This window comes from Variovorax sp. GW822-FHT04E09 (assembly GCF_058800845.1).
Window position 1 is genome coordinate 1 of sequence record NZ_JBXAMR010000015.1, and the last position, 44,447, is coordinate 44,447.

38 protein-coding genes and 3 tRNA genes are annotated in these 44,447 nt (G+C 69.3%); 9 read left to right on the forward strand and 32 right to left on the reverse strand.

Annotation, left to right across the window (positions count from 1 at the left end; translation table 11 throughout):
- The 11 genes from AC1RL8_RS30535 to trpE form a co-directional block, all read right to left on the reverse strand.
- A partial coding sequence (locus tag AC1RL8_RS30535; protein ID WP_435488097.1) for a GTP-binding protein occupies positions 1 to 155 on the reverse strand: 155 nt, incomplete at its 3' end.
- 73 nt (positions 156 to 228) lie between these two features.
- Positions 229 to 303, reverse strand: a tRNA-Thr gene (locus AC1RL8_RS30540).
- Between the two features lie 42 nt (positions 304 to 345).
- Positions 346 to 419: transfer RNA gene (locus AC1RL8_RS30545), tRNA-Gly, on the reverse strand.
- A 65-nt stretch (positions 420 to 484) separates the two neighbouring features.
- Positions 485 to 570, reverse strand: a tRNA-Tyr gene (locus AC1RL8_RS30550).
- Between the two features lie 94 nt (positions 571 to 664).
- The gene (locus AC1RL8_RS30555; RefSeq protein WP_095950912.1) at positions 665 to 1,387 is read right to left on the reverse strand and encodes a uracil-DNA glycosylase; all 723 of its coding nucleotides are present in this window, start codon (positions 1,385 to 1,387) and stop codon (positions 665 to 667) included.
- A complete protein-coding gene (gene trpC / locus AC1RL8_RS30560) occupies positions 1,384 to 2,184 on the reverse strand; it encodes an indole-3-glycerol phosphate synthase TrpC (protein ID WP_492687332.1) in 801 nt (266 codons plus the stop codon). Before trpC ends, AC1RL8_RS30555 begins: the two co-directional genes overlap by 4 nt.
- 37 nt (positions 2,185 to 2,221) lie before the next feature.
- Positions 2,222 to 3,244, reverse strand: coding sequence for an anthranilate phosphoribosyltransferase (trpD, locus tag AC1RL8_RS30565; RefSeq protein ID WP_159273691.1), 1,023 nt, complete (start codon positions 3,242 to 3,244; stop codon positions 2,222 to 2,224).
- 197 nt (positions 3,245 to 3,441) lie between these two features.
- Positions 3,442 to 4,500 carry a low-specificity L-threonine aldolase gene (gene ltaE, locus AC1RL8_RS30570; protein ID WP_492687333.1) on the reverse strand — a complete coding sequence of 353 codons (1,059 nt, stop codon included), beginning with the start codon at positions 4,498 to 4,500 and terminating at the stop codon, positions 3,442 to 3,444.
- Positions 4,501 to 4,506: 6 nt separating this feature from the next.
- Positions 4,507 to 5,091, reverse strand: a complete 585-nt coding sequence (locus tag AC1RL8_RS30575) for an aminodeoxychorismate/anthranilate synthase component II (protein ID WP_070063896.1) — start codon at positions 5,089 to 5,091, stop codon at positions 4,507 to 4,509.
- Positions 5,088 to 5,480, reverse strand: a complete 393-nt coding sequence (locus AC1RL8_RS30580; protein WP_139701546.1) for a GxxExxY protein — start codon at positions 5,478 to 5,480, stop codon at positions 5,088 to 5,090. Before AC1RL8_RS30580 ends, AC1RL8_RS30575 begins: the two co-directional genes overlap by 4 nt.
- A complete protein-coding gene (gene trpE, locus AC1RL8_RS30585) occupies positions 5,477 to 6,979 on the reverse strand; it encodes an anthranilate synthase component I (RefSeq protein WP_056584602.1) in 1,503 nt (500 codons plus the stop codon). Before trpE ends, AC1RL8_RS30580 begins: the two co-directional genes overlap by 4 nt.
- A gap of 334 nt (positions 6,980 to 7,313) precedes the next feature.
- On the opposite strand from trpE, the gene AC1RL8_RS30590 reads away from it, so the two are divergent.
- Positions 7,314 to 7,919, forward strand: coding sequence for a chalcone isomerase family protein (locus AC1RL8_RS30590; RefSeq protein ID WP_062479293.1), 606 nt, complete (start codon positions 7,314 to 7,316; stop codon positions 7,917 to 7,919).
- A gap of 15 nt (positions 7,920 to 7,934) precedes the next feature.
- Here the strand turns inward: AC1RL8_RS30590 and AC1RL8_RS30595 are convergent, their stop codons facing one another.
- On the reverse strand, positions 7,935 to 8,612 hold the full coding sequence (locus tag AC1RL8_RS30595; RefSeq protein WP_492687334.1) for a phosphoglycolate phosphatase: 678 nt from the start codon (positions 8,610 to 8,612) through the stop codon (positions 7,935 to 7,937).
- Between the two features lie 79 nt (positions 8,613 to 8,691).
- On the opposite strand from AC1RL8_RS30595, the gene AC1RL8_RS30600 reads away from it, so the two are divergent.
- Positions 8,692 to 9,924: an NUDIX hydrolase gene (locus tag AC1RL8_RS30600; protein ID WP_492687335.1), complete on the forward strand. Its 1,233-nt coding sequence runs from the start codon at positions 8,692 to 8,694 to the stop codon at positions 9,922 to 9,924.
- A 9-nt stretch (positions 9,925 to 9,933) separates the two neighbouring features.
- On the opposite strand, the gene AC1RL8_RS30605 is transcribed toward AC1RL8_RS30600, so the two are convergent.
- Positions 9,934 to 10,635, reverse strand: coding sequence for a LuxR C-terminal-related transcriptional regulator (locus tag AC1RL8_RS30605; protein ID WP_492687336.1), 702 nt, complete (start codon positions 10,633 to 10,635; stop codon positions 9,934 to 9,936).
- Positions 10,636 to 10,888: 253 nt separating this feature from the next.
- Between AC1RL8_RS30605 and AC1RL8_RS30610 the strand changes: the two genes are divergently transcribed.
- Complete coding sequence (locus tag AC1RL8_RS30610) at positions 10,889 to 12,214, forward strand: DotU family type IV/VI secretion system protein (RefSeq protein ID WP_492687337.1); 1,326 nt, start codon at positions 10,889 to 10,891, stop codon at positions 12,212 to 12,214.
- A gap of 17 nt (positions 12,215 to 12,231) precedes the next feature.
- Positions 12,232 to 13,347 (forward strand): type VI secretion system protein, encoded by a 1,116-nt coding sequence (locus AC1RL8_RS30615; protein ID WP_492687338.1) that lies wholly within the window; start codon positions 12,232 to 12,234, stop codon positions 13,345 to 13,347.
- A 19-nt stretch (positions 13,348 to 13,366) separates the two neighbouring features.
- On the opposite strand, the gene tssJ is transcribed toward AC1RL8_RS30615, so the two are convergent.
- Entirely contained in the window at positions 13,367 to 13,885 is a 519-nt protein-coding gene (gene tssJ, locus AC1RL8_RS30620; RefSeq protein ID WP_307696189.1) for a type VI secretion system lipoprotein TssJ, read from the reverse strand.
- A 71-nt stretch (positions 13,886 to 13,956) separates the two neighbouring features.
- Here tssJ and tssA point away from each other — a divergent pair, with 71 nt between their 5' ends.
- The 5 genes from tssA (at position 13,957) to AC1RL8_RS30645 (ending at position 18,317) form a co-directional block, all read left to right on the forward strand.
- Positions 13,957 to 14,988, forward strand: a complete 1,032-nt coding sequence (gene tssA / locus AC1RL8_RS30625) for a type VI secretion system protein TssA (protein WP_492687339.1) — start codon at positions 13,957 to 13,959, stop codon at positions 14,986 to 14,988.
- 49 nt (positions 14,989 to 15,037) lie between these two features.
- A complete protein-coding gene (gene tssB / locus AC1RL8_RS30630) occupies positions 15,038 to 15,550 on the forward strand; it encodes a type VI secretion system contractile sheath small subunit (protein ID WP_062482197.1) in 513 nt (170 codons plus the stop codon).
- Positions 15,551 to 15,602: 52 nt separating this feature from the next.
- Positions 15,603 to 17,096 (forward strand): type VI secretion system contractile sheath large subunit, encoded by a 1,494-nt coding sequence (gene tssC, locus AC1RL8_RS30635; protein WP_062482199.1) that lies wholly within the window; start codon positions 15,603 to 15,605, stop codon positions 17,094 to 17,096.
- A gap of 152 nt (positions 17,097 to 17,248) precedes the next feature.
- Positions 17,249 to 17,728: an Hcp family type VI secretion system effector gene (locus AC1RL8_RS30640; protein WP_070063886.1), complete on the forward strand. Its 480-nt coding sequence runs from the start codon at positions 17,249 to 17,251 to the stop codon at positions 17,726 to 17,728.
- An 88-nt stretch (positions 17,729 to 17,816) separates the two neighbouring features.
- Entirely contained in the window at positions 17,817 to 18,317 is a 501-nt protein-coding gene (locus AC1RL8_RS30645) for a peptidoglycan-binding domain-containing protein (RefSeq protein ID WP_095743411.1), read from the forward strand.
- A 71-nt stretch (positions 18,318 to 18,388) separates the two neighbouring features.
- Here the strand turns inward: AC1RL8_RS30645 and AC1RL8_RS30650 are convergent, their stop codons facing one another.
- The 18 genes from AC1RL8_RS30650 to AC1RL8_RS30735 all read right to left on the reverse strand — a co-directional run bounded on the left by AC1RL8_RS30650 (position 18,389) and on the right by AC1RL8_RS30735 (position 43,930).
- The gene (locus tag AC1RL8_RS30650; protein ID WP_070063885.1) at positions 18,389 to 19,183 is read right to left on the reverse strand and encodes a PP2C family protein-serine/threonine phosphatase; all 795 of its coding nucleotides are present in this window, start codon (positions 19,181 to 19,183) and stop codon (positions 18,389 to 18,391) included.
- A 40-nt stretch (positions 19,184 to 19,223) separates the two neighbouring features.
- Positions 19,224 to 20,897 carry a type VI secretion system-associated FHA domain protein TagH gene (gene tagH / locus AC1RL8_RS30655; RefSeq protein ID WP_492687340.1) on the reverse strand — a complete coding sequence of 558 codons (1,674 nt, stop codon included), beginning with the start codon at positions 20,895 to 20,897 and terminating at the stop codon, positions 19,224 to 19,226.
- A 150-nt stretch (positions 20,898 to 21,047) separates the two neighbouring features.
- Positions 21,048 to 21,443, reverse strand: a complete 396-nt coding sequence (locus AC1RL8_RS30660; protein ID WP_056584565.1) for a DUF4150 domain-containing protein — start codon at positions 21,441 to 21,443, stop codon at positions 21,048 to 21,050.
- 9 nt (positions 21,444 to 21,452) lie between these two features.
- Positions 21,453 to 22,142: a DUF3540 domain-containing protein gene (locus AC1RL8_RS30665; protein ID WP_492687341.1), complete on the reverse strand. Its 690-nt coding sequence runs from the start codon at positions 22,140 to 22,142 to the stop codon at positions 21,453 to 21,455.
- 44 nt (positions 22,143 to 22,186) lie between these two features.
- Positions 22,187 to 23,242, reverse strand: a complete 1,056-nt coding sequence (locus AC1RL8_RS30670; RefSeq protein WP_492687342.1) for a pentapeptide repeat-containing protein — start codon at positions 23,240 to 23,242, stop codon at positions 22,187 to 22,189.
- 13 nt (positions 23,243 to 23,255) lie between these two features.
- Positions 23,256 to 25,853: a DUF2169 family type VI secretion system accessory protein gene (locus AC1RL8_RS30675; protein ID WP_492687343.1), complete on the reverse strand. Its 2,598-nt coding sequence runs from the start codon at positions 25,851 to 25,853 to the stop codon at positions 23,256 to 23,258.
- Between the two features lie 29 nt (positions 25,854 to 25,882).
- Complete coding sequence (locus tag AC1RL8_RS30680; protein WP_492687344.1) at positions 25,883 to 28,705, reverse strand: type VI secretion system Vgr family protein; 2,823 nt, start codon at positions 28,703 to 28,705, stop codon at positions 25,883 to 25,885.
- A 41-nt stretch (positions 28,706 to 28,746) separates the two neighbouring features.
- The gene (gene tssH, locus AC1RL8_RS30685; protein WP_492687345.1) at positions 28,747 to 31,440 is read right to left on the reverse strand and encodes a type VI secretion system ATPase TssH; all 2,694 of its coding nucleotides are present in this window, start codon (positions 31,438 to 31,440) and stop codon (positions 28,747 to 28,749) included.
- A 39-nt stretch (positions 31,441 to 31,479) separates the two neighbouring features.
- The gene (gene tssG / locus AC1RL8_RS30690) at positions 31,480 to 32,535 is read right to left on the reverse strand and encodes a type VI secretion system baseplate subunit TssG (protein ID WP_492687346.1); all 1,056 of its coding nucleotides are present in this window, start codon (positions 32,533 to 32,535) and stop codon (positions 31,480 to 31,482) included.
- The gene (gene tssF, locus AC1RL8_RS30695; protein ID WP_159278693.1) at positions 32,532 to 34,424 is read right to left on the reverse strand and encodes a type VI secretion system baseplate subunit TssF; all 1,893 of its coding nucleotides are present in this window, start codon (positions 34,422 to 34,424) and stop codon (positions 32,532 to 32,534) included. Before tssF ends, tssG begins: the two co-directional genes overlap by 4 nt.
- Positions 34,425 to 34,430: 6 nt before the next feature.
- The gene (gene tssE, locus AC1RL8_RS30700) at positions 34,431 to 34,946 is read right to left on the reverse strand and encodes a type VI secretion system baseplate subunit TssE (RefSeq protein WP_062481207.1); all 516 of its coding nucleotides are present in this window, start codon (positions 34,944 to 34,946) and stop codon (positions 34,431 to 34,433) included.
- Positions 34,939 to 35,778, reverse strand: coding sequence for a type VI secretion system accessory protein TagJ (locus AC1RL8_RS30705; RefSeq protein ID WP_492687347.1), 840 nt, complete (start codon positions 35,776 to 35,778; stop codon positions 34,939 to 34,941). The genes tssE and AC1RL8_RS30705 overlap by 8 nt, the downstream gene beginning before the upstream one ends.
- A gap of 28 nt (positions 35,779 to 35,806) precedes the next feature.
- On the reverse strand, positions 35,807 to 36,364 hold the full coding sequence (locus AC1RL8_RS30710) for a type VI secretion system tube protein Hcp (protein WP_056584544.1): 558 nt from the start codon (positions 36,362 to 36,364) through the stop codon (positions 35,807 to 35,809).
- A gap of 54 nt (positions 36,365 to 36,418) precedes the next feature.
- A complete protein-coding gene (locus tag AC1RL8_RS30715; RefSeq protein ID WP_492687348.1) occupies positions 36,419 to 38,437 on the reverse strand; it encodes a caspase family protein in 2,019 nt (672 codons plus the stop codon).
- Positions 38,434 to 39,564: a hypothetical protein gene (locus tag AC1RL8_RS30720; RefSeq protein WP_492687349.1), complete on the reverse strand. Its 1,131-nt coding sequence runs from the start codon at positions 39,562 to 39,564 to the stop codon at positions 38,434 to 38,436. The genes AC1RL8_RS30715 and AC1RL8_RS30720 overlap by 4 nt, the downstream gene beginning before the upstream one ends.
- A 27-nt stretch (positions 39,565 to 39,591) precedes the next feature.
- A complete protein-coding gene (locus AC1RL8_RS30725) occupies positions 39,592 to 40,260 on the reverse strand; it encodes a hypothetical protein (RefSeq protein ID WP_492687350.1) in 669 nt (222 codons plus the stop codon).
- A 111-nt stretch (positions 40,261 to 40,371) separates the two neighbouring features.
- Entirely contained in the window at positions 40,372 to 41,955 is a 1,584-nt protein-coding gene (gene mltA / locus AC1RL8_RS30730; RefSeq protein ID WP_492687351.1) for a murein transglycosylase A, read from the reverse strand.
- Positions 41,956 to 42,010: 55 nt separating this feature from the next.
- A complete protein-coding gene (locus tag AC1RL8_RS30735) occupies positions 42,011 to 43,930 on the reverse strand; it encodes a protein kinase domain-containing protein (RefSeq protein ID WP_492687352.1) in 1,920 nt (639 codons plus the stop codon).
- Positions 43,931 to 44,447 lie beyond the last annotated feature (517 nt).

Here is a 44,447-nt window from a genome sequence, read left to right on the forward strand (position 1 = left end):
GCGTCGATCTGGTCGTAAGCCTTGGCTTCGCCGCCGAACTTGGCCGACAGCACGGTGGCGATCGCCGCCGTCAGCGTGGTCTTGCCGTGGTCAACGTGACCGATCGTGCCCACGTTCACGTGCGGCTTGGTGCGGGTGAATTTACCTTTTGCCATTTTTCGACTCCGAAAAAAACGATTTCAACGCATGCAGATGGGTCGCAAGCCTGTCGTTGCAACCCCAGAAAACTGGTGCCCTTTGCGGGAATCGGACCCGCGACCTCTCCCTTACCAAGGGAGTGCTCTACCACTGAGCCAAAAGGGCTTTTGTTCTAACCAAATCGCTTCCGGCGCCGAACCGGGTCTCTGGAGCGGGAGACGGGAATCGAACCCGCGTCATCAGCTTGGAAGGCTGGGGTTCTACCATTGAACTACTCCCGCATCGGGGGCACTTCAAGGCACCCAAAGCGCTAGATCCAATCGCTCTTAGAAACCAAATTCATCGCTGGTGGAGAGGGCTGGATTCGAACCAGCGTACTCGTAAGAGGGCAGATTTACAGTCTGCTGCCATTAACCACTCGGCCACCTCTCCGGCGAACCTCGAAATATAGCACGATTTTGTGACTACACAGGATTCCCAGCAAAAGATGAAGCGTGGAAACCTGCTCGAGGTGTGAAGCCTCTGATTATGAGCGAAGTTCGGAGCCTCCCGACTGCTGCGCCTCACGCCATGCACGGGCTTGGCCAAAATGACCGCAGCCGATGAACGGAACCGGCGGCCGGAGCGCAGAAAGCGGCGAGGGATGATTCGACATCAGCACCTTATGGCGCCCAACGTCGATCAACGCACGCTTACTTTGCGCGTGCGAACCCCATAGCATAAAAACAACAGGTCGTTCGCCCTGCGCCACATGGCGAATCACGGCGTCGGTCAGCACCTCCCAGCCGCGGCCTGCGTGGCTGGCCGGCTGGGCTTCCTCGACCGTGAGACAGGTGTTGAGCAGCAGCACGCCGTGCGTCGCCCACTTCACGAGACTGCCACCCGGGTTCGGAAACGCCGGCGGCGGCGTGCCCAGGTCGCGCTGGAGCTCCTTGAAGATGTTGCGCAGCGACGGCGGCAGCGCCACGCCCGACGCCACCGAGAAGGCCAGCCCCTCGGCCTGCCCGCGCCCGTGGTACGGGTCCTGGCCCAGGATCACCACGCGCACGTCTTCCGGCGGCGTGAGTTCCAGTGCCCGCAGCGGCTGCGGCGGAAAGATCACCGCCCCGGCGTCGAGGCGCTCGCGCAGGAAGCCCTGCAGCTTCTGGCCGACCGCGCTGGCGAAGAAATCGTCGACCAGCGGCTGCCAGCCCGGCGCCACCGGCCAGTCGGCAGGGTCGCTGCTCGACAGCTGGTCAGGCCGCGTCATTTGAACAATGCGGCGAGCGCCTCGCCGGGTTCCTTGGCGCGCATGAAGGCTTCGCCGACCAGGAAGGCGTTGACGCCCGCGCCGCGCAGCGTGGCGACGTCCTCGCGCGTGGCGATGCCCGATTCGGTCACCGGCAGGCGATCCGCCGGCAGCCTGGGCAACAGATCGATCGTCGCCTGGATCGACACCTCGAAGTTGCGCAGGTTGCGGTTGTTGACGCCGATGAGCGGCGTCTTGAGCTTCAGCGCGCGATCGAGTTCGCCCGCGTCGTGCACCTCGACCAGCACCGCCATGCCCAGCCCGCGCGCGATGGCTTCGTAGTCCTTCATCTGCGCGTCGTCGAGGCAGGCGGCGATCAGCAGGATGGCGTCGGCGCCCATCGCGCGCGACTCGTACACCTGGTAGGCGTCGACGATGAAGTCCTTGCGCAGCACCGGCAGGTCGCACGAGGCGCGCGCCTGCTTGAGGTAGTCGACGCCACCCTGGAAGAACTGCTTGTCGGTCAGCACCGAGAGGCAAGCCGCGCTGACCACGCCGTCGCCCTCGGCATAGCTTTGCGCGATGTCGGCCGGAATGAAGTCTTCGCGCAGCACGCCCTTGCTCGGGCTGGCCTTCTTGACCTCGGCGATCACCGCCGCTTGGCCGGCCGCGATCTTGGCGCGCAACGCGGCCTCGAAGTCGCGCGTGAGCACGCGGCTTTCGGCGTCGAAGCGCACGGCCTCGAGCGGGGCACGCTTCAGTGCGGCGGCAACTTCCTGGCGCTTGACGGCGACGATTTTGTCGAGAATGTCTGACATGGCTTGCTCTGCTTTCGATGGCACGACGGCCTGATTCTCAGAAGGAGGTGGAGGCCGCGACCAGCTCGGCGAGCTTGGCCTTCGCCGCACCGGACGCGATGGCCTGGCGCGAACGCTCCACGCCCGCCGGCACCGAGTCGACCACGTTGGCCGCGTACAGCGCCGCGCCCGCGTTGAGGAGCACGATGTCCAGCGCCGGGCCGGCCTGGTTGTCCAGCACGCCGATCAGCATGGCCTTCGACTGCTCGGGCGTCTCGACGCGCAGCGAACGGTTGCTCGCCATCTGGAAGCCGAAGTCTTCCGGATGCAGCTCGTACTCCCGGATCTCGCCGTCCTTGAGCTCGCCGATCATGGTGGCCGCGCCCAGCGAGATCTCGTCCATGCCGTCGCGCCCGTAGACCACCACCGCATGCTCGGCACCGAGGCGCTGCAGCGCGCGCACCTGGATGCCCACGAGGTCGGGGTGGAACACGCCCATGAGGATGTTCGGTGCGCCGGCCGGGTTGGTCAGAGGGCCGAGGATGTTGAAGATCGTCTTGATGCCGAGTTCCTTGCGCACCGGCGCGACGTTCTTCATCGCCGGATGGTGGTTCGGCGCGAACATGAAGCCGATGCCGACCTGCGCGATGCACTGCGCGATCTGCTCGGGCTTGAGGTTGATGTTGACGCCCAGCGACTCCAGCACGTCGGCACTGCCCGACTTGCTCGACACGCTGCGCCCGCCATGCTTGCTGACCTTGGCGCCGGCCGCAGCCGCGACGAACATCGAGCAGGTCGAGATGTTGAAGGTGTGCGAGCCGTCACCGCCGGTGCCCACGATGTCCACGAGGTTCGTGGTGTCGGCCACGGGCACCTTGGTCGACACCTCGCGCATCACCTGCGCGGCGGCGGTGATTTCGCCGATGGTTTCCTTCTTCACGCGCAGGCCGGTGATCAGCGCGGCCATCATCACGGGCGAACACTCGCCGCTCATGATGAGCCGCACGATGTGCAGCATCTCGTCGTGGAAGACTTCGCGGTGTTCGATGGTGCGCTGCAGCGCTTCCTGGGGGGTGATCATGAAGAGTCTCCTCGGTGTGTGCGTATAGCCAGGCTTCAGAAGGTGTGAATGAATCCGGCGTGGCCGAGCAGCCCGCTCAGGCGCGTCCGCTCAAGGCGCAAAGCGCAGCCATAGCTCGGGCTATGGCGAGCATTTGCAACGCCGAGGGGGCGTGTCTGGGCGGGATGAGCGGACATGGCGGGTTCGTTCACACCTTCTCAAGCCTTGAAGAAGCCGCGGATCGCCGCGACGGCGCGGTCGACGCCCGCGGCATCGACATCTAGGTGCATCACGAAGCGCAGGCGATACAGCCCGGTCGCGAGGATGCCCTGCTGGTTGAGGCTGGCGAGCAGCTCCGCAGAACGCGCCTGCGCCGCCCCCGCGAGATCGACGAACACGATGTTCGTGTCCGGCGCCTCGACCTTCAGGCCTTCGATGCCTTCCAGCCCCTGCGCGAGGCGCTGCGCCAGCGCATGGTCGTCGGCCAGGCGGTCGATGTGGTGGTCGAGCGCATGCGAGGCCGCGGCCGCCAGCAGGCCGGCCTGCCGCATGCCGCCTCCCGCCATCTTGCGGATGCGGTGGGCGCGCGCGATGAACTCGCGCGAACCGACCAGCGTCGAGCCGATGGGTGCGCCCAGGCCCTTGCTGAAGCACACCGACACGCTGTCGAAGCACTGCGCGATACGGCGGGCTTCGGCGCGGATGTCGGTTCGCTTGTTCAGCGCAGCCTGTGCGGTGGCGGCATTGAAGAGCCGCGCGCCATCGAGGTGCCGCTGCAGCCCCTTGCTTTTCGCCAGGTCTGTCGCGGCCTGCACGTAGTCGAAGGGCAGCAGCTTGCCGCCCAGCGTGTTCTCCAGCGCCAGCAGCTTCGTGCGCGCGAAGTGCGCGTCGTCGGGCTTGATGGCGGCCTCGATCTGCGCCAGCGGCAGCGTGCCGTCGGGCGCATGGTCGAGCGGCTGCGGCTGCACGCTGCCGAACACCGCAGCGCCGCCGCCTTCCCAGCGGTACGCATGCGCCTGCTGGCCAACGATGTACTCATCGCCGCGGCCGCAGTGCGACAGGATCGCGCACAGGTTGCTCTGCGTGCCGGTGGGCACGAACAGCGCCGCCTCGAAGCCCAGCAGCGCGGCGATCTTCTCCTGCAGCGCATTGACGCTCGGGTCGGTGCCGAAGACGTCGTCGCCCAGCGGCGCAGCCGCCATGGCCTCGCGCATCGCGGGCGTGGGCTGCGTGACGGTGTCGCTGCGCAGGTCGACGATGGGAGAGCGTTCGGTCATGGTGGGTCAGTCCAGAAAGTTCTTGAGCATGGCGTGGCCGTGCTCGGTGAGGATCGATTCAGGATGGAACTGCACGCCTTCGATGCGCACGTCGTGCGCAAAGCCGGTGTGCCGCACACCCATGATCTCGCCGTCGTCGGTCCAGGCGGTGACAGCCAGTTCTTTCGGGCAGCTCTCGCGCTCGATCGAGAGCGAGTGGTAGCGGTTGACGATGAACTTCTGCGGCAGCCCTGCGAACACGCCCTCTTGCGTGGTCGTGATCTCGCTGGTCTTGCCGTGCATGAGCTGCTGCGCGCGCACGATCTTGCCGCCGAAGGCTGCGCCGATGGCCTGGTGGCCCAGGCACACGCCCAGGATCGGCAGCTTGCCCGCGAAGGCCTCGATGGCCGCCACCGACACGCCCGCCTCGGCCGGCGAACACGGACCCGGCGACACCACCAGCCGCGTCACGCCCGAAGCGATCAGCGCGCCGATCTGCTCGACGGTGATCTCGTCGTTGCGGTGCACCTGCACGTCCGCCCCCAACTCGCCGAAGTACTGGACGATGTTGTAGGTGAACGAATCGTAGTTGTCGATCATCAGCAGTTTCATGGCTTGCTCACAATCCGGTGCACGCCCTTCACGACGGGGAACACGTTGAAGTTGATGAGAAGGCCCAGCTTGAGGCCCGACAGGCGCAATGCGGCCAGCACCTGCGCGCGGTGCAGGTCCGTCAGCACGTCGACCGCCTTGAGTTCGACGATGACCGACTGCTCGATCACGAAGCCCGCGCGGTACACCTCGCCGAGCGACCGGCCCTTGTAGCTGGCCGACAGCGCCACGTCGCGCGCAAAGCCGATCTCGCGCTCGGCGAGTTCGATGGCCAGTGCCGCGGCGTAGGCGCCTTCGTCGAGCCCCGTGCCGAGCACGCGCTGCACCTCGACGGCGGCGCCGATTATCTCGTGCGAGAAATCGTTCTGGATGTCGGGTGCGTTGCTCATTCCAGGCCTTCCTCGACCAGTTCGGCGGCACGCAACAGTGCGCGCGCCTTGGCTTCTGTTTCCTTCCACTCCAGCTCGGGCACCGAGTCGGCGACCACGCCGGCCGCGGCCTGCACGTGCAGCATCTGGTCTTTCACGATGCCGGTGCGGATCGCAATGGCCACGTCCATGTCGCCCGCGTAGCTGATGTAGCCGCAGGCGCCGCCGTACAGGCCGCGCTTGGTGGGCTCCAGCTGGTCGATGAGTTCCATCGCATGCACCTTCGGCGCGCCGGTCAGCGTGCCAGCAGGGAACGTGGCCTTGAGCACGTCGATGGCGGTCATGCCATCCTTCAGCGTGCCTTCGACGTTGCTCACGATGTGCATCACGTGGCTGTAGCGCTCCACCGCGAAGGCCTCGGTCACCTTCACGGTGCCGGTCTTGGCGATGCGGCCGATGTCGTTGCGCGCCAGGTCGATCAGCATCACGTGCTCGGCGCGCTCCTTCGGGTCGTTGATGAGCTCCACCTCGGCCGCCTTGTCGAGCTCGATCGACGCGCCGCGCGGGCGCGTGCCGGCCAGCGGGCGGATCGTGATCTTCTGTTCGCCGTCGCCCGTGTTCTCCTGGCGCACCAGGATCTCGGGCGAGGCGCCCACCACGTGGAAGTCGCCCAGGTTGTAGTAGTACATGTAGGGCGACGGGTTCAGCGAACGCAGCGCGCGGTACAGCGACAGCGGCGACTCGGTGTAGCGCTTGCTGATGCGCTGGCCCACCTGCACCTGCATGAAGTCGCCGGCGGCGATCATCTCCTTGGCGCGCTCCACGGCCGCGAGGTAGTCGGCCTTGGCGAAGCTGCGCTCGGGCGGATGCGCCTGCGTGGGCTTCACGACGGGCGCGCTCACCGAGTACTTGAGCTTGTCCTTGAGCTCGCGCAGGCGGCGCTTGCCCACGGCATAGGCCTCGGGCTGCTTCGGGTCGGCGTAGACGATGAGGTAGAGCTTGCCCGACAGGTTGTCGATGACCGCGAGTTCTTCGCACTGCAGCAGCAGGATGTCGGGGCAGCCCAGCGCATCGGGCGGGCAGCTTTTTTCGAGCTTGCGCTCGATGTGGCGCACGGTGTCGTAGCCGAAGTAGCCGGCCAGGCCGCCACAGAAGCGCGGCAGGCCGGGCCGCAGCGCGACCTTGAAGCGCTTCTGGTAGTCGGCCACGAAGTCCAGCGGATTGCCCTTGGCGGTCTCGACGACCTGGCCGTCGGTCACGACTTCGGTGACGGCCTCGTCGCCGAAGCCCGAGGCACGCAGCAAGGTGCGCGCCGGCAGGCCGATGAAGCTGTAGCGCCCGAAGCGCTCGCCGCCCACCACCGATTCGAGCAGGAAGCTGTGCTTGCCGCCGCCCTGCGAATGGGCGAGTTTCAGATAGAGGGAAAGAGGCGTTTCGAGGTCGGCAAAGGCCTCGGCCATCAGCGGGATGCGGTTGTAGCCCTGGGCGCTGAGGCTCTTGAATTCAAGTTCGGTGATCACGGATCGTTCTCCAATTGCCTGCCGACGCTCCTTTGGCCGGTGGCAAGGTCATTCACGAGAGTGGCCCGGTGCCGGCATGCGTGCCGGCTCGGAACCGCGGGCGCACGGCGTGCGCCGCGCAATCAAACAGTCAGCGATGTATGGCGACGCCAGGGCCAGGCTCCCCGGCTGCCTTCACCTGTTTGAATGATGTGATGAACGAACATGGAGCGCCGAGTTTAGCCCACGAAAACCAGGCCTTGTGCAACCGCAGGCTTCAGGGTTCCCCCGGAGCCTCTCGGATAAAACGAAAAGATACATTCGCACGACCGTTCGCAAATTCAAGGAGACTCACTTGCTCGCACCCCTGCTCCCGGCCGTGTTCTCCCGCCTCGCGGCGCTCGCTGTCCTCTCGGCCGCGCTCTGCGGCAGTGCCTTCGCGGCGCAGGTCGAGGTGGCGGGCGTCAAGCTCGACGACCAGATGGACCTGCGCGGCGCCCCGCTGGTGCTCAACGGCGCGGGCATCCGCTACAAGACCATCATCAAGGTCTACACCGCCGGTCTGTACCTGGGCAAGAAGGCCTCGACCACCGAAGAGGCGCTGGCCGTGCCGGGGCCCAAGCGCGTGGCGATCACGATGCTGCGCGACATCGACGCCAACGAGCTCGGCAAGCTCTTCGTGAAGGGCGTGGAAGACAACTCGCCCAAGAGCGAGATGGTCAACCTGATCCCCGGCCTGCTGCGCATGGGCCAGATGTTCGCGGACCAGAAGCAGCTCAAGGCCGGCGACACCTTCACCATCGACTGGCTGCCCGGCACGGGCACGCTGATCACGGTGCGCGGCGTGCCGCAGCCCGACCCGGTGAAGGAAGTGGCGTTCTTCAATGCGCTGATGCGCATCTGGCTCGGCCCGAACCCGGCCGACTGGAAGCTGAAGGACGCGCTGCTCGGTAAGCAGTAGGCCGGCGCAGGCCCGTCAGGCCGCCGCGAGGTCGGCCAGCGATTCCACGAACCCGTCCGCATCCACGCCGCGCACCGGCTCGCCGTGGTTGTAGCCGTAGGTCACGAGCACCACGGGGCAACCGGCGGCGCGCGCGGCACGCGCGTCGTTGCTCGAATCGCCCACCATCAGCGTGCGCGCGGGCACCGTGCCCAGCGCCTCGCAGGTCTTCAGCAACGGCAGCGGATCGGGCTTCTTGCGCTCGAAGGCATCGCCGCCGAACACCTGCTCGAAGAAGCCGTCGAGCCCCTTCGCGGCCAGCAGCGGCTTGGCAAAGGAGGTCGGCTTGTTCGTGAGGCAGGCCAGCCGCAGCCCGCGCGCGCGCAGCGCCTTCAGGCCCTCGACCACGCCGGGGTACGCGGCCGAATACCGGCCGTTGATCTCCAGGTAGTGGTGCTGGTAGCGCTCCCACGCGCGATCGAACAGCGCCGCCGGGGCCGGCGCGCCCACGTGCGCCAGCGCCGACAGGATCAGGTGCTCCGAGCCCTTGCCCACCATGCGCTCGATGGCGGCGGGCGCCACCGGCGGCAGCTCGAGGTCGCGCAGCATGCGGTTCAGGGCCTCGGCAAAGTCGCCGAGCGTGTCGACCATGGTGCCGTCGAGGTCGACGATGGCGGCGTCGAAGCGGGAGAGATCGGTGCGAAGAGTGTCCAAGACAGGCGGCTCCCGGGGAGCGAAGTGGGTGGTGGATGCGCGAGGCACGCATTGTCCTCCGGCCGCAAAATAGGCGCCCATGACCCCCACGACGCCCCCGCCCTCCGCCCCTCGCCCCATCCGCACCGCCGCCACGCTCGTCGTCCTGCGCGACGGCCCCGAAGGCCTCGAGGTGCTGATGCTGCGGCGGGCCGAGAAGGCCAACGACCAGAACAGCGGCGCCAGCGTCTTCCCGGGTGGCATGGTCGATGCGCACGACCGCCTGCTGCACCCGCTGTGCGCGGGCCTGGACGACGCCGCCGCGAGCGCGCGGCTGGGCCTGCCCGAAGGCGGGCTCGACTTCCACGCAGCCGCGATCCGCGAATGCTTCGAAGAAGCCGGACTGCTGCTCGCGAACGATGCGCAGGGCCGGCCGGTCGAGCTGCTCGCGCTCACCTCGGGCGAACTCGACGGGATGCGCGCCGCCGCCGAACGCAGCACCGACGCCCTGCTCGCCCTGTGCGCCGAGCGCGGCTGGTGTCTTGCCGTCGACCGCATCGCGTACTTCAGCCACTGGCTGACCCCGCCCGGCATGCCGCGCCGCTTCGACACGCGCTTCTTCGCGGCCGCGATGCCCGCCGGCCAGGACGTGCGCCCCGACGGCCGCGAAACCGTCGAGCACCTGTGGCTGAAGCCCGCCGACGCGGTCAGCCCCGAACGCGGCCTCAAGCTGCTGAACGTGACGCGGCGCGTGCTCGAGCACCTGGCCACCTTCGCCCGCGTCGACGACTTCATGGCCCATGCGCGCGCGCTGCGCCGCATTCCACTGACCATGCCGCGCCTGGCCGACGGTCCCAAGGGCCGACGGCCGGTGAACATGGAAGAGCCCGCCTACGACGAGATCGGACACCTCGATCCCGACGGCCAGGGCGGCGGTCGCTATGCGCTCGAGGCGGGCCTGGTCACGCCGCTGTCCGCGCGCGTGGTGCGCGTCGTGCACGACAGCGGCCTCAACAGTTTTCTCATCGGCGGCACCGAGGGCTGGGCGTTGATCAACCGCGTGCCCGGCGATGCGGCGCACGAGGCCGCGCTGCGGGCGGCGGCGCCTGGGCCGGTGCGGTGGGTGCTGTCGGCGGACGCGGCGCCGCAATCTCTGGACCTCGGCGGCGCCACGCTCCAGGTGCTGGGCGCACAGCGCTTCCTGCTGGCCGAGGAGCGCATGCTGTTCACGGACGACGCGACGACCACCGCCGTCGAGACGGATCACCGCGTCGAATGGATCGTGCCCGCGCGCGGCTTCATGCGCCGCCCGGCGTCGGCGCTCGCCGACTGAGGCGCGTCTTCAGGCCTGCTGCGCTTCCGTCAGCGCCTGCGCCGCCACCACCGCCTCGGTGCGGTTGCGCACGTTGAGCGCGCGGAAGATGGCGGCCAAGTGGATCTTCACCGTGCCTTCGCTGATGCCCAGGCTGCGCCCGATCAGCTTGTTCGGCTTGCCTTGCGACAGCAGCTGCAGCACCTCGACCTGCCGCTCGGTGAGCACGCTGCGCAGATGTTCGAGGGTCTGGGTGCCGCCACCGCCGCCACCGCCGCGCGCAAAGGGCTCGCCCGCCGCGGCAGACGACGGCGACACGCCGGCCACGATGCCCGGCGGCAGCGCCGTGAGCATCATCGGCGGCACGTACACGCCGCCCGCCAGCACCAGGCGCACGGCCGACAGCATGACGTCGGGCGAGTAGGCCTTGGGAATGAAACCGAGCACGCCGCGTTCGAGCGCGCTGCGCATGATGGACGGGTCTTCGTAGCCCGACAGCACGATCACGGGCACGGCCGGGTGTCGTCGCCGGATCTCGTCGATGTGGGCCTGCCCGTCCGCACCGGGCATGTTGAGGTCGATCAGGGCCAGGTCGAGATCGTCGGTCGCGCCGGCAAGCAGTTCGTCGACGCTCAGCGCCAGGACGAACTCGATGCCAGCTCCCAGCTCCGACAACTTGGCTTTGACCGCCTCGATGACGAGCCGGTGGTCGTCGGCGATCAGAATTTTCATGGCATACCCCAGTGTCCCAACGTCAATGTGCATTGGATTCTTCTGCGACTGCGAAGATAACGGCGATTGCCCCGTCCAGCAAGGCCGCCGCGCCCCACCAACGGCATAGACCCCAAGCGGTATGGCGGCCCCGTGGGCCCGTTGAAAAAATGAACGCCCACTCCAACGACCGGGGACATGGGCATGTGCGATCGCTGCAGACGCCGGTGCAAGGCATGCTTCGCAATGCACGCTTGAGAAGCGGGCATCCCTCATGGCCCGCCTGCTCGACTGCTTCTCGCCCTTCATTGCCTTCGGTCTCGGCCTGGACGCATCGATCGCGGCCGGCCACCCCACCCTCACCCACGGCGACGCCCAGCGCGAGGCCCTGCGCCTGCTGGACATCGCACGCGCCGACGCCGACGTGGCCGGCGCCACCGCCACGCAGATCGAGTCGGCCGCCTTTGCCATGGTCGCGTGGCTCGACGAGATCCTGGCGCGCCACCCCGACGCGGTGGACGGCGCGGCGCCGCTGCAGGTGCAGCTGTTCAACTCCAACAACGCGCACAGCGAGTTCTTCCACCACCTCTCGGCCCTCGGCGCGCAGGACCATGCGGTGCGCGAGGTCTACTGGCATGCGCTGGCCCACGGCTTCAAGGGCCAGTACTACTTCGAGTCGGGCGACGAAGGCGAGCTCGGCAAGCTGAAGGACCTGCACGGCCGGCAGCTGCAGCCGCCGCCGCTCGAACTCGGCAGCCTCGCGCAGGACCACATCACGCCCCAGCCCTACGGCGTGCCCGACCCGCGCGGCCCGGCCGACATGCGCCGGCGCGACCGCACCGTGCTGCGCACCGGCACCGCGCTGGCCGTGCTGGTGCCCGCGCTCTTCCTGCTGTGGCACTGGCTGGCGGGGCCGCCGGCCGCCGGCACGGCGCTCACGCAGCGCATCGACCGGCAACTCGCCAGCTACGCCTGCGCCGACCTCGAGGCCTCGATCGACCCCGACGGCCGCCCGCGCGTGACCGGCTTCGTCTCGCAGCGCGACGACCTGCTCAAGGTGGCGGAGGACGTCGCGGCCATTCCCGGCGTGCGCGCGCCGCAGTTCGACATCGGGCTGCGCGTATGGCCGCACTGCGAGGTGTTCGCCATCCTCAAGCCCTCGCAGGCGCGCAACCGCCAGAAGAGCCACGGGCTGAGCGTGAGTGCGCCGTCCGCGCGCGACGGCCGGCTGCGCGAGGGCGACGCGGTGCGCGTGCAGGTGGTCGCGCCGCGCCACGAGAGCTACATCTGGGTCGACTACTACACCGCCGATGGTTCCGTGATGCACCTGAACACCGGGCCGGCCCCGACGCGGTTGCGCGCGGGCGAGTCGCTGGAACTCGGGTCCGACATTCCCTCGAGCTGGCTCGTGAGCCCGCCCTTCGGCAACGTGCTGATCACCGTGCTGTCGGCGCCGATGCCGTTCAGCGAAACCTCCGACCGCCCGCCGTACGAGATGGCCTCGGCCTACCTGCTGCGCCTGCGCGAGGCGCTGGCCGCGAGCAAGAACAGCGAGCGGCTGATCGCCGACTTCATCTCCCTCGAAACCGTGGCGCGCTGACCTCGCCCTTCCCCACCATGTTCGACACGCTGTCACCCGTGCACCTGTTCTGGCCGCTGCTCGCGGTCTGCCTCGCCGGCCTGGCGCTGCTGTACGCCGCCGTGCGCGACGCCGGCCGCGGCGCGCGGCGACGGGGCCTGCTGCGGCGCGTCGATGCCCTCGGCGCGCCCGCCGACCACGCCGCCGTCGACGCGCTGAAGGAGGCCATGGCGCAGGCGCGCACCTCGCTGCGGCAGGCGCCGCGCACGCGCGCGACGGCGCCGTGGTTCCTCTTCATCGGCGGCCCGGCCACCGGGCTGCCGGGGCTGCTCTCGGCCGCCCGCGCCGAATGCGTGGCGCCGCCCGCGAACGAGGCACCCGGCACGCCCTGGTGGCGCTGGTGGACCACCGGCGCGCTGACGGCCATCGAGCTGCATCCCGATGCCATCGGCGACCAGGCCGGCACGGCGCCCGCGCGCGGGCTCTGGCTGCAGTCGCTGCTGGCGCTTGCCGAGCGGCGCGAACGCCTGCCGCTGCACGGCGTGGTGGTGTGCGTGGCGGCCGGCGACCTGCTGCACGGCGACCCGGCCCTGCGCAAGCGCGCCACCGCGAACATGCGCCGCCTGCTCGACGAAGCCAGCGACACGCTGCGCCTGCAGCTGCCGGTCTACCTCGTCGTGACGGGTCTCGAAGGCCTCAAGGGCTACGCCACGCTGCGCGCCGCGCTGCCGCCCGAGGTGCTCGCGCAAGCACTCGGCCACCGCGTGGAGCACCCGTTCGCGGCGCACGCAGCGCGCGCCGCCGACCGGCTCGATGCGCTGTTCGATCCGCTCGTGGCGCAGCTGCACGGCCTGCGCATGGCCCTGCTGCGCGAGCAGCCGGGCCCCGCGGGACGGCTCGCGCTGCATGGCTTCGTGGAGAGCGTGCGCACCTTGCAGCCGGCCTTGCGGCAAGTGGCGCAGGGGCTTTTCGAGGGGCACGGCAAAGGGGTGCGCGCGCCGCGCTGGCGCGGGCTGTACCTCACGGCGACGGCGTCGGAGAACGGCACGGGCGCCGCGTTCGTGAGCGACCTGTTCGGCCGCTTCCTGCCGGCGGACCAGCCGCTGGTGCGGCCGGGACGCTTCGCGCCCACGGTGCCGGCGGAACTGCGCTGAGGCCGCCGTGCAGCTGGCGTTACTTGGCGGCAGCGTCGACGCGGATCTGGCGCGCGCCGAAGGTCACGTTGAGCACCTGCGCCTGGCCCGGCACGACCGCACGCACCTCGCGCCAGCGCGCGCGGTCGAGGTCGCGGAACGCGGCCATCACGCCGATGGCCTTGGCATCGGCCGGCAGGGTGAGGTCGAGCTTTTTGCTCTCGCCGGGGCGCAGCAGCATTTCTTCGCGCTGCACCAGTTCGGCGCCGAGCGTGGCCTGGTCTTTCTCGAACAGCGAGAAGAAGTCGGCGCCTTCGAAGGGCCCCGGCGTCTTGAGCGCATAGACGCGCACCGTGAGCGGCGAGGCGCGCCCGCGCGCATCGGGGTTGGCATCGGCGCCGGCCGTGAGCGTGATCGACACCGGCGTGACCACCGGTTTGCTCGCGCAGCCCGCCATCAGAAGACCCGCTGCAGCAAGGCCAAGGGCTGCGATACGGCGTCGCGATGCGACAGCAAGGAGGCCCTCATAGGACGAATGGTGTGTACCCAGCGTGCGCATGCTATTCCCTTCGTTGCATTGACCGGTCCTGACGCATCTTTGATTATCACCAGCGAACTCGAACAGGCAACATGCTGACTCCCCAACTCGTCGACGCACTGCTCACGCCCATCGGCGAGGCCTCGCCTTGCGGGGACGACTTGGAGTACGACGCGGACTTCATGGCCCTCACGACTGCGGCGCAAGGCAAGGCCGAGCAGCAGTTCGGCGACACCGTGATCCCCGCCGTCGAACCCGACTGGCGCGACGTGGCCGAACGCGCCGATGCGCAGCTGCGCCGCAGCAAGGACGTGCGCGCCGCCGTGCTGCTGCTGCGCGCCGCGACGCGCCTGCAGGGCGTGGCCGGCTTCACGGCGGGCCTGCAATTGCTCACCTCGCTGCTCGACACCTTCTGGGACGGCATACATCCAAAGCTGGATGCGGACGACGACAACGACCCCACCATGCGCCTGAACGCGCTCGCGCCGCTGAGCGACGACAGCATGGTGCCGCGCGACCTGTACGACGCCTCGGTGGGCAACGCGCCGGGCGTGGGCCCGATCCGCGTGCGCGACATCGCCATCGCGCACGGCGTGCTCAATGCCGTCGGCGGCGAGGCCTCGTATTCGCCCGCGCAGGTGCATGGCGGGCTCGAGGCCCTGCACGCCGCGAACCCCGAACAACTGCAGGCCGCCATCGGCCTGCCCGCGCTGCTCGATCGCCTGCAGAAGCTGCTGGGCGAGCGCACCGGCCGCACCGATGCGGTGGACCTGGGCACGCTGCGCACCGTGTCGCGCACGGTCGCCAAGGCCTGCACGGCGGCAGCCGGCGCACCGGAAGCCTCGGCCGATGAAGGCGTGGCCACAGACGGCGACGCCCCTGCCGGCAACACGGCCCGCCCGGCCGCGCCGCGCGGCGAGATCCAGAACCGCCAGGACGCGGTGCAGATGCTCGACCGCGTCATCCGCTACCTCGAACAGGCCGAGCCCGGCAACCCCGCGCCGCTCCTGATCGAACGCGCCAAGAAGCTCATCGGCGTGAGCTTCCTGGACATCATGGCCAACCTCGCGCCCAACGCGATGGACACCATCGAGACCGTGACGGGCAAACGCCAGTCCGAATGACCGCCGCCGTTTCCACCCGTCCCCTTTCATTCCCGCAAGGAGCATCGCCATGGCCAAGAGCAGTCAGAAATTCATCGCACGCAACCGCGCGCCCCGGGTCCAGATCGAATACGACGTGGAGCTCTACGGCGCCGAGAAAAAGATCCAGCTGCCCTTCGTGATGGGCGTGCTGGCGGACCTGTCGGGCAAGCCCGCCGACCCGCTCGCGCCCGTGGTCGACCGCAAGTTCCTCGAGTTCGACGTCGACAACTTCGACGCCCGCATGAAGGCCATGAAGCCGCGCGCCGCCTTTGCCGTGGAGAACTCGCTCACCGGCGAGGGCGACCTGAAGGTCGAGCTCACCTTCGACAGCATGGACGACTTCTCGCCCGCGGCCGTGGCCCGCAAGGTGGGCGCGCTGAACAAGCTGCTCGAAGCGCGCACGCAGCTGTCGAACCTCGTGACCTACATGGACGGCAAGGGCGGCGCCGAAGACCTGCTGGCCAAGGTGCTCGAAGACCCGGCCCTGCTGCAGACGCTGGCCGCCAGCAAGAAGCCCGGGGACGGCGAAGCCGCCGCCTGAGCCTCACCCCGATTCCTGACAGACACACACCGGTACACGAGGAGAAACCATCATGGCCGACGCACTCGAGCAGAGCGCACTGAAAGACGTTGCGTACGCGGGAAGCGACTTTTCGTCGCTGCTGCAGAAAGAATTCAAGCCGCGCAGCGACGAAGCCAAGAGCGCCGTCGAAGCCGCCGTGCTCACGCTGGCGCAGCAGGCGCTGAGCAACAGCACCGTCATCGGCAAGGACGTGACCAAGTCGATCCAGGCCATGATCGCCGCGATCGACGCCAAGCTCACCGACCAGGTGAACAAGATCATCCACCACCCCGACTACCAGAAGCTCGAGAGTGCGTGGCGCGGCCTGCACTACATGGTGAACAACACCGAGACCGACGAGAACCTGAAGATCCGGGTGATGGACATCTCCAAGCAGGAGCTGGCCAAGAACCTCAAGAAGTTCAAGGGCGCGGCCTGGGACCAGAGCCCGATGTTCAAGAAGATCTACGAGGAAGAGTACGGCCAGTTCGGCGGCGAGCCCTTCGGCGCGCTGGTGGGCGACTACCACTTCGACCAGAGCCCGCCCGACGTCGAGATGCTCGGCGAGATGGCCAAGATCGCCGCCTCGGCCCACGCGCCCTTCATCACCGGCGCGAGCCCCAACCTTATGCAGATGGAGTCGTGGCAGGAGCTGGCCAACCCGCGCGACCTGACCAAGATCTTCTCCACGCCCGAGTACGCCGGCTGGCGCAGCCTGCGCGAGTCGGACGACTCCAAGTACCTGGGCATGTGCATGCCGCGCTTTTTGGCGCGCACGCCCTACGGCGCCAACACCAACCCGGTGGAAGAGTTCGACTTCGAGGAAGACACCGCCGGCGCCGACCACAGCAAGTACGCCTGGGCCAATGCCGCCTATGCGATGGCGACCAACATCAACCGCTCGTACAAGCTGTACGGCTGGGGTTCGCGCATCCGCGGCATCGAGTCGGGCGGCGCGGTGGAAAACCTGCCGCTGCACACCTTCCCCAGCGACGACGGCGGCGTGGACCAGAAGTGCCCCACCGAGATCGCCATCAGCGACCGGCGCGAGGCCGAGCTCTCGAAGGCCGGCCTGCTGTCGATGATCCACCGCAAGAACTCCGACTTCGCGGCCTTCATCGGCGCCCAGTCGCTGAACAAGCCGGCCGAGTACGACGACCCCGATGCCACGGCCAACGCCAACCTGGCGGCGCGCCTGCCCTACCTCTTTGCCTGCAACCGCTTTGCGCACTACCTGAAGTGCATCGTGCGCGACAAGGTCGGCAGCTTCAAGGAGCGCGAGGACATGCAGCGCTGGCTCAACAAATGGATCATGAACTACGTGGACGGCGACCCCGCCAACTCGTCGGAAACCACCAAGGCCCAGAAGCCGCTGGCTGCCGCCGAGGTGATCGTGGAGGAAGTCGAGGGCAACCCGGGCTACTACACGTCCAAGTTCTTCCTGCGCCCGCACTACCAGCTCGAAGGCCTCACGGTCTCGCTGCGGCTGGTGTCCAAGCTGCCCACGGCCAAGGGCGCCGGTTGAAAAAAATCTGCGGATTCTTCTTGAATTCCCGGTTCCGTTTCGTTCTATGAGTAGCTGCCGGGCATCGGAACTTTTCTCCCACCGCCGGCAGCCATTTTTTCCGTTTCGATCATCAACCGCCCGAATGCAATCGGGTTCCAAGGAGTAGGAACATGTCATCTGACTTTCACATCAAGCTCGACGGCGTCAAGGGCGAGTCTTCTCACAAGGACCACAAGGACGAGATCGAGATTTCGTCGTGGTCCTGGAACGTGAGCAACGCATCGGGCGCGGGATCGGGCGGCGGTTCGGGCAAGGGCAAGGCCACGCCGGGTGAATTCAACTTCACGCACGTCTACGACAAGGCATCGCCCGTGCTCGCCAAGAACTGCGTGAGCGGCAAGCACTTCAAGGACATGGTCATGACCTGCCGCAAGTCGGGCGAAGGCCAGCAGGAGTACCTGAAGGTCACGCTCAAGGAAGTCTTCATCTCCAGCGTGGGCCCCGGCGGCGCACAGGGCGGCGACGTGCACGAGCAGGTGTCCTGCAGCTTCAAGGACATCGAGTTCGCCTACAAGGGCCAGGACGACAAGGGCGCCGGCGGCGGCGAGGTGAAGTTCGGCTGGAACGTGGCCACCACCGAAACCCGCTGACGGGCGACGGACTCGTCAGCCCAGTCCGCCCCTGGCACCCCACGGTGCCGGGGCCGGTCCCTGCCCGTGTCCTCACCGGAGCAATGCCATGGCATTCAGCACCACACTCATCGGTACCAGCGGCAAGCTGCACACGACCTACAACTCCGATTGGTCGGTCGGACGGATCGGCTCCAACACGCGTGAAGACGTGATGCTGGTGCAGGCCCTGTTCAAGATCTTCTACTACGAGCTGCTGGGCTTCAACCACGACTTCGACCCGCCCCCCGGCGCGACCGAGGTGATCGTGGTGGACGGCTACTACGGGCCGGTCACGCAGAAGCACATCACGCACTTCCAGGAACAGGCGATCGCGCGCGGGCGCAAGGTCCTGCCGGACGGCATCTTCGATCCCTTCCGCGAGCCCGGTGCGTCCAGCACGATCAGCAAGACGCGCTACGCGCTCGACCTGCTGAACAACGGCTGTGCCAACAGCTGCGAAGAGCAGAACATCAACAACTACAGCAACCTGCCGAACCGGGAAGACATGCCCGCGTTGCTGCGCAGCGCACTGAAGAAAGTCAAGAAGAAGGCCAGCAAGTACAGCTGAACAGTCTCAGCGGCCCCAAGCAAAACGCCCATCCATCGGATGGGCGTTTTGCTTGAAGGATGGCGCCACGCTCAGGGGTCTGTCGACGCGACGTTCTCGGGCAGCAGCCGCGTCAGGTCGTCGTCGGCGTCCTCGATCACCCACAGCGTGAGCGCCGTGTAGTTGTCGTGGCCCGGCTTGGCGTTGGCCTTGATCTGCGCGTCGAGCAGCTCGGTCCACTGGCTGGGCGTGCGCGATGCGTGCAGCGTGTCGACCAGGCACTCGTCGCCCAGCGGCTCCCACACGCCGTCGCTGCACAGGAGCAGCACGTCGCCGGGCAACAGGCGCATGCGGTCGGACACCGCGATGTCGGGCGCCTCCTCGATCGAGCCCAGTGCCGACAGCAGCATGTTGCGCTGCGGATGCAGGCGCGCGCCCTCCTCGTCGAGCATGCCACCCGCCACCATCTGCTGCACCAGGCTGTGGTCGGTGGTGCGCGCCACGATGGCGCCGCCGCGAAACAGGTAGGCGCGGCTGTCGCCGCTGTGCACCCAGGCCAGCACCTCGCGCTCCAGGTCGATCACCGCGAACACCACCGTGGAGCGCATGCCGGCGAGCTTGCCGCCTTCGGCCTGGCGCGCCACCACGTCCAGGTTGGCGCGCTCGATCAGCGCGCGCAGCGCGGCCTCGTCCAGCGAGGGCGCCCCCGAGAAGCCGCCGAGCACGCTGGCGCGCACCGTGGCGGCCGCCACGTCGCCGCCGCCGTGGCCGCCCGCGCCGTCGGCCACCAGGCAGGCGACATAGCGCTCGTCGTGCCAGTGGCCGTGCACGTCCTCGTTGTAGGTGCGCCCGCCCTGCCGGGAGAGCGTGACGATTTCGATTTCCAAGCGGGGTGCCTCGCGAGTGCTGGGGTTGTTCTGGTGGTCTTCAGGTGTCGGACTTCAGGCGCGCCATCTGCTCTTCGTAGGCCGCGAGGAAGGCCTTGCCGAAGAGGCTGTGGAAGTCGTCCTCGGCCTCGCTCGCGATGCCGCCGTACAGCGCCACGAACTGGTCCCAGAGCTTGGCCTTGCGGTTGGCGGCAAAGAGCGCGTCGAGCGCGGTCTTCGCGCTGATCTTCTTCTCGAGCTCGGCCGGCTCGAAGCGCCCGATGACATGGGCCAGCGCCGCGCGCATGCCCACCATCACGCCGAACTGGTGCGCGCGCAGGTCGTCGAAGGCGTCGCGCATCGCGGCCTCGGGCGGCATGAAGCCGCGCACGCCGGGGCCCAGCAGGTGCGCCAGCGCGACCTCGACCGTGGGCGAGAACTTGAGCGGGTTGTTGGCTTGCGACGCGATCATCGTGACCTCGGCGCGCACCTCGCGCTTGAACTCCTGGCGCGTGAGCAGCAGCTGCAGCGTGCCTTCGGTGGACGTACGCAGCATCGCGCCGATGCGCTCCATGAGGCCGGGCGTGAGCATCTCGGGCGGCTGGTGCGTGCTGGCCAGGCCGCGCAGGAAGGCGGCGAGCAGTTCGTCGTCGGAGGCGGCGCGCGTGGACGCGGCTGCTGCGGGTGCCGGCGGCGCGACGTACACGGGCGGCGGCGGTGGCGGAGGGGGCGGCGGCTCGGCCACGCGGCCGGCGTTCTCGGGCCCGCTGATGCGGATCGGCTGGCCGGTCACGTCGTCGAACTTCGCAAGCGGGGCCACGGGCGCAGGCGCAGGAGGAGGCGGCGGCGGTGGCGGCGTGATGGCTTTCGGCGGCTCGAAGCCGAACTGGTCGATCGGCAAGTGATCGGAGCGCGGCACCGGCGTGGCGGGCGCCGCGCGCTGCAACGCGGCCAGCGGGTCGGCGTCCGATGCGGTGTTGGGCTGCAGCAGCGGATCGGCCAGCGGCGACAGCGCGAGCGGATCGCCGCCGATGCCGCCGGCGCCCGGCGACCCGCCAAACAGGTCGTCGATGCTCGCGGCCTTGCCGTGCGCGGGCGGCGCGCCCAGGTCGGAAAAATCGTCGAGCGCACCGAGCCCCGCAGAAGGTGCGGCCGACGGCGTGGGGCCCAGCAGGTTCGCGAACGGGTCGACCTGGTCGGCCTGCGCATTGCGCGAGCCGCTGGCCATGGGGTCGGGAAAGAGCAGCGACTCGGCGGGCGCGGCGGCGGCGCGGGCTGCAGCAGGCGCCGAGGCAGGAGCGGCCGGCGACCCGAGTCCCGCGAGCAGGTCGGCGAACGGATCGTCGCTGCTGGCGGCGGGCGCGGCGGCCGGCGCCGACATCACGGTGTTGGGGATGACCGGCGCGCGGGGCGCCGCCGCAGCGGCCATCACGCGCACCGAGAGTTCGAAGCTGCCGATGACAAGGCGCGCACCGTCCGTCAGCGCCGCTTCCTTGCCCGCGCCCAGCGACACGCCATTGCATTGCATCGCGTTGCTGCCGCGGTCGACGATGAAGTACTGCCCGTCGCGGCACAGCACCTGCGCGTGCACGCGCGAGACGGTGCGGTCGGGGTCGTCGAGCACCAGCGTGTTGGTGTCGGCACGCCCGATCGTGCCCCCGCTGGGACCGAAATCGGCGGCAATGGCCGGCCCTGCCGGGGCGCCTTGCCGTGTGATGACAGCGATATGGATCATGAGTCGGCCCCCGGGGCGGTTACGCCCGAACACGGCCCGCGCGTGCGCGGGCGAAGTCCAAAGGAGTATTCATTCCGGGGGGCGGGTTGGCAATCTCGCCGGAAGAGGTATGCCGTAGCAGCGCGGTGGTGCCAAGGTGCGCACGGCACCTCAGGGCGCCAGCAGGAGCACCAGCGTCTGGCTCGGCACGGTGCGCACGCCGGGGCAGTTGGTGCTGTTCTGCAGCGAGGTGCTGGTCAGGCGCGTGGCGGGCATGCTGTTCAGCAGCACCGTGAAGGCGCCTGTCAGATGGCGGCTGGGCCCCATGACCGTGCCGGACGCCACCCCCAGCAACACGCCCGGGTTGTCGCCGTTGGTCATGGGAATGACCGTGCCGAGGTTGTGGGCCGGCGTGCACATGAACAGGATCGTCGGGCAGTTCGGAATGGCCATCGGCCCCATCGCGATGTTCGGATAGGGCACCGGGATCGGCGAGGGCGCGGCGGGCGTGATGCAGACATCGGGAAACCCCATGTCCGTTCCCATCATCTGGCAGTTGGCGAACATGGTGCTGCCTCAGCCGAAATGGATCTGCGCGCCGCGTGTCTTCACGAGCTTGGCGCCGTTGATCAGCGCATGCTCGCCGCGCAGGTGCAGCAGCTCGGTCGCATCGCATTCGATGTGGGCCGCATTCACGCGGTCCAGCCCCTTGGTCGTGCGCAGGTAGTGCTGGCTGAAGTGGTTGACGCGGTCCATCACCGTGCTCAGCAGGCTGCCCACGAGCTTGACCGTGCCGGCGATCATGCGCACCCGTTCGCCGATGAACTCGGTCGAATCGAGCGACACGGTGGCGGTGGCGGCGCGCACGCCCAGGCGCTGCGACGCCAGGTGCAGTTGATCGGCTTCGAGCGCGAGCTGCCCTCCGTCCACCACGAGGCGCGTGTCGCCGCTGCACCGGAGCACGCGTTCCTGCGTGCCGGCGCAGCGTTCCAGCACCGAGAGCACCCAGATGTCGCCGGGTGCCGTGCCGAAGCACAGCACGGTGTCACCGGCCGCCGGCACCAGCAGGCAGCCTGCGGCCGTTCGCACGGCCGTGACCTCGGCGCCCTGCCGGACGCACAGCGTGCCGTTGCATCCCGCCTCCAGCAGCGCGGTCCAGCAGCGCTCGGGCGATCCTGCCGGCGGCACGGGCTCGGCGTCGATCGGCCTGGCGCCGCGCGGGGCGGCGACGGGGCGGCGGACGGGGTGGTGGGCGATGGTTGTCATGGCAGGGCTTCCAATGGAAAGAAGGGGCATCGGCCGGCAGCGTCTCAGGCCGGCAGGGGGCGCCAGTCCTCGGCTTGCGCCAGCTCGGGATCGGTTTCGATCGCACGGGTGCGATCTTCGATCTGCGCCTCGTCGGTCAGGGCCCGGTGCAGGCAGGTGCGCGCGAGGGTCGCACCGCGCAGGTCTGCCTGGTGCAAGTGCGCGTGGCGCAGGTCGGCGTACGTGAGGTCCGCCCCGTTGAAGCGCGCCCGGTCCAGCACGGCGCCGGCGAAATGGGCCTGGTGCAGGCGTGCGCCACTGAAGTTCGCCTGCGGCAGCCTGGCGCCGGTGAACAGTGCCTGCGTCAGCACGGCACTGGAGAAATCGACACCGGCCCCTTCGGCCTCGCAGAACAGGGCCAGGGGCGCGTCGATGCGGTCGAAGCGCGCCTCATCGAGCGTGGCGCCCTGAAAGTTGCACTGGCGCAGCGGCGCCCCGCTGAACTGGGCACCGCGCAGGTCGGCGTTCGCGAACTGGCAGCTCTCGAGCGCGACGCCGTCGAACGACACGCCGGCCAGCTGCGTGGTGGAGAACGCCACGCGCAGCAGGTGGGCGCCGCGCCACGCCACATGGCGCAGATCGCAGCCGGCCACGGTCACGTGCGTCCAGCGCGTCGATTCGGCCCCCAGGTCGATCAGGCTGCTCTCGGTCAGCACGCAGGCGTCCAGCAGCGCACCGCGCAACATCGCGTGATCGAGGCGGGTCTTGGTGCAGGCGAGCATGCTCAGGTCGGCATCCGACAGGTTCGCATGCGGCGCCTGGCATTCGCTGAACACGGCCGCGTGCAGGCCGGCTCCGTGCAGGTCGACGTGGTCCATCAGGCACTGGTTGAACACGGCGCGCTGCAGCCGCGCCCCGCCCAGCAGCGCGCCGCGCAGGTCGCACTGGTTGAACACGACCTCGCGCAGGTCGGCCCCGCGCAGATCGGCCTTGGCGAAGTTCACCCGGTCGAACAGCCCCCCCGCCAGCTGTGCATTCGAGAAATGACCGCCCGACAGGTCGAGCCCGGCAATCGACTCGCCGAGCAGCACGGCCAGGGTCAGCGTGGTGGTGTTCATCATGGCGCCGTCCTCCTCATGCGCCTGCGGCCTGCTGCTCGGGCGTGAGCCGCGGCCATGTGCGCGCGCGCTGCAGCAGGGCCCCATCGAAGCGCACGTCGCCGTCGAGCCGGGCGCGCGACAGGTCGGCAGCAAACAGGTTGCTGTTGCGCAAGTCGCAGCCGCGCAGGTCGGCGTGCTGCAGGATCGCCTCGCTGAAGTTCACGCCCGCCAGCCTGGCGCCCCGCAGCACGGTCCGACGCAGCAACGCGCCCTTGGCCGAGGCCAGCCGCCAGTCGCTGTCGGGCAGCCGGGCCTCGCACAGGTTGGCGCCGTCGAGCACGCTGCCGCGCATCCGCGCGCGCGACATGTCCGCGGCGCCGAAGTTGGCGCCCTGCATCCGGGCTCCGGAAAAGTCCGCGTCGGCCAGGTCGCAGTGCTGGGCGAACACCATGCCCGTGCCGCGTGCACCGCCAAAGCGGGCGCCGGTCAGCTTGCAGGTGATCAGGTTGGCCTGGGCCAGGTGGGCTTCGCGGAAGTCGGCCTCCGTGAGGTCGCATTCGACGAACTGGCAGCCCACGAGATCGGCCTCGGCGAGCGAGAGACCCGGCAGCGACAGCCGGTAGAAAAGCTGCTCGGGCGCCTGCAGCCCGTGCGCATCGGTGCCGTCCCAGCGCGTGCCGATCAGCATGGCGCCCTTCATCTTGGCGCGTCGCAGCGAGAGCCCCCCCAGGTCGGCATGCGACAGCTGCGTCGCGCTGAAATCGGCCTCGTCGAACACCGCGCCTTGCCAGCGCGTGCAACCCAGGTTGGCGCCCTGAAGGATGGCCCGGATGCCGATCGCGCCGTCGAGGTTCGCATGCGCCAGCACCGCCGCCGTGAAGTTCGCGCCCGACACGTTGGCTTTTCCGAAGTCCACGCTCTCGAGCCACGCGCCGGCGAAGTTGACATCGCGCAGGTCCAACCCCGAGAAGTCGGCGCCGGTGAAGTCCATGCCGCCGAAGAACCGCAGTCCGCCGGCCAGTGCCTGCTTCATGCCGTCCTTCAGTGTCTGGGCCTGCGCCGCCTGCATCGCGGGTGCGGGCTGCTGCGCGTGTGCGCCCTGCAGATAGCCAAGCCGCTCCATCGCTTCCTGCTGCAGCAACTGGCCATGCACGGCCGCGAGGTCGAACGCACCGGTCGCGCCGGCGTTCGCGCCCTGGAGCTGCGCCAGCGCCACGTCTGCATTGAAGAGCGGCGGCCCCCGATGCTCGATGGGCTTCATGGCCGGGTTCGCCTTGCGTGCCGCCACCGCCTGCTCGAGGGCATCGAGCGCATCGTCGACGGCCGCCAGCTTCTGCGCTTCGGCCTCCTGCAGCTTCTGCTTCAGGTGGGCCACGCGCTGCGCCGGCGCTGGGGGCGCTTCGCGCGACGGCATGACGATGCCCATGGCATCCGGGTCGCGGCCGCTGGCGCGCACCTCTTCCCGCGCGAGGGCCACGTCGATCTCGGCGCGGCGGTACTGCGCCTGCGCCTGCAGGCCCTGGCTCGCGAAGGCCTCGGCGGCCCGCTCGGCCTCGGGGTCCACCGCGTCCAGCCCCTCGGGCAGCAGGTCGCTGTCGTCCAGGCATTCGACCCCGCCCCATCGCGGGTCGGCGCGTCGCGCCAGCGCATCGAGGTAGTGGGTGTCGGGCCGCGACGCATCGACGCGCTCGACGGCGCCGAGCAGCCCGTGCACGTCGGAGCCGTCGTCGGTGGCCACCTCGGCCAGCCCCTGGAACAGCAGCAGCGCCCGCTCGGCATGCGGAAAGAACCAGACCGTCGTCAGGCGCAGCGGCACTTCGCGCAGGCGCGGCTCGGCGGCGCCGACGGCTCGGTAGTCGGCGAACACACGCGCACGCAGGCCGGGCAGCCGGCCTTCGAGCCGCGGCTTCTGCGGATGCATGTGATCGAACTGGAAAGGCTCGTCGCCGCGCAACGGGGCGTCGAACCACTGGTCCTCGGGGGCGAGATTGAAATAGCGCCAGTCCAGGTCGGGCGCGAAGCCCGGCGCATGCGCCTTGAGGTAGTCCGCGTCGTAGGTGCCGCGAAAACGCGCGCGCTCCGGATGCATCGGCCCCCGCAGGCCGAAGCCGGCGGGCGCCACGGGCTGTGCCGGATCGCGCAGGGGCTGATCGGGCCGCTCGATGTTGGGCAGCCGATGGAACCCGCCTTCGGGCACCGCGCCGATGCCCTCGGGGTTGGCCGGCACCGCGGCGCCCCCGTAGGCATGCGTGGCGTCGATGGGCATCGCGTCGAACGGCAGCGGCGCACTGGCCTTCGTGCCCTCCCAGTGGCGATCGCCGAAGACGAGCAGGGTCTTGCTGCGGCTGCCCAGCCGCGCGCGCACCGCGCAGGCGCTCGGGCTTTCAGCGGGAGGAAAGGCTTGGCCGTGCACGAGGAACTCGGGCGTGAGCTTGGCCACGCCCTCGTCGACCAGCGGCACCGCCATCTCGCGTCCGATGAAGTTCCAGGCCGACTGCTCGCCCCACAGCGTGCCGCCCTCGGCCTGCTCGAACGGCACGTGCAGCATGGCCGTCACGCACAGGCCGAAGCGCTTGCGGTACTCGATCGGCCGGGTGCTCAGGCAGACAGCCTGGGGTTTGACGACTTGCATGATGATTCGCGCGCTGGCCTTCTTCCCGATCAGCCGTTGGGATGGGTGGGGTTGCCGGCGTCATCGCGGCCGAGCAGCTCGCCGGCGCCGCGTTCGCTGCCCACGGCGTCGACGCCGGGGATCATGCCCAGCAGTGCCAGCACCGCGCCGCCGGTGCCCACCGTCGCGACCGTGAGGGCGCCGTCGTTGAGATTGGTGCTCACCAGATTGCGCATGCGCTCCAGCCGTCCGCGCATGCCGGGGATGCGGTCGATGTCGCTGCTCGAGAGAATTTCGTTCATCAACTTCCTCGCGTCGGCGTACTGGGAACCCAGGGACGCCGCGCCGCTGATCATGGAAACGGCACCGTACGCAAGGCTCGCGACTGCCCCCACCGTCCCGGCGGTGGCCATGGCGCCCGTCGCGGCGGTGCCCGCCCCGGCCCCGGCGCCCGGCATGATCGAATGCAGCGGGGCCTGCCGCACCGAGGTGCCGTCCCGCTCGATCTTGAGGCCGGCCACCGATTCCATGCTGATGGCCAAGGTGTTGTCGACCTTCAACCCGAGGAAGTTCGACATCGCGATGCCCAGCGCGTTGTCCATGCTCAGCCCCATGAAGGTCGAGCGGGCGACGCCGAGATTGAAGTCGGTGTTGTTGCCGATGTAGCCGCTGGTGTTGGGGCCGAGCACCGTGGTGTTCGAGCCCACCGACACGGTGTTAATGTTGCCGATGGCCACCATGTTGAGCTCGGTGTTGCTCACCAGCGTGTACTTCTGGAACGCCGCGGCATACGGTGCGGCATTGGCATCGATCTTCATCGAGTTGCCGCCGGTCACCTTGAACTCCATGTGCCCGGCCTCGAAAAGCATGGTCGGGGCCTTGTACTTCACCCCGCCCTTCACCGTGACGGTCTGCGTGCCCGTGACCGTGCGCGTCTCGTTGCCGCCCGTGATGTCGGTGCGGTTGCCGTCGGACTGGATCTTGTGATGGCCCTTCACCAGCAACGCATGGTCGATGTCGACATTCGTGGTCTGGTAGCCCACCACATGGTTGTCCTGGTTCTTGCCGACCGTGAGCTTCTGGAACTTCTGGATGATCGTGGTGTCGTTGTTCTCCACCGTCGTCTTGCGGTCCCGCACGACCGTGGAGGTCTGGTCGCGCTTCACGGTCACGGTCTGGTCGCGGTCCACCGTGGTGGAGTCGTCCAGCTCCACGCTGCGGCTCATGTTCTTCTCGGCGTGGATGTTGATGTTCTCCTCGCCCTTCTTGTCCTCGAACATGATCTCGTTGTAGTTGTTCACGCCGCCGCCCGGCGTGGACCGGGTCCGGAAACCGCTCTGCGTGGGCGACTTGTACGGAATGGGCTGGTCGTCGTTGTAGACCCGGCCCACGATCACCGGGCGGTCGGGGTCGCCGTTGAGGAAGTCGACGATCACCTCCTGGCCGATGCGCGGCGCGAAGTAGCCGCCCCAGCCCTTGCCGCCCCAGGGTTGCGACACGCGCACCCAGCAGGTCGACTTCTCATTGCTCTCGTCGTAGCGGTCCCAGTGAAAGTGCACCTTCACGCGGCCGTGGTCATCCACGTGCAGCTCGTCGCCCTTGGGGCCGACCACGATGGCCGTCTGCGGGCCGGGCATGGTCACGCGCGGCGTGAGGCGCGGCGCGCGGAACGGCCGGTCGACCGGCATCACGGTGAGCAGGAACAGGCTGCTGCCGGTCTGCGCGGCGGCCAGCGCGGGCGTGGCGGCGATCAGCTCTTCCAGCACCGGCAGGGTGTCGGCGTTCACGGCGTCGTCGCGCAGCACCTCGGCCAGCGCGCGCTGCACGGGCTGGGCCGGCGCGCTGGCGCTCACGCCCTCGTAGCCGCGGTGGCTGGCGATGAAGGTGCAGGCAGCGATCACGTAGTCGCCGTTGCGCGTGCCGTCGGGGTCGTCCTCGAACTTGAAGCTGCGCCCCGCCGCCACGTCGGGCCAGGGCGTGAACGCCCAGTGGCGGTCGCGGCGCGCATTGAGTTCGTCGCCGCGCAGCTTGGCGCGCGTCTCGGCGTCGTCGCCGCTGAAGTAGCCGCCGGGGAACTCGAACATCTCGAACTCGGCGAGCTCGTGCTGGTCGGAGCTGTCGATGTCGGCGCCCAGCTTCTTCTTGATGGCCTTGAAGTCGCTGTCGCGCGACGAGTGCTTGCCGGTGTCGAACTGCCGCGCGCTGACCCAGCGCGAGATCTCGTTGAAGCGCGGCTCGGCCGCGTGGACCGCCATGTGGCGCAGCGTGTCGGTCGCGGGCAGCTTGTCGTGCGCCAGGTCGCTGGCGTCCGACAGGTGCATGGTGCCGGGCGCGTCGTGCGCGTCGAACCAGTAGTAGATGCCTTCGTCCTCCAGCAGGCGCGACAGGAACTGGTAGTCGCTCTCCTGGTGCTGCACGCAGTAGCGGCGCGGGTTGTGCGTGCCGATGACGTTGGTGGCCTTGGTCTTCTTGAAGCGCTTGATCGGGCTGTCCTCGAACACCGCGTCGAGCACCTCGAGCACCTTCTTTTCCTGGTGGATGCGCGAGTTGGCGCGCTTGGTGAGCAGCCAGAACCACGAGCGCAGCGCAATGCGGTACTCGTAGTGCCGCCCGATGTGGCCCGCGCGCACGAAGCGCACCGCATGGCCCTGGCAATGCCGCTCGTGCGCACCGCCGTCGGCGTCCTTGAACTCGATGACCACGTCGAAGGCGTGGCCCAGGATGTCCTTGGCGGCGAGGTCCTTGTTCCTGGACAGCACGGTGAGCTCGTAGGCCGCGGGCCGCGCCAGCGCCTCGTGCCCGACGATGCGCCAGAACATCAGGTCGTCCTTGGCGGGCGAATCGCTCTCGATGCGGAACTCGTGGTCGGCCATCTTGGGTCTCTCGGAAGTGGGGCGTCTCGCTGCGGGGTCGGTCAGTCGAACGCGTAGGTGAAGTCGGCGTCCTTCACGTCGAGCGCCACGCGGCGGATCTCGCCGCCCGAGGCCAGGCGTTGCAGGTACTCGACCGAAATGGTGGGCAACACGGTGTTGGTGAGGATCGCGTCGATCACGCGCCCGCCCGACTCCGGGTCCTGGCAGCGCGCGACCACCTGCTCGATCACCGCCTCGGTGTATTCGAAGGGCACGCCGTGGTTGGTTTCCACGCGCTTCTTGATGCGGCCCAGCTGCAGCCGCACGATCTTCTTCATCATCTCGGGCGACAGCGGGTAGTAGGGAATGGTGACGATGCGGCCCAAGAGCGCGGGCGGGAACACCTTCATGAGCGGCGCCTTCAGCGCATCGGCCAGCGCGTTCGAATCGGGCAGCAGCTCGGGGTCGCGGCACATGCTCATCACGAGCTCGCTGCCGGCGTTGGTGGTCAGCAGGATGATCGTGTTCTTGAAATCGATCATGCGGCCCTCGCCGTCTTCCATCCAGCCCTTGTCGAAGACCTGGAAGAAGATCTCGTGCACGTCGGGGTGGGCCTTCTCCACTTCGTCGAGCAGCACCACGCTGTACGGCCGGCGGCGCACGGCCTCGGTCAGGATGCCGCCCTCGCCGTAGCCCACGTAGCCGGGCGGCGCGCCCTTGAGCGTGGAGACGGTGTGCGCCTCCTGGAACTCGCTCATGTTGATGGTGATGATGTTCTGCTCGCCGCCGTACAGCGCCTCGGCCAGCGCGAGCGCGGTCTCGGTCTTGCCCACGCCCGAGGTGCCGCAGAGCATGAAGACGCCGATGGGCTTCTGCGGGTTGTCCAGCCGCGCGCGCGAGGTCTGGATGCGGCGCGCGATCATCTCCAGGCCGTGCTTCTGGCCGATGACGCGCTGGTTGAGCGTGTCGGCGAGCTTGAGCACGGCCTCCACTTCGTTCTTGACCATGCGGCCGACGGGAATGCCGGTCCAGTCGGCGACCACCGAGGCCACGGCCTGCTCGTCGACCGAGGGCAGGATGAGCGGCGACTCGCCCTGCACCGCGTGGATCTTCGTCTGCAGTTCGTGCAGCTCGGCCAGCAGCGTGGCGCGGTCGGGGGCGGCCTCGGCGGCGGCTTCACCGGCCGCCGGTTCGTCGACCGGCTTGTTGCCCGCGCGCAGCTTGCTGCGCAAATCGAGCAGCCGATCGACCAGCCCCTTCTCTTCCTGCCAGCGCGCATTCAGCGCTTCGAGCTGCACCTTCGACTCGGCCAGCAGCGTGGCCACGAGCGCGGCGCGCTTGGTCACGTCGATGCCGATGGCTTCTTCGCGGCCGATGATCTCCTGCTCGACCGTGAGGCCTTCGATGCGGCGCATGCAGTCTTCGACTTCGGGCGGCGTCGCGTGCTGCGACACGGCCACGCGCGCGCAGGCCGTGTCGAGCAGGCTCACGGCCTTGTCGGGCAGCTGGCGCGCGGGAATGTAGCGGTGGCTCAACTTCACGGCCGCTTCGATCGCCTCGTCGAGCAGCTGCACGCGGTGGTGCTTCTCGAGCACGCTGGCCACGCCGCGCAGCATCAGGATCGCCTTGGTCTCGTCGGGCTCGGGCACCTGCACGACCTGGAAGCGCCGCGTGAGCGCCGGGTCTTTCTCGATGTACTTCTTGTACTCGGCCCAGGTGGTGGCGCCGATGGTGCGCAGGTTGCCGCGCGCCAGTGCCGGCTTGAGCAGGTTGGCCGCGTCGCCGGTGCCGGCCGCACCGCCCGCACCGACCAGCGTGTGGATCTCGTCGATGAACAGGATGATCGGCGTGGGCGAGCTCTGCACCTCGTCGATCACCTGACGCAGGCGCTGCTCGAACTCGCCCTTCATGCTCGCGCCGGCCTGCAAGAGGCCGATGTCGAGCGTGAGCAGCTTCACGTCCTTCAGCTGCGGCGGCACGTCGCCGCGCGCCAGGCGCTGCGCGAAGCCTTCCACCACCGCGGTCTTGCCCACACCCGCCTCACCCGTCAGCAGCGGGTTGTTCTGGCGGCGGCGCATGAGGATGTCGACGATCTGGCGGATTTCCTCGTCCCGCCCGGTCACCGGATCCATCTCTCCCTTCTTGGCTTTCTCCGTGAGGTCGACAGCAAATTTCTTGAGGGCATCGCCCTTGCCCATGGCGGCCGGCGCCATGGCGCCCGAGTCTTCGCCGGGTGCACCGCTGCCCATGCCGGTGCCGTCCTGGGCGCGCATCTGCGCTTCGGGCGAGGCGTCGCAAATCTTGGGGAAGTTGTCGGCCAGGTCTTCGACCTTGATCTTCTCGAACTGCTTCGACAAGCCGAACAGCGGGTTGCGCAGGCTCTGCGTTTTCAGCATGCCCACCAGGATGTAGCCGGTGCGCACCTGCGCCTCGCCGAACTGCAGGGTGGCGTAGGTCCACGCGCGCTCGATGGCGTTCTCGATGTGCGGCGAGAAATCGCTGATGGCGGTGGCGCCGCGCGGCAGGCGGTCGAGCGCGGCCGTCATGTCCTTGGCGATCACCGACACGTCGAGGCCGTAGTGCTGGATCACGCGGTGCAGGTCGGAGTCCTGCGCCTGCAGCAGCTGGGCGAACCAGTGCTCCAGCTCCACATACGGATTGCCGCGCATCTTGCAGAAGACGGTGGCGCCCTCGATGGCCTTGTAGGCCAGCGAGTTGAGTTTGCCGAAGAGGGCGGTGCGGCTGATTTCACTCATGGAGGACTCCGTATCTCTTCTGAACGAATGAAGATGGGTTTATTGAAAAGAGGCGGGCTGCTTCGGCAGGCGCGCCCTCGACGGCTGGCTGGCAATGCGCACGTCGGCCGCATCGCGCGTGCGCGGGCGTTCGCCGAGCCACGAGACCCAGCCCAGGCGCGGACCGTTGCCCCGGGCCTGGCCCAGGCGCGTGGGCGGCACCTGTACTTTCTCGAGCACCAGCTGGGCGTCCCATTCGAGGGTGTCGCCGAGCAGCTGCTGCATCCAGCGCTGCAGCACGGGCTGCGCGTCGCCGGTGGGAAGGAACATGCGGTACTGGTCGATCGTGAGCGGCCCCAGGTGCAGGCGCACGCGGTGCTGGCGGTCCCACGCGCGCGTGCCGAGCATCGCGCCCATGCCCATCGAGCGCGAACTCTCGCCCTGCCCCAGCCGCGTGACCTCGTCCGTGGGCACGCGCATCCAGTGGCCGACCCAGCGCTCCAGCTTCACCGGCACGCCGAAATAACTGCACAGCACCGACTCCACGCTCTCCGCGTTGTGCACGCGGCGCGCGAGCCAGCCCGAGAAGTGCAGGCGCGCATCGTCGTGGATCTCGTCGCGGCCGATGCGCCCCGGCGTGCCGATGCCGATCAGCGCGCCGACCTGCAGGCGAAAGCGGTCTTCGCCCGGCCGGTCGAGCGCCACGGCCGGACGCGACTGCGCCCACGCGCGGTAGAAGTGCAGCGAGAAGCGGTGCGAGAAGGTGTCGAGAAAGGCCAGCCAGGTCGGGTCGCCGTGGTTCAGGCTGCGCTCGCGGATGAAGTCGCTCAGGTGCACCGGCAGCGGGCCGTTAGGGCCGATGTAGCCGAAGAAGTGCTGGCGCAGGCGCGGCGGCGAATGCGCGGTGGCCGGCTCGAAACGGCTGAAGCTGGCGGGCGCGAACGACAGCGAGGGCTCCTGCCCCACGCGCACCGGCTCGGCGCTGGGCAGCAAAGCGCGGCCCCAGCGCGGCGTGGTCTTCGCGACGGACTCGATGCGCCGCATCACGGCGAAGTAGTCGAAGTCCCACGGCTGCGCCGACCACCCGCGCAGCGCCTGGTCCACCCGCGTGCTCACAGAATCTGGCGTGTCCCGCACAGCGGCCTCCAGCGCATGGCTTCGCCCTTGCCCGCCACGCGCAGCACGGTCTCCACGAAGTGGTTCACCTCGACATGGCGCGCGAGAAACTGCGCCAGCACGGCGCCGAACAGGAAGGCGCTGTGGCCGTGGAAGGCGTCCTTGTCGACCTCGAGCGTCACCTCGAGCCCGCGCCCGAAGGCGATCGGGCCTGCGAGCGGCAGGCGCCGCGCCACGGGCTTGCTCTTGACCGACAGCAGGCCGCGCACCTGGCCCTGGCGCATCTCGTCGGCATGCACGGCGTAGAGCATGAGCGTCTCGCGCAGCGCGGCGGCGCCCTGCTCCGGCGTGCTGTCGGACAGCGACAGGTAATTGAGCGCCAGGTGGTCGATGACGCGCCAGCCCAGCCCCTGGCTCACGACCGGCGACACCGGCCGCGACGGCCCGCGCACCATGCGCACGCGCTGCACGGGAAAGGAGTCGACGCAGTCGAAGTCGTTGTCGCGCCCCAGCGGCATCAGAAGCGGCAGGTCGCGGTTGGTGCACAGCGCGGTCACGGCGAGCTGGCGCAGCGTGGCCGCATACGGCGCCTGCTGCGGGTCGACGATCTGCATGTAGACCTCGGAGCCGATGTGGCTGCTGCGGTGGCCTTCGGTGCGCTGGCGCACCGAGAGCATGCGCGGCTCGCGCGTGGTCGTGAAATAGGCCGGGTGGCTGTTGCGGCTGCCGTGGAAGGCCGAGTAGAACGGCCGGAACGGCTGCTCGGCCACCGCGGCGTCGGCCCCCGGCGCGCCGTGGCCGATGACCTCGGTGACGGTGTGCACCTCGAAGTCCTGCGGCCGCGTGCGGTCGGGCACCAGGTGGAACTGGCTCACGCCCTCGGTCACGGGCACGCGGTCGAGCCGCTTGGTGAACAGGTTGACGGCGGGCACGCAGTGCAGCTGCACGTTGTCGGCGCTCACCAGCTTCTCGAGCGCCGCATCGCCGCGCGAGAACAGCAGCACGATCTCCAGCTCGGTCACCGGCATCGTCGCGAGCAGCGCCTGCAGCCCGCCGATGCGCACGAACTGGAAGCGCTGCGGAAACGCGAAGTACTCCTGCAGCAGCCGAAAGCCCGAGAAGCCCGTGGCCGTAACCGGCAGCAGCGCCTCGTCGTCCCCGAAGCCGACCGCGCCGATGGCACTGCCCGGCAGGCTGCGCACCGCGCCCTGCAAGGCGCCGCCGGCCGTGAGCGGGCGCACCCACACGCCCACGGGCTGGCCCAGCGCGCATTCGTGCAACTGCCAGGCCACGTCTTCCGCGCCGCCGAAGTGCAGCACCAGGTCGTCGAGCGCGATCTGGCTGAAGTCCAGCCCCGCCGTGGCGCGCAGTGCGATGCGCAGGCCGCCGCGGATGGCGCGCGACTGCGGATGCGTGTTCAGCGGCAGGTCGGGCGCATAGGTGAAGTACTGGGCGCGCTGCACCTCGATCGGCCAGATGCGCAGCGCGGCGGCGGTGCGGAACTCGCAGTGCGTGTTCTGCCCCACGGCCTGGCGCGCGCGCAGGCCGGCGCCGCGCGGCAACGTAGGGCCGGCCGCGAGGTTGGCGTCTTCCGGGTCGGGCACGAACGACACCACGGTCATGGCCGGCGTGGGCGCCAGGAAGTGCGGGTAGACGATGTCCAGCAGGTGGCCCGTGAAGCGCGGGTATTCGGCATCGAGCTTCAGGCCCACGCGCGCCGAAAGGAAAGCCGTGGCCTCGATCAGCCGCTCCACGTACGGGTCGGCGACTTCCTGGCCCTCGATGCCCAGCCGGTGCGCGATCTTCGGGAACGCACGGGCGAACTCCGAGGCGCTTTCGCGGAAGTAGCGCAGCTCCTGCTCGTACAGGCTCAGCAGCCGAGGGTCCATGTGGACTTACCTTGGGTTTTGCGCCATGTCCACGATCTCTATGCGGCCTTCCTCAAGATCGACGCGGCTTCGCATGAGGAACTCGAGCGGCACGGGCTGCGCCCACAGCATGCCGCGGATCTGCAGGCCGATGCTGTTGTGGGACTCCAGGGCCGGGCCTTCCATGACGAGTTCGACTTCGAGTGTGCGGGACAAAATGCGCGGCTCGAACTGCAGGATTGCGTTCTTCAAAGCCTGTTCCATGCTGACACGCTGCACCGACGAGGTGAACTGGCCAGACAGCATAGGCAATCCGTAGTTGATGACGGAGCGCGCGGCATTCGGGTGCTGCTTGTCGTCCATCGACAGGCCGTGCCCCGTGGCATTGAAGAGCCAGCCGAGGTCGCGCAGCACGGCCTGGCGCAGCGCCTGCTTGGTGAGTGTGCGCTTGTCGTCGCCCTCGCGCTTCTCGTCGGGCGCGTGGTCGACGAGGCGGTCGAGCAGCGAAGGCTGCAGCCGCTCCTGCGCCGTGAGTTCAGCCACCGCCGCTGCTTTCGCCGCCCTCGGCCGCATCAACGGCAGCAGGCGTGAAGAGGATCTCGCGAACGTCCATCAGCGCGTACTCGCCGGCGTCGCTGCCGAGCACGCGCTGGCCGTAGCCGGCCCAGACCTCGGGGCGCAGTTCGCGCCACTCGGTCTTGCGCGCCAGGCGCAGCTCACCGTCGTCCTGCGCCTCGGTGCCTTCGTAGCGCGTGGGGATGAGGGCCAGCGTTTCGCCGCCGTTCTCGAACTGCAGGTGCGCGGGCATCCAGACGCAGTCGCGCAGGTCCTCGGGCAGCTCGATCTTGATGTGCGCCAGGCGCGCGTAGGGAATCCAGTAGTACTTGCCGTTGACGAAGGCCTCGAGCACCGGGCCCAGGCGCATGTCGGCGTCGGCCAGCCATTCGAAGGGCGCGCCGTCGATGGTGCCGGCGATGGCGGGCGCGCCGTCGAAGGCGCGCTGGCGCAGGTCTTCGGCCAGCCCGCTCTCGCCGCGGCCTTGCCGCAGCAGCGATTCGATGAGCAGTGCCAGCCATTCATCGGGCTGGCCGAAGATCATCGGCGTGCGCGTGCCGGCGAACACGTCGGCGCGCAGGCCTTCGCAGCGCACGGCCTCGCCGTACACCTGCTTCATGGGCACGGCGAGCGCATCGAGCTCGGCCGCGACGGTGAGCTGGTTGAGCGCGCGCTCCCACTGCCCGAGCACGCACAAGAGCTGCGCCATGAAGACGCGGTGCTTGGAGTCGGAGGGCTTGGCGCGCACGTCGTCGCTGAGGGCCTTGAGGGCGGCCACCGGGTCGGCGGCCTTGAGGAAGTCTGCGGCGGTCGTCGTCATGGCGGTGTGCTCCTGGGGGCGTTCGGATTCAGGTCCGGGTGAACTGGCATTCGCGCACCGCGCCGCGCGCGCCGCTGGTCTTCTGCGGCGCCGACTTGATCTTCACCGTGCGGTAGCTGATGGAGACCAGCTCCGAGGGCACGCCCCAGTGGCCGCCGGAGTTGAGCACCAGCCGGCAGATGCGCGCGTTCTCCAGCGAGATCTCGAAGGTCGCCTGCGCTTCGGGCGATTGCGGATCGCCGCCGGCCTTGTAGGCGCTGATGACGACCTTCAGGTCTTTTTCCTGCGCGCGCAGCAGGCTGGCGAGCGTGGCCGTGGCCGCGTCGCTGCGGCGCGCGACGACCAGGTTGTGGGGCACGACCTGGTTCTGCGCGGACGACTCGGGCACCTGCACCGACCAGTAGTAGCCGCCGATGTTCAGGCGCGCCTTGCCGTCGTCGAAGACGCGTTCGAGTTCGCCCTCGACGGGCGAGCCCTTGCTCTCGATCATCATGACCAGGTCGGTCTCGGCCGAGCCGGTGCCGATCAGTTCGTAGAACTGCCGTGCGTCTTCGGGGCTCCAGGAGCCGTCTTCGAGAAATGCCATGTCAACCTCCGGATTCGGACAAAGAAAACTGGACCGGGACCACGCGCGCCCGCCTCATGGCCGCACGCCACCGTCTGCCGCGGCGGCGCTCCTGCGCAGCAAGGCCGCGAACACCTGGCGCTCGCCGCCGGCGGCCGGTGGCTGGCCGCCGCGGACGCGCACTTCCGACACGTCGGCCTGCGCCGCGGTGGCCACGCCGAACAGGCGCGGCGCGCTGTGGGGCGCGGCCGGCACCGCCATGACGAGCAGGCGCGCCTCGCCGGCCGCATCGAGCCAGGGCAGGTCGAAACGCTTGACCGCCGGCTGCTCGGGCGTGCCGCGCTTGAAGCGGTTGGTTTCGCCGGCCCCGTCGGGGTACACCGCTTGCAGCGCGCCGCGCGCGTCGATGCCGGTGATGACGAGGTCGAGCGAACGGCCGCTGGTGTTGCGCACGTTCAGGCGCACGCGCTCCCCTGCGCGCAACGCAGGCAGCACGCTCGCGGCCTCGGCGACGGGCACGCTGCGCAACAGCCGGTCGGCGCTCCAGACCTCGAGCGCCGCATCGAAACCGTCGAGCTGGCCGCCCTTCGCATGGGCCTGCAGCTGGGCCAGCCACTTGAGCTGCGCCAGCGCCTGCAGGCGGCGGCGCAGCGCGGCCACGTCGGACACCACGACGGTGGAGGCGGCGGTGCCGAACACGGGCGCGAGCGCTTCGAGGCGATGGCCGGCAGGGCCGAGGTCGGTCCAGCGCACGTCGGCGCTCGCGGGGTCGTCGGCCAGGCGGATCGCGGCCGGGTAGTCGAGGCTCAGGCCGGCGGGCAGCGGCTTGTCGGCGCGCACGCGCAGGGCCGTCGCGGCCGGTTCGGTGACCGGCGTGACGCTCCAGAACGCGCTGCCCGGCAGGTCTTTCAGCGCCGCGGGCACGGCAAGCCACGCGCCACCGAGCTTGATCTGCGCGATGGCGGCCGGCGCGCGGCGCACGGTGCCGTCGTCGAGCGTGGCGAGCACGCGCACCTCCTGCTGCGGCGCCAGGCCGTCGAGCAGGCCGGCCTTGACGGCCAGGCTGTCGCCGCTGCGCTGCGCGCCCCACACCGGGCGCGTGGACGCGGGCGCACCGCTGTTGGCGAACAGCGGCGCATCGAGGTTGCCCTCGGCCACGGGCGATGGCAGCTCGCGCGTGGGAAAGCGCTGCGCGAGCTCGTCGATGACCGGCGGGTACAGCGCGAGCACGCCGTCGAACAGGTCGCGCCAGGTGGCGGGCTTGCGCGCCAGCGACTCGACCACGGCCCAGGTCAGCAGGCCCTGCGGCCGGGCGCTGCGCGCCTTGCGCGGCAGGCGCAGCTCGGGCGTGATCTGGTGGCTCTCGGACGCGAACAGCGCCACATAGCGGGCGCGCGGCACGGCGTCGGTCGCAGCCGGCGCAGACAGGGACCGCGCGGGCGACGCACCGCCCGCAAGCTGCGTCGTGCGCAGGCCGCGCCAGCGCACCTCGTCGTCGGCCGGGCCCTCGGCGGTCGCGGGCGCATCGCCCGTGCCGCGTGTCATCGAGTTGGCGGAGCAGGTGTCGAACACCGAGGCGACGAACACGTTCTTCGCGAGGAAGGCCTGGATCCAGGCGTCGAAGTCGACGTCGCGCAGGTCGCCGCTGAGCGCGGCATCGGCGCCGAGCGTGCCGCGCACGTCGCGCGCGAGAAAGTTCTCGGACAGGCCGTCGGGCTCCTGGTAGCGCTTGGCCACGTCGCGCAGGCGCGTGCCATGGCCGGAGAAATACAGCAGCACGAAGTCGCCGCTGGCCGACTGCGCAAGCAGCCGCGCCAGCGCCTCGTGGATGGCCTGCGATTCGGGCAGCGCGGCGCCGGGCACGCCGTCGGCGAGCACGGCGATGTCGGGCGCGGTGAAGCCCTGCTTCAGCAAGGCATCGCGCATGAGCATCACGTCGTTGCGCGGCGCCTGCAGCCACAGCGCCTGCGGCTGGTTGACGAGTTCGGAGACGCCGACGAGCAGCGCGCGCTGCGCGGCCTGCGCGGCGACACCGCCCGCGCCCCACACCACCAGCGCGAGCAGGAACCGCAGGCTGCACGCGCGCCAGTTCATGGCGGCTCCGAGGCCGGTCCGGCCGATGCGACCAACGGCGACGTCGCGAGCACCGACAAAGCACCGACCGGATCGGCCACACGCAGGCGCCAGACACCATTGGGCCCCGGCCCGCCGACCACTTCGGCCGACATCGTGTGCAGCAGGCGATCGGCCTCGTCGATGCGCACGCCGTCCTTCCAGCGCACGACCAGGTTGGCCTGCGCCGCGACCGGCGCCACGGGCACCGAGCGAAAACGCACGTCGTCGTCTTCGGCGTTGCCACGCCCGCCGATGAGCCCCACGTTCTGGATCACCGCGAACAGCGCCACCGCTGCGAAGGCCGGGCGCGCCCAGCCTTCGGCTCCGAACCAGCGGCGGATGCTGCCCCACCAGCCGTCCTCGGGCCGCGGCAGCGGCCGGGCGGGCGATGGCGGCGGCGCGGCGGGGGCCTCCTCCTGCGGTTGCGCCAGCGCGCGGCCCAGTTGCAGGCCGGCATCGCGGTACAGCGCCTGGTAGTCGGTGCGCGGGTCCTGCGGGCCGAGCGGCGTGCCCGAGAGCACCGAGAACGCGCCGGCCACGCCGCGCAGCGCGATGCGCCCGGGCTCGGGCGCGATGTCGGGCGCCGCGTGCGCGGCCCATTCGTCATGCACCGCGCGGATCGCGGCGAGCCGCGTGGCCGACACCTCGCCGAGCACGCGCGCGGCCAGCTGCGGGCTGGGTTCCAGCGTGAGCACGTTCCACGCCTGGACCACGCCGAACATCGGCTCGAAGGGCTCGTCGTCGGGCTCCAGCAGCACGTCGAAGGGGCCGGCCCAGTCGGGCTCGCCCGCGGCCATCCAGCCCTGCCAGAGGTCGCCGTGGATGCAGCGGTCGAGCAGCACGCCGAGCAGGCGCCCGTCGTGCACCACGCTCACGAGGCGGCCCGGCGCCCAGCGCGCGGTGAAGGCGCGCCGGGCGACAGCCTCGCGGCGCCGGGCCAATTCGGTCAAAGGGAGCAGCAGGTCCGACACCACCGGCGTGCCCGCGCCCGCGCTGCCGTGCGGCATCGCGACGGGTGCGGCGTCCGGTGCGGCATCGCCGGGCGGCGCGCCGGTTTCGAACGCATGGCGGATCACGCTGAGCGGGGGCCAGAGGTCGGTGGTCATGGCGTCTGTTCCTGAATGGCTATGTCTTCAGACATAAGACGCTTCAGCCCCGAGGATTTTGAAAACCTGCAGGATCGCCGCCATGTTGTCGGCCTCGATCGCGATGCCCAGGGTCTGGCCGATCCAGCTGCCGATGCGGGTCTGCGCATAGCCGGCGCCCAGCCCTTCGCGCTTGTGCACGAGACCCAGCCGGCCGGCGCGGTAGTGGTACGAGGCGATGGCGTGGCGCGAGGCCACGCCCGACAACCCGCCCTCGGCCTCCTGCCCGAAGCCCTCGCACAGCAGGATGCGCTCGGGTTCGGGCAGCCCGGCGATGAAGGTGCGTGCCGCCAGCTGCACGGCCTGCGCGCTGAGCCCGTGCTCGGCCAGGCAGCCGTCGAGGTCTTCGCCCGGGCCGAGTTCGTCTTCGAGCTGGGCCTCGGTGATCTGGTCGCCGATGGAGACCTTGCGGCGAAACGAACTGGCGCGCGTGCAGTCGATGAGGTAGCGGCGGAAGTACGCGCACAGCGCGAAGGCGGTGGACGGCGCGCTGTGGCCGGCGCGCTCTTCCGACTCGTCGGGGTCGGCGTCGAGCCGCAGCACCTTCACGTAGATGAACTGCGCCACCAGCTCCTGCCGCCCCTCGCCCAGCACCTGCAGCTCGGGCGGATTGCAGGCCACGAGCGCATCGCCCACGATGCGGTACATGGTGCCCATGTCGTCCGAGGACAGCGTCTGCCGGCGCCGCCAGAGGCGGACGAGTTCAGAGCTTTCCGCGGACGACAGTGTTTCCTGCATGAAGGGCCAAGGGAGTCGAAAGAAAAGAGGTCAGTCGTCGACGCAGACGCCTTCGGTCGGCACGAGGCACTGCGGAAGATTCGCGCCGACCGGGCCACCGCGCGTGCGGATCGCACCCGACACCGCGGCCTGCGCCACGGCGAGGCCGCGCGGCAACAAGATCCACAGCTGCCCGCGCTCCTTCATGCGGCGCGCGTTGGTCGCGGCCTGCTGGCCGTTGCCGAAGAAGTAGTCGGCCCGCACCGCGCCGCGGATCGCGCCGCCGGTGTCCTGCGCGATGGTCAGCCGCTGCATGGGCGCGCCGCTGCCGGGCGTGCGCGTCGACACGAACACCGGGTAGCCCAGCGGCGTGCTGCGCGGATCGACCGCGATCGAGCGGCCGGCCGACAGCGGCACGCCGAAGGCGCCCACCGGGCCGCCCGCGGGCGAGGTCGATTCCTTGAAGAACACGTAGCTCGGGTCCTTGATGCCGGAGCCGGTCACCGCGCCGGCGGTGCGACGGCCCGGCACCACCACCGCACCGCTGGCCGTGGGCCGCGCCAGCGTGAAGCCGCGCGTGCGGATCACGCTGTTGTCGATGGCGCCTGTGTCTTCGTCGTCGCCGTCGTCCAGCGTCAGTTCGAGCGAACCGCCACGCACCTTGACCGCGCTGCGCGGCTTGCCGTTGGCGGCCTGCGCGATGGTCGGGCGGAAGGGCTGGCCGTTCTGCTCGGCGTAGGCCACGCGCACGATCTCGCCGCTGGGCAGCTTGATGCGGCCCGAACCCTGGATCTGCATCTCGTACAGCGCGGTGGCGCTGCTCACGAAGGCCAGCACCTTGGCGTTGGGCGCGCCCTTGGTCTCGATCTCTTCGCGCGTGTAGTACGGCAGCAGGCGCTTGCCGTCGATGCGCAGGCGCACCTTGCGGTCGAGCGTGTCGCGGGTGATGGCAGACAGGTCGAGCGCGTACAGGCCCGGTGCGCCCATGTCGCGCGTGCTCAGGCCGGTCTGCACGATCACGTTGCGGCCCTCGACCTTCGCGGCCACCGTGGCGCTGCCGGCCGGGAGCTTGCGTGCATCGACGAACAGCATGTCCTCGGGCTGGCCGTAGACCGGGTAGATGAACGGCGCGACGTAGGTGCGGCTGCCCGCGATCTCGGGCTCGAAGTAGCCGGTGACCACGCCGTCAGGCTTGCGGTCGTCGTCGCGGATCTGATACGCAGAGAACTCGCTCTCGAAGAAGCCGCGAATCGCCTGCGTGCTCTTGCCATCGACCTTCAGCGCACGCTCGCACACCTCTTTCCACTCGGCGCCGCGGCCGTTGAGCACCTTGCAGCTGCCCAGGAAGGCCGGCCAGCTTTCCGAGAAGTCGTCGCGCGCCCAGCCCGGCACGGCATCGAAGCCGACCGAGGTGTAGGTGGCGAGCTGGGTCGAGAAGGTGCGCGCCTGCCCCGCCACGCTGCCGCCGGTGGGGCGGGCCGGTGCGGTCGCGGAGTCGGCCGTGGCGGGCGCGGTGGTGGTCGTGCCCGTGGCGGTCGGCGGCGTGTTGGCGCAGGCGGCCAGCAGCACCAGCGCGACCACGGCGGCCGTTCGGCAAAGGGGAAGCGCGAAGTGCGGCGACGGTGACGTGTGCATGAAAGTCTCCTGGTCGTGGAAAGGGGGCCGAAGGCGGCCGACGCTCTACAGACGATTACTTCTCGACGATTTTGAAATTCGCGACGCCATAGACGTCGTTGCACGGCGGGGCGCCCGGCGCGCAGACCGGTTTGCCCAACAGCGGCGACGGCCCGGTGCCGCGCGTGGCTTCGAGTGCCGCGAGCACCGGCAGCGGGAACTGCGGGAACACGCCTTCGTTCTGCACGCCCGAGGCGCCGAAGTCGCGCTCGTGCTCGCTCACGAGCACCGCGAACTGGTTGGTGCCGGCCGGCCCGCCGGCGTCCATCGGCCAGGAGGCGCGCGGCAGCGCGAGCGCGGCGTTGGCGGTGATCTTGTTGTACTTGTCGAGCAGGTTCGGGAACAGCAGGAACATCTCGCCGCCGCTGGACAGCAGGAACACGTAGACGAAACCGTCGCGCTTGCTGCGCACCTCGAAGGCCAGCTTGTCCTTGCCGATGGCGACCTCGGCCTTCTTCGGCGTGGCCGTGACCTCGAAGCCCGGGGCGGCGCCGGCGGCGAGGGATTGCAGGGATTCGGCGGGGGTGCGCGGCTTGGGAGGCGGCGGTGGTGGAGGCGGTGGGGGGGGCTCGGCGACCTGGGTGGGGGTATCGGGTGGGGGCGCGGGTGTGGCGGTTTGCGCCGTCTTGCCGGCATCGCCTTCGCTGCCCGAGCGGCCGAGGAACCACCAGCCGCCACCCGCTGCGGCGACCAGCACGGCGGCGGCGACGGCGCCGAGGACGGCCTTGCTGCTGCCACCGCTGCCCTTGCTGTTGTTGTTCGCGGCAGGTGCCTTGGCGGCGATGGGCTTCGGCATGTGGGCCGTGCCGATCACGGTCGGTGCATCGGCGCCCGACTGACTGCTTCGTGCACCGGACGGCGGCACGGTGCGTGGCGTGGGCGCGATGCTGTGGCCGACCTCCAGGCCCAGCGCCGCGCGCAGCTCGGCCATCGATTGCGGCCGTGCTTCGGGCCGCACGCCCAGGCCTGCATCGATCGCCGCGAGCAACCGGTCGCTGTAGCGCTGGCGCAGGATGTCGTTGCCCGCCAGCGGCACGTAGCTGTCGGACAGCAGCCGTGCCACCGAGGGCGGCGGTGCGCGGCCGCACACGGCGACGTGCATCACGGCGGCCAGCGCGTAGACGTCGGTCCATGCGCCCTGCGACATGTCGGGCATCTCGGCGTACTGCTCGATGGGCGCGTAGCCGGGCTTGAGGATGACGGTGATCGCCTGCGTCTTGTCGGTGATCACGCGGCGCGCGGCGCCGAAGTCGAGCACCACGGGGCGGCCGGAGCCTTCGAGCAGGATGATGTTGTCGGGGGCGATGTCGCGGTGGTAGCAGTGGGCGTTGTGCATCACGGCGAGGGCTTGGGTGACGCCGTCCATGATGCGGGTGAGCCAGGCTTCGTCGACGCCTGCGGGGATCGCTACGAGTGCCTCTCGCAAGGTGTCGCCCTTGTAGAAGGGCATGACCATGTAGGTGGTGCCCTTTTCTTGCCAGAAGCGGTAGACCTTGAGGAGCGAGGGGTGGTCGAACTGGGCGAGGAGGCGGGCTTCGTTGATGAAGCTGCGCATGCCCAGGTCGAAGGTTTCTCTGTGTCTTTCTGACAAGGGGACTACGGTGCCGTCTTGCTGTCTTGTCGATAGCGATGTCGGCAGGTATTCCTTGATGGCTACTACGCGCTCCAGCGTGTGGTCCCAGGCTTCGTAGACGACGCCGAAGCCGCCCTGGCCTACGACTCGGGTGATTTCGAATTCGGCGAGGCGGCTGCCTACGGGGAGGAGGCCTGCGTCGTGGGTTGCGGTTGCTGGGCTGGTGACGGGGGTGCCGGAGGCTGTGGTGAAGCCGCCGCCGGTGATGACTGTGGCGCCTGTGTCAGCTTCGCTGGTGGATGGCACAGGCCGTGAGACGACTCGGGTGCGGTCGTCTTCCGGGGGAAGGGCGTTGTCGGTCATTGACCTGCTCCTGCGAGGTGAACGCCTTGTTGGGTTTGCTTTCCGGGGCCGGGTCTCGGCCCGGCGGCCGACCTACTTTTCTTTGCTTCGCCAAAGAAACGTAGGCAAAAGAAAGGCGACCCTGCTGTCTGCGTCCCTCCGCTTCGCTGCGGGCAACCTGCGGTGCTCACGTTCCGCGGGGTCTCGCAGAACTCGCTTCGCTCAAACAGCTGCGAGCCCTGATCCGCGAAACGCTCCGCTCCTCGGCGCATACAGAAGGGGTTTGGATACCAACGGGCCTTTGCTTCGCTCGGCCAGTAGGCCGCAGCAGGCGCTCCGCGCCTGCTGCGGCTTGCATGGGAGGGGGCGGTGGTTTGGGCTGGGTGCAGGTGCAGGTGCAGGTGCAGGTGCAGGTGCATGTGCATGTACACGTACGAGTACGAGTACGAGTACGAGTGCGAGTGCGAGTGCGAGTGCGAGTGCGAGTGCGAGTGCGAGTGCGAGTGCGAGTGCGAGTGCGAGTGCGAGTGCGAGTACG

Excerpts from the sequence above, each read along its gene's own strand:
- AC1RL8_RS30555 (WP_095950912.1), bottom strand. The coding sequence starts at position 1,387 with ATGACGCGGCCTGACCAGCTGTCGAGCAGCGACCCTGCCGACTGGCCG.
- trpC (WP_492687332.1), bottom strand. The coding sequence starts at position 2,184 with ATGTCAGACATTCTCGACAAAATCGTCGCCGTCAAGCGCCAGGAAGTT.
- trpD (WP_159273691.1), bottom strand. The coding sequence starts at position 3,244 with ATGATCACCCCCCAGGAAGCGCTGCAGCGCACCATCGAACACCGCGAA.
- ltaE (WP_492687333.1), bottom strand. The coding sequence starts at position 4,500 with ATGACCGAACGCTCTCCCATCGTCGACCTGCGCAGCGACACCGTCACG.
- AC1RL8_RS30575 (WP_070063896.1), bottom strand. The coding sequence starts at position 5,091 with ATGAAACTGCTGATGATCGACAACTACGATTCGTTCACCTACAACATC.
- AC1RL8_RS30580 (WP_139701546.1), bottom strand. The coding sequence starts at position 5,480 with ATGAGCAACGCACCCGACATCCAGAACGATTTCTCGCACGAGATAATC.
- AC1RL8_RS30600 (WP_492687335.1), top strand. The coding sequence starts at position 8,692 with ATGACCCCCACGACGCCCCCGCCCTCCGCCCCTCGCCCCATCCGCACC.
- AC1RL8_RS30605 (WP_492687336.1), bottom strand. The coding sequence starts at position 10,635 with ATGAAAATTCTGATCGCCGACGACCACCGGCTCGTCATCGAGGCGGTC.
- AC1RL8_RS30610 (WP_492687337.1), top strand. The coding sequence starts at position 10,889 with ATGGCCCGCCTGCTCGACTGCTTCTCGCCCTTCATTGCCTTCGGTCTC.
- AC1RL8_RS30615 (WP_492687338.1), top strand. The coding sequence starts at position 12,232 with ATGTTCGACACGCTGTCACCCGTGCACCTGTTCTGGCCGCTGCTCGCG.
- tssJ (WP_307696189.1), bottom strand. The coding sequence starts at position 13,885 with ATGCGCACGCTGGGTACACACCATTCGTCCTATGAGGGCCTCCTTGCT.
- tssA (WP_492687339.1), top strand. The coding sequence starts at position 13,957 with ATGCTGACTCCCCAACTCGTCGACGCACTGCTCACGCCCATCGGCGAG.
- tssB (WP_062482197.1), top strand. The coding sequence starts at position 15,038 with ATGGCCAAGAGCAGTCAGAAATTCATCGCACGCAACCGCGCGCCCCGG.
- tssC (WP_062482199.1), top strand. The coding sequence starts at position 15,603 with ATGGCCGACGCACTCGAGCAGAGCGCACTGAAAGACGTTGCGTACGCG.
- AC1RL8_RS30640 (WP_070063886.1), top strand. The coding sequence starts at position 17,249 with ATGTCATCTGACTTTCACATCAAGCTCGACGGCGTCAAGGGCGAGTCT.
- AC1RL8_RS30645 (WP_095743411.1), top strand. The coding sequence starts at position 17,817 with ATGGCATTCAGCACCACACTCATCGGTACCAGCGGCAAGCTGCACACG.
- tagH (WP_492687340.1), bottom strand. The coding sequence starts at position 20,897 with ATGATCCATATCGCTGTCATCACACGGCAAGGCGCCCCGGCAGGGCCG.
- AC1RL8_RS30660 (WP_056584565.1), bottom strand. The coding sequence starts at position 21,443 with ATGTTCGCCAACTGCCAGATGATGGGAACGGACATGGGGTTTCCCGAT.
- AC1RL8_RS30665 (WP_492687341.1), bottom strand. The coding sequence starts at position 22,142 with ATGACAACCATCGCCCACCACCCCGTCCGCCGCCCCGTCGCCGCCCCG.
- AC1RL8_RS30670 (WP_492687342.1), bottom strand. The coding sequence starts at position 23,242 with ATGATGAACACCACCACGCTGACCCTGGCCGTGCTGCTCGGCGAGTCG.
- AC1RL8_RS30675 (WP_492687343.1), bottom strand. The coding sequence starts at position 25,853 with ATGCAAGTCGTCAAACCCCAGGCTGTCTGCCTGAGCACCCGGCCGATC.
- AC1RL8_RS30680 (WP_492687344.1), bottom strand. The coding sequence starts at position 28,705 with ATGGCCGACCACGAGTTCCGCATCGAGAGCGATTCGCCCGCCAAGGAC.
- tssH (WP_492687345.1), bottom strand. The coding sequence starts at position 31,440 with ATGAGTGAAATCAGCCGCACCGCCCTCTTCGGCAAACTCAACTCGCTG.
- tssF (WP_159278693.1), bottom strand. The coding sequence starts at position 34,424 with ATGGACCCTCGGCTGCTGAGCCTGTACGAGCAGGAGCTGCGCTACTTC.
- AC1RL8_RS30705 (WP_492687347.1), bottom strand. The coding sequence starts at position 35,778 with ATGACGACGACCGCCGCAGACTTCCTCAAGGCCGCCGACCCGGTGGCC.
- AC1RL8_RS30710 (WP_056584544.1), bottom strand. The coding sequence starts at position 36,364 with ATGGCATTTCTCGAAGACGGCTCCTGGAGCCCCGAAGACGCACGGCAG.
- AC1RL8_RS30715 (WP_492687348.1), bottom strand. The coding sequence starts at position 38,437 with ATGAACTGGCGCGCGTGCAGCCTGCGGTTCCTGCTCGCGCTGGTGGTG.
- AC1RL8_RS30720 (WP_492687349.1), bottom strand. The coding sequence starts at position 39,564 with ATGACCACCGACCTCTGGCCCCCGCTCAGCGTGATCCGCCATGCGTTC.
- AC1RL8_RS30725 (WP_492687350.1), bottom strand. The coding sequence starts at position 40,260 with ATGGGCACCATGTACCGCATCGTGGGCGATGCGCTCGTGGCCTGCAAT.
- mltA (WP_492687351.1), bottom strand. The coding sequence starts at position 41,955 with ATGCACACGTCACCGTCGCCGCACTTCGCGCTTCCCCTTTGCCGAACG.
- AC1RL8_RS30735 (WP_492687352.1), bottom strand. The coding sequence starts at position 43,930 with ATGACCGACAACGCCCTTCCCCCGGAAGACGACCGCACCCGAGTCGTC.